We start from the raw sequence: 56,147 nt of genomic DNA on the forward strand, positions 1-56,147 counted from the left end.
GGGAAGGCGTCCCGGAGGGCGAGGATGGCATCGATTTCCTGATCTGGGGGGAAGACGCCGCCTTTTAGTTTGATCGATTGGAATCCGTACTCGTTGATGAGTAGGTGGGCTTGGGTGACGATTTCTTCGGGGGTCAGGGCTGCGCCGAAGCGGTCGGCGGGGGTGCCGGGGTGGGCGGGCCATTTGTAGAAGAGGTACGCGCTGTACGGGACGGAATCGCGGACTGGGCCGCCGAGGAGGTCGCATACGGGGCGGCCGATGGTTTTGCCTTGGATGTCGAGGGAGGCTACCTCGAATGGGGAGTAGACGCGGTCGATGCTCTTCTCTTTGGTGGCCACTCCGGTCAGGCCGTGGAGGTCGCTGACGGCGTCTCCGGTTACTGCGGATATATGTTTGTAAATCTGGTTTTGGGCGTAGATGTCGAGGCCGGTGATGGCTGATGCGGCTTCGCGTACCTTGGTGAGGTGGGCGAGGTCGCCGTAGGTTTCGCCGAGGCCGGTCAGGCCTTCGTCGGTGTGGATCTCGACGATTGTCCGGAGCGCCCAGGGTTCGTGGACGCCGGCGGCGTTTAGTAGGGGTGGGTCCCGGAACGCGACGGGGGTGACTGTGATCTCTCGGATTTTCATGTGAGTGACCGCCAGGCTTGTGTGTTTATTGAATCGCGAGTTGGACAGCCGCGGTCGGCGGCTGTCTCTGGGATAGGTTTCTGGTTAATGGGAGCTGATTGCCAGGCCTGCGTCGATGAGGCGGGCGAGTGCGGCGACATGTTCGAGGGTGGGGTCCACGAGTGGCGGGCGAACGTTTCCTGCGTCCAGGCCGCGTAGTTTCACGCCTGCTTTGATTAGGGCGACCGCGTATCCGGGGACACGATCGCGTAGGTCGACGAGGGGGAGGTAGAACTCTGTCAGCAGTTGCTGGGTGAGTATTTCGTCGCCGCTGGTGATGGCTTTGTAGAAGGCGAGCGCTATCTCGGGGGCGAAAGCGAAGGCGGCGCTCGAATAGAGGGGGACGCCGAGGCCGCGATAGGCGGGGACTGTGAGTTCCGCCGTGGGGAGGCCGTTGAAGAAGGTGAACTCGCGGTCGGTGGCCTGGCGGACGCGCAGAATGATGCGTTGCAGCAAATCGATATCGCCCAGGCCGTCCTTGAAGCCGACGACGTTCGGCAGTTTGGTCAACGCTACGGCGGCGTCGGGAGTGAATCTGGCCGTTCCCCGTTGGTAGACGATGATCGGCAGATCGCTGGCTTCGGCGATTTGTCGGACATATTCCACAAGGCCGGATGGGGGTGCTGTGACTAAGTACGGCGGGAGAAGCAGCAAGCCATCGGCGCCCGATTCCGAAGCCGCTCTCGCGCACGAACGGGCGAACGGAAGCGATCCTCCCGCACCTGAGATGACGGGGACTCGCCCGCCGACCACGCTCACCGTGGTGGCCACCACATCCGTGTACTCGTCCAGGCTCAGCGCGTTGAACTCACCCGTGCCGCAGGCCGCGAACACTCCCCCAGAACCCGCCGCGACACCCATATCCACATGCTCAGCGAGCACGCCACGATTCACCGCCCCATCTTCCCCAAAGGGCGTAACTGGAAAGAAAAGAACCCCATCAAGACGCATTGCTATCTCCACTTTTCACGTGGTTCTCCCATCCAGTCCTTTGATTCCCCTTGGGCTCCACGGCCTGCCGATACCGGGTTCTCCCACCCACCCAGCCCTTTGATTTCCCTCGGGCTCCGCCCGCCCCCGCCACCACCGTGGCTCCTCTCGGCGGGATCTAGCGGACGCCATTCCGACATAGAACGGCGGCCAGGGTCCTTCGACCGACCCCAGAAAAGGGCTAGCACAATCTCCCACAAAAATGAAACCACGATAACAGCGAAAGCGCGCAAAACCATCTGCTCCACCCATCACGATTTCCCCGAACACGGAGCCACTGCACCAGCGGGTCGGGCGGAGCCCGAGAACAAACAAAACGAGGCCAGGCGGGAAAACCGCCCCAACAGCCGCCCACGTAAAACCCGGAACAAACAAAGGGCGGGTGGGCGGGGGAACCACCGCAATAATCAGGATCTCGTAACAGAAATCAGGGCAAGCGGATCCACCCGCTGGATGTTTGCCTAACGGATGCCCTCGCGGCGCAATGCCGTGGCCAATTTCCGCGTATGCCTTACAACGGCATCGGCGATCTTCTCGATCTCCTCCGGCGGAAGCCCCGAAGGCATAGAGCAGCTGATCGCGTCCGTGGCAGGGATGCGGTAGTCGACGGCCACCGCGACGCAGGCCACGCCTGGAGTGCCCTGTTCGCGTTCGTAGGCATAACCCCGTGTCCGTACCTGATCGAGTTCGCTGGTCAGCCGGGGAAGATCGGTGATCGTGTGATCGGTGATCCGGGCGAGTGGCGTCGGCAGGAGCGCGTGAACTTCGTCGTCGGTCAACTGAGCGAGGAGCACCTGGCCAAGGGCGGTGACGTGCGCGGGGAGGCGGCGGCCGACGCGGGGGATCGTGCGGTGGCGTTCGCGGGATTCGCGAGTGGCCAGGTAGAGCACATGCGCGTCGTCGCGGCGGGCGAAGTGCACGGTATGGCCGATCTCCTCCCGGAGGTCCTCCAGGGTCTCGTGGGCGAGCGGAAGCGCCAGATCCTTGTCCAGATAGGCCGTCCCGGTCAGCAAGGCATGCGGCCCGATCCCGTAAGCGGATCCAGTGGCCTCGATCCACTTCAGTTCGGCGAGAGTACGCATCAGCGCGTGCAGGCTGCTGCGCGGAAACCCGGTGACCTGCTGAAGCGCCGAAAGAGTCAACCGATCGGGCGACGCGGCGAGGGCTTCGAGGATCCGTACCGTACGTTCGGCGGACTTGACCAGCTGGGGCTCCATCGCTGTCCCATTTCCGTCGCTGTGCTATATGACGGGCAGAATACCGGATGCCGTCCAGATATATGGACAGATACATGGACACCTACCCCTTGATCGCGCCGCTGGTCAGACCGCGCATGAACTGGCGCTGGAAGGCCAGAAACGCGATCACCGAGGGGAGCAACGCCAGTAACGAGGCAGCGAGCAGCACCCCGATACCCACCTGCTCATCCGACCGAAGCGAGCGCAGCGCGATGGGCAACGTCCAGTGCGAAGACTCGTTGGCCACGATGAGCGGCAACAGATACTGATCCCAGATCATGGTGAACCCGAACACACCGATCACCCCAAGCGCCGGACGGCACAACGGCAGAATGATCGTGAAGAACGTCCGCAACTCCCCCGCACCATCGATCCGCGCCGCTTCCTCCAACTCGACCGGCACTTCCTTCATGAATTCGGTCATGACCAGAATCGAGAACCCCCACGCCCCCACCGGCAGGATCATCCCCAGGTACGTGTCGATCAGATTGACGTGCACGAGCGGCAGATCAGCCAGCACCAGCGACAGCGGAATCGCGATGATCTCCTCCGGCAACATCATCGTGGCCAGCATGACAAGCAGCACGAACGTCATCCCCCGGAACCTCTTGCGAGCCAGCGCGTACGCGGCGAAAACGCTCACCACCATCTGCAGCAACAACCCGAACCCGACAACCACGAAGGAGTTGAGCAGGTAGAGATAGACGTTCTTCTCCCCCGCCTGCGCGAAGTTCTCCAGCGTGAGCTCATCCGGCCAGAGCGTGAAAGCGGTCGGATCCAGGGTCGTACTGAACGCGCTGATCAGCAGCCCGAAAAGCGGTCCGGTGAAGACCACGAGCATCATCGCGTACAGGACGAACTTGCCGATCGAAGCAAGCGGACCCTTCCTGGCCTCCAGGCCGAGCGCGGTGTCGAATCTCATCGCGCCTGCCTGCGGCGCATCAGCTGAACCATCAGCGTGAGCACGAGCGTGGCCGCGAACAGCACGACCCCGCCCGCCGACGCGACACCGAGCTCGTTGCGCTGGAAGCCCAGCTTGTAGATCAGCGTCATGATGACCTCGGACGAGCCGTTCGGGCCACCGTTGGTCAGCACGTACACCTCCACGAACACGCGCAGCCCGCGAATCGCGGCGAGCGTGAACAGGATCCAGAAAACCGGCCGCAACGCGGGCAAGGTGATGTACCGCAACCGATGCCGGGTGGTGGCGCCATCGACGGCCGCGGCTTCGTACAGCGTCCTGTCGATCCCCACCAGACCCGCCAGGAAGATCATCATGTCGTACGGCGCGCCGCGCCAGATGTTCATCCCCATGATCGACCACAGCGACGAATGTTCGCTGGCCAGGAAGGGCTGCGGGTCGATGGCGATCCAGCCGAGGATGGTGTTGAGCAGCCCACTGTCCCCCGGGTGGTACATGATCCGCCAGACCTCCGCCACGGCCGCCATGGTGGTGACCACCGGCAGGAAGACCGCCGCCCGGACGAACCAGAGATATCGCGCCGGCCCCTCGATCAGCAGCGCGAGCCCCAGCCCGAGGGCGAGCGACCCGCCGGTGGTCCCCACGGCCAGCAGCAGGCTGTGCCCCACCGCACCGGCGAACGCGTCGTCCGTCATGATCGTGCGGTAGTTGTCCAGCCCTACCCATTCGTCCCCGAGGAACGGCTGGACTTTGAAGAAGCTCTTCCACAGGCCCAGCGCCATCGGGATGAACTTGAAGTAGAGGAACAGCAGCAGCGCGGGCGCGAGAAGCAACCACGCCACCGCCGTGCCTCGCCGGGAGTGCGTCACGATGCCTTCTGGGCCTGCAGTTCCGCCGTCAGCTTGGCCGCCAGGCCGTCCATCCCGGCCTTGACGTCGGCCGAGCAGTCCGCCCAGACGGCGTTGATCGCGTCGGCGGTGGTCTGCCGGATGGGCGCCCAGTTGGGCACCGCCGAGCTGTAGACGGCGTCCGCGTACGCCTCCTGGAAGACCTTCCACCCGGGAGCCTGCCGCTCGGCGGCCATGTCCACGGTCGTATTGACCGGAAGCCGGACAATCGCGCCGGGAGCGTCCTTATTCATCCCGATCCGCTGGCCCTCGGCGGACACCGCGAACTCGGCGAACTTCTGCTGCCCTGCCTCGTCGGCGGAACCCGCCATCAGGTAGACGTTCTCACCCTCGCCAAGCGTGCCGGGCCCGCCGGACGGCCCCTTGGGCACCTTGACGACTTCGAGCTTGTCCGCGCCGATCGACTGCTCGAACCTGGCCAGCACGTACGGCCCGACCAGGTAGATGCCGCCTTGACCCTTCTCGAAGACCTCGTGGGTGACGGTGGTGTCGTTGCTGACCGCGCCGGGGTTGACGGTCTTGGCGACGCAGAACTGGTCCTGCAGGAATTTGATCGCCTCGACGAACTTGGCGTCGGCCACGGCCGGGGTGAACTTGCCGGCGCCGGTGGGGGTGAGGAACGTGGCGCCGTTGGCGTAGATCATCGAGGAGGCGTACCAGGAGGCGTAGCCGCGTTTGGTGCCCGCGGGGGCGACGAAGCCGTAGGTGTCGGCGGCGCCGTTGCCGTCCGGGTCCTGCTCGGTGAAGGCCTTGGCCAGGGCGGCCAGGTCGGCCCAAGTCCGCGGCGGTTCCAGGCCGAGCTTCTCGCGCCAGTCCTTCCTGATGATCAGCGCGAACGACTGGGCCGAGAAGGGCGCGGCGTAGTACTTGCCGTCGCTCGCCTGGGCCGCCTGCCAGGCCCGGTCGGCGAGCTGGTCACCGCCCTTGAGCGTGGCCTTGTCGACTTCGCGCAGCCAGCCCTGGGTACGCATGTTGCCGAGCTGGGCGGTGTCGTTGATGACGATGTCCGGCAGGTTCTTCTGCGCGGCCTGCTGCTGGAGCTTGGTCTCGAAGTCGTCCAGGAGCGCGACGACCTTCGTCTGGACGCCGCTGGCCGTGGTGAACGCGCTGGCCAGCTTGGTCGCGGTCTTGGCGGCGTCGGAGTCGGGGGGTTGCCGGATCCAGATCTCCAGCGCGTCGCCGCCGGAGGCATCCCCGGATCCGCACCCGGCCACCACGAGAGCCATAGCGATCACGGCCCCGAGCAGATGGCGTGTCATCAGACCACCTCTTCACATATCGAAATGTTTCGGGAGCGTGTCGCAAGTTTCATGCGAACGTAACCAGAGATGAAAAATCCGTCAATGGGTTGGAACGTATCCATGTATGTGGATTTTCATCAGGGACGTGTACACCATTGGGGTATGCGCATCCTGATGACCGGGGCCGCCGGGAAGGTCGGCACCCTGATCCGCCCGCTGCTGGCTCGCGAAGGGCGGGAGCTCCGCCTGTCCGACGTGGTCCCCATCGACGTGCCCGGCTCGGTGGTGGCCGACCTCACCGACGCCGACGCGATGGCAGAGGCAGTACGCGGCGTGGACGCGGTGATCCACCTGGGCGGCCAGAGCCGGGAACGGCCGTGGGCCGACATCGTGCACGCCAACATGACCGGCACCCAGACCCTGCTGGAAGCCGCCCGCCGGGAAGGAGTCCAGCACGTCGTCCTGGCCGGCAGCCACCACGCCGCCGGCTACCACACCCGCCCGCCGGACACATCCGACCTGCCCGACTACACCTTCCCCCGGCCGGACACCTTCTACGGCGTGAGCAAGGTCGTCATGGAGGCCCTCGGTAGCCTCTACCACGACAGATTCGGCCTGAACGTCACCGTCATCCGCCTCGGCACCTGCACCGAACACCCCACCGACACCCGCTGCCTGGCCACCTGGATCTCCCCCGCCGACTGCGCCCGCCTCATCGAAGCCGCCCTCACCGCCCCCGGCTTCCACATCGTCTGGGGCGTCTCCGCCAACAAACGCCGCTGGTGGTCCCTCAACGAGGCCATGTCCATCGGCTACACCCCCCAGGACGACTCCGAGCCGTACGCCCCCGCCCTAATCACCCAAGACGGCGAACCCGACCTGACCCACCCCCTCCACCACCGCGCCGGCGGCTCCTTCACCCTCAAAAACCTCGGCGGCACGTGGTGACCACGCTCAGATTCATATAGATCTCGGGATGATCGGATGAATTGGCCCCCGTAAGAAGTCGCGCGAAGAGTAGTCTGCACGTTCGTCGGCCAGCGGAGGCGAGGAGGCACGATGGCGGAAGGGATGGGATGCCTGTGAGGGAGCCGCCAGCGGACGAGAGCGTTCAGCTCCCCCTCAACGCCATGAAGGAACAGTTCAGCCTCAGCTTCGTTCACATGATCGCATCGGCTGCCGGCTGTTCCATCAAGAGCCACGCCACCGACTATGACGGTGTTGACATCACGATCTCGTCATCGACCGAGTACTCGACGTACTACTGCCCAGAGTTTGAGCTGCAACTCAAAGCGACCGCGCAGCGCGATCTGCTCAAGACGACCACCTGTCATGGACGATGAAGGCTGTTCCGTTCAAGAAGCTGACCAATCCTAAGCGGTTCGCCCCTGCCTACCTTGGAGTCCTGCTGCTGCCGGCGGGTGGTTGGCTCGAGCAGGACGAGGAGCGGCTCGTCACGGGGAGTCGCATGTACTGGCAAAGCGCCGCCGATCTCGGCTCAATCGGCGATGACGGGGCGAGCAAGACTGTCCGTCTACCGAGAAGCAATCTGTTTGATATACCTCAGCTTCAAGGCATCATGAAGACCATCGGCGATAGGGGCGACTGGTGAACACGTTCGCGCCGGACCCCTCAATCCTTGAGCTCGCGCACTCGGTCACCCCCATTGCGGTCTCTCAATATCTGGCCACCCAACCCTGGGAACTCGAGTCCCGGCAAGATCATATCCGCGAGATCTGGCGGCTTCCCGGCGACGATGGGCAGAGCCTGGGCCGGATACTTCTTCCGCTCGCTACTGACTATGCGGACTTCCTGCCACGGTTCTACGACGCCTTGTTCGCCATCAGTCGCGTACATGACTGGGACGCCGAGAAGCTGCAGGAGCGGATCGCGGCCGCCAGGGCAGATTTGTTCTTTGTCCGCCTTGATCAGGAAATGACGGACGGCACTATTCCGTTTCGCCAGGCCGAAATCACCGTCGATGCGATCTGGAAGATGCTACGTGCCGCTGCCACGACGGCTGCCGATCCAGAGCACTCTCATCTTGGCCGCAGGCCAGCCGCAGTCGCCGATTTTCTGGACGAAGACGTGCGGTTGGGTCACACCAAGCGGGGCAGTTTCGTTTTCACCGTAGTCACCTGGCTCGGCGATCAGCCTCTGGAGCGGCAGGCCGATCAACCTCCCGGGGCAATCAGGCCATTTCCCCGGCGGGTAATGGAAACGCTAGCTCAAGGCCTGGAAACGACACGCAATCTCACGCTCGGCCAGAACCTCACAGCCCTGGACGAACCCTCCCGATGGGGGCTGAGCGCAGGACTTGTCGAAGCCATCGAAGAGATGGCGGAACCTGATGGGCTTCGGGCGCTGGACCTGTCCTTCGAATGGGCGGCAGCCGAGTCGAAACCGAGCGTGGGAGAATCCCCCATCAAGTTGGAGCATCAGGCATTCGGACAGCTGGGACGTTTTCGTGAACGTCTCATTCGCCAAGAAGAGCCGAAGCGTCGCGAAACCCTTATTGGCACAGTTCGGTCCTTGACGCGGGACGAGGCTCAGGAAGACGACGAGTCTGGAATTATCATCCTGCATGCTGCGGTTAAGGGCCGATTCCGGAATGTTCACATGACTCTCGGGGGCGAAGACCACGAGTGGGCGATTGTCGCTTACCGCGAGAAGCTGCCTTTCACGGTGACGGGCGATCTGGTCTATGAAAGGCGAGCTTGGCGGTTGGTGGGCGACCTCAGGGTCGATTCGGATTTCTTGCGTCAACGCCATAGGCAGACCCCGCCTTCCTGAATCGGCCAGCCAGGATGGCCACGCTATGCGTCGTACCCGGCGGGTACAGTCGGGGCCATGGCGATCCCGCGGGTCATGAGATCGGGCGCCGTCGCTGTTCTCGTGGCGGTCGTCGACGCGGTGGTGCTGTTTCCCGGGTGGGACGGCTGGGCGTCTGTCGCTCAGGTGGCGGGCGTCGCGGTGGTGGCGGGGCTGGCGGTGTGGCTGCCTGTGGTCGGCTTGCTGGCGGCTTTGGTGCTCGCGGTGCCTGGTGGGGCGAACGCGCTGCTTGTCTGGACTGGGTATCAGGTGGGGCGGCAGGTCGTGTCGCGGTTGGGCGTCGTCGTTGCCGCTGTGGGGGCTGCCGGTTGTTTGGGGGTGCAGGTCTTTCTCCTGGGCGTGCCGCCTGGGCCGGTGGTGTCCAGGTATGTGATCTTTGTTGCGTTGCCTGTGGTGCTTGGGCGTTATCTGGCTCAGCAGCGGAGGCTGGTGTCGGCGCGGGAGGCGCAGCGGCGGCAGTCGCGGCGGGAGCACGCGCTGCATGAGCGGTTGCGGATCGCCAGGGATGTGCATGACTCGCTGGGGCACCGGCTCAGTCTGATCTCGATCCAGGCGGCCGCGTTGGAGGTGACGCAGCTGCCGGCCAAGCAGCGGGAGGCGGTGCTGGAGCTCGCCGCCAGCGCGCGGCAGGCGTTGGACGACCTGCACGAGCTGGTCGGCACGCTCCGCGATCGCGGCGTGCCGGAGTCGCGCTCGCTCGGCGGGATCGATGGGCTGGCGGCCGAGTTCCGCGCGACGGGGGCGCCCGTGACGGTCCTGCGGGAGGGGGTTCCGGCGGCGCTGGCCCCGGCTGCCTACCGCGTGGTCGAGGAAGGGCTCACCAATGCCGCCAAGCACGCGCCGGGGCAGCCGGTCACCGTGTCGTTGCGGGCGGAGGGCGACACGCTGCTGGTGACCGTACGCAATTCGCTGCCGGCCGGGCACCGGCACGGGGCGAGCGGCCGCGCGGGGCATGGGCTGGCGGGGCTGGACGAGCGGGTACGGCTCGCCGGAGGGATGTTCCACACCACGTCGTCGGACCAGGAGTTCCGGCTGGTCGCCATGCTGCCGCTCACCGACGCCGTCGAGGAGGAGGCCGAACTGGAGGTTCCCGCGTCGCGCCGGCGGCTCTGGGTCGTCGCGCTCACCCTCATCGCCGCGGCTATCGTGATCTTGGCCGGTCCGGCCAGCCTGCCGGGAGGATAGGGCGAGTGATTCGCGTGCTGCTTGCCGACGACGAGCCGCTCATCACCGCCGGGATCCGGACGGTGCTGGAGTCGGCGCCGGACATCGAGGTCGTCGCCGAGGCGGACAACGGCAGGGCGGCGGTCGAGAAGGCGCTCGCGCACCGCGTCGACGTGGCCCTGCTGGACATCACCATGCCGGTGCTGGACGGCCTGAGCGCGCTGGACGAGTTGCGCAGGCACGCGCCGGACACGCGGGTGGTGATGCTGACGGCCTTCGGTCAGGACGCGAACGTGCGCCAGGCGCTGCGGAACGGCGTCGCCGGGTTCGTGCTGAAGAACTGCACTCCCGACGAGCTGATCCGCGCGGTCCGGGCCGCCGACGCCGGGGAGGCCTATCTCTCCCCGGCGGTGACCCGGCTCGTGCTCGGCATGGTGCCCGCGGCGAGCCGCCGGCTGGACGACGCGCGGCAGCGCCTGGCGGGGCTGACCTCCCGCGAGGGCGAGGTCCTGGATCTGGTGGCGGAGGGCCTGTCCAACGCCGAGATCGGCCGGCGGCTGCACATGAGCGAGACCAGCATCAAGACCTACGTCAGCCGGATCCTCGCCAAGCTCGGCTGCGCCAACCGCGTCCAGGCCGCACTGCTCGTCCGGGACTCCCGCTGACTCGCGGCGCCCGCCGCCGCCTCTGGTGCCAGTACGGCGACAACCGCCACGAGCGTGAACGGTGCCGGGTGGCCGGAGATGCCCACGCCCATCGTCTCGGCCCGAGGGCACAACCCGTGGCACTACAACCGCCATGTCACGACCCTGGGAATTGCCAGGCGTGGAAATTCACCCTGGACCCGAGAGCCTCTATACGCCTTCGCTCAGGCGTCGCGGCGGCGCAGCACCAGGTAGCCGCCGAGTAAGGCGGCGACGGTCCACAGCGCGAGGATGCCCATCCCGGTCCACGGCCCGTAGTCGCGGGCCCAGCGTGGATCGTCCTGCGGGCCGACGATGTGCATGATCAGCATGCCTGCCTGGTCCGGGAGGTACTGGGTGAATGCCTTCACACCCGGGACGTTGCCGAGGCCCTGTGAGCCGAGGAAGAACAGCGGCAGCAGGATCCCGAGCGAGCGGGTGGGGCTGCGGAGCATCGTGGCCACTCCCATGGCGAACAGGCAGATCAGTGTCAGGTAGAGGCACGCGCCGACGACGGCGGATGGTACTTCTTCGTCCCGCAGGGAAGGAGCGCCCGGGCCGAAGGCGGACGTTGCGGCGAAGAAGGTGGCCAGCACGGTGATCACTGACACCGGGAAGGCGAGCGCGGTCCCGGCCAGCAGTTTGCCGCCGTAGAACCGGCCGCGCCGGGGGACCGCCAGGAGCGAGGCGCGGATCGTCCCCGAGCCGTACTCGCCGCCCACGGCGAGGACGCCGAACACCACCAGGGGGAGCTGGCCGAGGGTCAGGCTGTAGAAGGTGGCGAAGAGCGGATCGAGCGTCGCCCGGCGTTCGGGCGAGGCGGTGGCGTAGGAATCTCCCATCGAGCCCGCCAGCAGGTAGCCGAGGCCCACGCTGAGGGCGAAGGTCAGCAGCAGCGTCCAGACCGTCGACGGCGCGGTCCGGATCTTGGTCCATTCGGAGCGGATGACCGCGGCCGTTGTCATCGCCCGCCTCCCCGGTACTCGACGGAGTCCCCGGTGAGCCGCATGAAGGCCTCTTCCAGCGACGCCGACCGCATGGTGGTTTCGGACACGACCAGACCGTGGGCCAGAGCCAGCCGGCCGATCCGCTCCGGCTCGGTCTCGTAGACCTCCAGCGCGCCGTCCTCCGCCTGTTTCACCGGGAGACCCGCCGCGGCCAGCACGTCGCGCATACGTTCCGGTTCGGGCGTGCGGATCCGTACATGCGGGCTGGCGCCCGACTCGGCGAACTCCCGTACGGAGGTGTCGGCGAGCAGCCGGCCGCGCGCCAGCACGATGAGATGCCCGGCGGTCAACGCCATCTCGCTGATCAGATGGCTTGACACGAACACCGTCCGGCCCTCGGCCGCCAGGCCCTTCAGCAGGTTCCTGACCCACAGCACGCCCTCGGGGTCCAGCCCGTTGACCGGCTCGTCGAAGAGCAGCACCGGCGGATCGCCCAGCAGGGCCGCCGCGATGCCCAGCCGCTGCGTCATGCCGAGCGAGAACCTGCCCGCCCGCTTCCCCGCGACGCCTTCCAGCCCGGCCAGGCGCAGGACCTCCCGCACCCGCGACTTGGGAATCCCGTTGCTCTGCGCGAGCCAGAGCAGATGGTGGTACGCGCTGCGCCGGTTGTGCACCGCCTTCGCCTCCAGCAGCGCCCCGGCCCGCCGCAGCGGATCGGGCAGCTCCCGGTAGCTCCTCCCGTCGATGCGGACCCGGCCGCCGGTGGGACGGTCAAGGTCCAGGATCATCCGCATCGTGGTGGATTTTCCGGCGCCATTGGGCCCGAGGAACCCGGTCACCTGTCCCGGCCGGACGGTGAAGGACACCCCGTCGACGGCGAGCGTGTTCCCGTACCTCTTGCTGAGGTTCTCGACTTCGATCACCTGGTTCAGAGTAGGAACCGGGGCTCTGGCGAGCAGTCCTCGAAAGTCGCCGCCCATACCGACGAAAGTCAGCGTCTGGTCCAGCGTGGGCCGGTGGGCGTGTCGTCGATGTGGATGCCGATGTCGAGGAGGGTGGCGCGGAGGGTGTCGGCCAGGTCGTAGCGGCCGTCTTTGCGGAGGGTGGCGCGGAGGTTCACCAGGGCTTCGGTGAGCGTGGTCAGATGGTGGGCGGATTCGGCGTGTTTGCCGAGCTGGGTGATCAGGTGGCGGAAGGTGTCGCGGGATTCGGTGACGCCGCCGGCGTCCTCTTCGGTGTCGGCGGACCAGGCGACCAGGTCGGATTCGAGGGCGAGGACGGCCTCGATCGCCGCGGCGGTGTCGTTGTCCGCCAGCGCGGCGGCGAAGCGGGACTCGTGGGCCTCGGTCAGCTCGGCCAGCGTGATCCGGGGCGGGCTCTCGGGGGGCGGGGGCGGCAGTGGAGCCAGCGTGGTGTGGCCGCTGGTCAGGTGGCGGAGTTCGGGCAGCGTCAGAGTCGTCCCGGCGGGGAGCTCGAGCCGGGTGCCGGGACGGCGGATGGTGAGGGCGCCGCGACCGGCGACGCGTACCTGCTCGGTGGTGAGGTCGATGACGGCGGCGGTGTGCTCGTCGATGCCGAGGACGGCGGTGCCGTCGGGGAGGTCGGCCTCCATCCTGGCCAGGCGGCGCTCCCCGAGGTAGCAGAAGCGGGTGTCGTGGGTGCCGCCTTCGGCGTTGTCATAGTGCGGGATGACGACGACCTGGAGGTCCAGCGCGCTGAGCAGATCCAGCCCTTCCCGCCAGTGCGGGTCCGCGCCGACCTTGTAGATCTCGTAGACGGGTACGGTCACCACGCCTGCCGTACACGCGGCGGCGGAGGCCAGCACCGTCACGCCGCGCCGCGCCCGCACCCGGGACCGCAGCTCGGCGGCGGTTCCCGAGGCGGTCCAGCGATCCAGCGCGTACGTCGGGCTGCCAGGCCCGGAGAACACCCAGTCAGCGGTGGCCACGTCTCCCCCGACCTGGACGTCCAGCCCCACGCTCCGCGCGAAGTATCCACGCGCCCGGGCGGATATGTCCGCCGCGTTCTCCTGGAACGCGTAAGGGGTGTCGAGCAGGACCGCCCGAGGCCGGCCGCCGAGCCGCCGGACGGCGGCGCGGTGCACTTCGACCATGGTGGGGCTCGTCTCGCCCGACCCCATCAACATTAGGACGCGACATGTTTGTTGCTGCATACTATTCGCAATAACCACCACCTGCACGGGGGCGTACGTGAACGAGGTCAGCGTCGAGGTGCTGCCGCTGCGTGTCGATGCCGCCGGAACGTGGCGTTACCGCCGCCTGATCACCCCGCTTGGCGGTGAATCACCTGACCAGGCGGCACGACGGGGCGCCGGTGTCCGCGCCGGCGACGCCTCCACGGTGGTCCACTCCACCAGCTGGCGCTACCGGCCGCAAGGCCAGATCGTCCTGACTTACGCCGTCTGCCCCGATCCCGACCCGCATCTCCCCGCCACCGAACTGGAGACCATCCGCCTGGCCAGGGGCGCCACTCCGTCGAGCCCCACCCCCGACCATGTGCACCTGGAGAACGTGGTCGCGCACGCCCTCCGCCACCTCGCCTACCTCCTGGACCACGACCCGGTCGTGGGCGCGGCCCTGTCCGGTGACATCGCCGTGGCCCTCGAATCCCTCTCCCGCGAACCGGCCGAAGCGTTCACTCATTGAAGCGCGTCGCGGGCGTCCATCAGGGCGAAGCCGAGAAGGTTGAGGCCCTTCCAGGTGGTGGGAGACGCGGCGGCGGGGTCCTGGGCGGCCAGGCCGATACCCCAGATACGGTCCAGCGGGCTGGCCTCGACCAGGACACGTTCGCGGGTGCCCAGGAGGAACGCCTTGAGGTCGGAGTTCTGGCCGAACTTGGCGATACTCGCGCGCACCACGATCGGGTAGCGGTGCGCGGTCCACACCTCGTCGTCGAAACCGCGCACCTTGCGGCCCAGAGCCTTGGCCTCGCCCGGCGTTCCGGCGGCGAGGACCTCGGCGGCCGTGGCTTCGTCACCGAAGAGCCACGCCTTGTGCGACATCATGTAGTGCTCCGCGGTACGGAAGAGGTGACCGTCCTCGGTGAACTCGGCGGGCCACCACTGGCTCAGGCAACCCGCGCCGACACTGCCGTCACGCGCCGGCCGATGCCCCCAGAAGCACAGATAACGCAAGCGCGTTCCGGCCCGCTCAGCGTCGATCGCTTCCTCAACAGAACGGGGCAGTCTCGCGGAATCGGACATGCCCATACCTTGACACACGACGAGCCGTCACACGGAAGATCCCGTTCTGACCCAGCTAAGGCCGGTCCGGCGGTGGCGGGGAGTCGGGGAGGGGCAGGGCGAAGGCGACGGCCTTGCCGCCGGTGACCCGGTTGGTGGTGGAGATCTTGGTGGGGTAGGCGCCGCACCAGCCCCGGGATAGCCGATGGACGACGTCCAGCCCACGGCCCGACTCCAGCAGCAACGGATCGGGGATGGAGTCGATCTGATCCAGCGTCAGATGCACGGCTCCCGCTCCCGGAATCGCGGGCAGGGTCTCCGAACCGTCGACGACCTCGCACACCACCACCGGCGGGCTCCGGTAGAGCCGGAGTTCGAACGGCCCGCAGGCGTGCCGCAGCGCGTTGGTGACCAGTTCCGAGACCATCACCACGCCGTCGTCGATGGCGTCATTGCCCAGGCCCAAGCCGGTCAGCACGCCCCGCATGAGATCACGGCTGCGCATCACGGCGCGTGATCCCTCGGCCAAAGGCCAGGTGGCGATCGATGCGGCCCGGTCCAAGCCGGTCTCCGCGAATCTTATGAGCGGCGAGGCGAGCGCGGACTCCGTCCCTCTCACACGGTCCCTCTCACACGTCGATCTCCCGGGCATACGCGCGGCTGGACAATCCAAATGTGCGGAACGTCCTAAGTATCTATCGGTTTCTGCCCGCGATGCAAGATGACCAACCCTCCGAAATCCCCCCGAAAACCACGAAGAGCCGGGGGTTCCGGCTCTTCGGGAAACTCAGCGAAACGGAGGAGAACTCAGGCCGACCTGGGGAAACTCGAAACCGCTGGTGAGGGCTCAGCTCAGGTCGTATTCGCCGTCCTTCACCGCGTCGACGAAAGCGCGCCATTCTGATGAGCTGAACTCCAGCACGGGGCCGCCCCCGCGCTGTTTGGAGTCGCGCACACCGACAACGCCGCCGGGGCCGCCAGTGCTGGCGACCTCGACACAGTTGTCGCCGCCGCTGGAGCGGCTGGACTTGCGCCAGTTGGTGAACTTGCTGTTCTGGTTCATGTACGGTCTTCCGGACAACGGCCAATTCTGGACTGTACAAAAGTGTCGCATGTTCAGATTGTGGTCGTGCACGCCCGAACCGGACGTCTCAGCGGCCTTGCCCGGCACGCCATACAGATGGATACTCGGCACGATCTAGAACCTCGGACAGTATGGATCCCGGAGATATCCAGCCGGACGGACAGACAAGGGGCCGGACAAGGTGTCTGACAGCCATGAGTCGGAGCCCATCAGGATCGACACCACCGCGGCCCACTCGGCCCGGGTGTACGACTACTGGCTGGGCGGCACCACCAACTTCGCCGCCGACCGCGCCGCCGGCGACGCCGTGCTCGCCGCCCGCCCGGGGCTCCGCTACAGCGTCCAGGCCAACCGCGCGTTCCTGGTCCGGGTCGTGCAATGGCTGGCCGGCGACATGGGCGTACGGCAGTTCCTGGACATCGGCACCGGCATCCCCGGCAAGAACAACACCCACGAGGTCGCCCAGGCGGCCAACCCCGCCTCCCAGGTGGTCTACGTGGACAACGACCCGATCGTGCTCGCGCACGCGCACGAGTTGCTGAAGTCCACCCCCGAGGGCGCCACCGACTACATCAACGGCGACCTGCGCGACACCGCGAAACTGCTCAGCGCGGCGTCCAGGACGCTGGACTTCAGCCAGCCGGTGGGGATCCTGCTGCTCGGCGTCCTGCACCACATCATGGACGAGGACGACCCGTACGGGATCGTGGCCCAGCTGGTCGCCGCGGCGGCCCCCGGCAGCTACCTGGTGATCTCCCACCCGGCCAGCGACCTGCTCCCGGCGACCCAGGGCGAGGCGTCCAAGCGTTACAACCAGCATGTGGCCACCGGGCAGCGGCTACGCTCCCGGGAGGAGGTCGCCCGGTTCTTCGACGGCTTGGAGCTGGTCGAGCCGGGGCTGACCCAGTGGCACAAGTGGCGGGCCGGGGACGGCCCGCCCGACGGCGCGATCACCGGCCACAGCGGCGTGGCCAGGGTGCCATAGTTCGGAGGATGCCGATGATCAGTCCTTATGTACGGCGGCTGCGGCTGGCCACCGAACTCCGGCACCTGCGGGTCGGCGCCCAGCTCACCCACGAGCAGCTCGCCAAGCGCATCGGGCTGCCGCGCGCCCAGATCTCCCGGCTGGAGAACGGCCATGTGGTGGACCTCGCCGACATCATGGCCATCCTGGAGGAGCTGGGCGTGCACGGCGAGCGGTGGACGCAGATCATCACCATCGCCCGGGAGGCCGGAGAGCGCGGCTGGTGGGAGTCGAACAAGGCGATGGGCGAGCGGCAGGCCCTGTTCGCCGACCTGGAGGCGGGGGCCGAGACCATCCGCGAGTTCCAGATGACCTTCCTGCCCGGCCTGCTGCAGACGGCCGAGTTCACCCGGGCCCGGGCCGAGACCGACCGCAGGGACGGAGCGGACGGCTACAAGCCGGACAAGGCCGCCGAAGCGCGCCTCGGACGCCAGCGCATGCTGCGCCGCCCGGGCGGGCCGAGCTACGAAGTGATCATCGATGAGGTCGCCGTGCGACGCCGCGCGGCCCCGCTGGAAGTGGTGCAGCAACAGCTTTATCACCTTGCGGCTACCGTCAACGGGGACCCGAAGATCACCCTGCGGGTGCTGCCCATCGACGCGATCATCGACGGCTACAGCCTGCCGCGCTCGGCCTTCTCGATCTACACCTTCGCCGATCCCGGCGACCCCACCGTGGTGGCCGTGGACACCGTCACCGACGATCTCGTCCTGACCGAGCCGGACGCCGCGACCCGCTACGAGACCCTTTACACCCGCATCCGGGCGGCCGCGCTGACTCCTGACGAGAGCCTGCAGTTCCTGATCAAGGCGGCACGAAACCTGCCGAATGGGCATAGCTCCGCGTAACCAGGAGCAGGTTCGGAACGTTCCCACGGCGCGATCGCGCCGTGGCGGCGGGTGACGCCCCCGGAACGCCGGGAATCGGCCCTCCCCTATCGCCGGCGACCGATTCCGCAGGTCATCGCCGCCCCAGTTATATTTCTCGGGTTAACTACCGCCACAAGCAAACTCGAATGCAATTCCCGCTCTATATCCCGGGCATTCAAGTTCTCTATAGAACTTCGCGCTTCACAAAAAAATGGGTCTACCCATTCAGGTGGCCCGCATGTAAGCATGTCGTCAATTGACTCCGGGTCGAAAGGCGTGTCAAGTGACAGTGTCCGAGGCTCTGGGCGACCGCCTCCGGCAACTCCGCAAGGAGGCGGGCCTGACCCAGGATCGATTGGCGCGGCGCGCCCATGTGAACGACAGTTACATCTCTCTGATCGAGACCGGAAGGCGGGTCCCCTCGCCCGAGGTGACGGCGGCGTTGGCGGCCGAACTCGGCTGCACCACGGAATACCTGCTCTACGGCAAGGCGGGAATCCCGGTGCAATACTCGGTCGAGACCAGGGGTGCGGCCAGTCGCCGGCTGCTGCGCCCGCTGAAGCGCCCCCTGGCCGGGTTCCGCCCTGGTGACAAGGTCGAATACCGCCAGTCGGGGGCGCTGTTGATGATCACCTACATCCGCCGGGTGGGAGAGAGCGCGGTGCCCGGTCAGTGAGGTTTTACAGCGACTCCACCCAAGATGTGACCGGGGACGTAATCAGGCGCGGACGCGCCGGGGGCGTCCCCGTTCGGGTGCCAGTCCTGCACCGGGACGACCCCCGGGTGCAGAATGTCGAGCCCGTCGAAGAACTGAATGATCTGAGCCCGGTCGCGCGGATAAAGCGGCTTATTGGTTCGATTATATATTTCGAGAATTCGCTCTTCGTCTTCTTGATTGGCCACATCCCCGTGTTTACTGTGAGATAAGACCAGATAACTTCCCGGCGGCATCGCGCGCATAATACGGCCCACGATGTCATGCGGATCGTCAGCGTCGGAGACATAGTGCAGGACAGAAGTGAGGATCACGCCGACCGGCCCGTCGAAATTGATCATTTCGTTCAGGCGGGGATCGGCCAGGATCTTTTCGGTCGCGCGCATGTCGCCACTGGTGGCCACCGTGTTGCCGTCGGAGAGGATCGCCTGGATGTGGGCGAAGACGATCGGGTCGTTGTCGACATACACCACCCGGGCCCCCGGCGCCGCCGCCTGCGCCATCTGATGGGTGTTCTCCCTGGTCGGAAGGCCACTGCCGATGTCGAGGAACTGCCTGATCCCACGCTCGGCGAGGTAGTTCACGGCACGCTTGAGGAACGCCCGGTTCCCCACCGCGACGTCGGCGGCGTCGGGCGCGACCTTGAGGAGCTCCTCGGCCGCGACCCGATCGGGAGCATGGTTGTCGCTCCCACCGAGTAGATGATCATAGATTCTGGATGCATTCGGACAGTCATGGTCGAACACGTTCTGCCGCTTCATGTAGTCACCCTCGCCGGTGCCCATTGAGCTAGCGTTTGATCACTTTCACCGATCAACCATAGCAACCCACGCTATTCACGTCAGGTGTGGATCATGTGGTCATGCCATCCGGAGTTTCCCCGCGAACGACATGAACGTGCCTTGACCGTCGCGAGTATATGACTACATGCCCGACATAGCCGATAATTCCGAGGGAAGAATTTTTCCTTTTCCGGGTGGGCCGAATCCGCATTTCCGGCCGTGCTGGATTACCAGCCCCGAGCGGCCCTCCGGGCCTCCTGCGCCTCGACCTGGAACCCCAGGTTCTCCAGGTCCGCGGCGGCCTGCTCAGCCAGCTTCCTGGCTTCTTCCAGGGAGCCCTGAGCTGCGTGCATGGCGGCGATCCTGACCCGGCAGAGGGACGGCCGCCGGTCGTCGGCGGCGATCTCGAACAGGCCGGCCGCGCGGGTGTAGCGGGTGATCGCCTCGACGGGGCGGTCCAGGCCCGCGAGGGCGTCCCCGGCGAACTCCTCGAAGGCCGCCTCGGCCAGGATGTCCCCGGTCTCCTGGCCCACCACCCGGCCGTGATCGCACAGCTCAAGGGCCTGATCGTGATGGCCTGCGGCGATCTTGACGGTGATCAGCGTGTCCAGGGCGAGGCACTCGTAGACGCGCTCGCCGCTCTCCCTGGCCAGCTTCTCGGCCCGGGTGTGGGCCGACTCGCAGAGCTGGATCGCCTCGTCGTGGCGGCCCTCGGCGGCGCCCACCAGGCCGAGCACCCGCAGGCAGGCCACCTCGGAGGGCGCGTCCTCGACCTCGCGGGCCAGCTTGAGACCGCGCTCGGCGTCCGCGGCGGCGGCGTCGAGCGTGCCCCGCCGGTGCCCCACCAGGGCCCGCCAGGCCAGCGACCTGGCCACCCCTTCGGCGTTCTTGACCTGCTCGAAGGCGTCCAGGCAGGCGGCCAGCATCTGGACCGAGCGCGGCTCGTCGCCGGGCTGCCTGGCCACCACGGCGGCCAGCCGGAGCCGGGCCTCGGCCGCCAGCCGGGTGTCCTCCTCGGCCAGCGCGGCGGTCATGACCCGGTCCCACATGTCCTCGGCCTCGCGGTGGCGGCTCTGGTTGCACAGGAACGACGACAGGCGCAGGGCCAGCCCGTACGCCAGCCGGTAACGCCTCTCTTCGCAGGCCAGGCGGATCGCGGCCAAGATATTCGCACATTCGGCGATGAACCAGACACCAGGGCCGGAATCGATCAGGTGGCGGGCCTCGTCAGGGGCGAAAAGTTCCACGTTCAGCCGGGCGGGGCGAGGAAAATGTGGCTCTCCGGGTAGGCGGGCATCGGCCCGGTCCACGAGTTCCAGCCAGCCGAGCAACAAGCGCTCGACGGCCAGGTCCCGCTCGCTCACGTGATCGGCCAGCTGCGCCTCGGCGTAGTCCCTGAGCAGGTCGTGCTGCCGGTAGCGGGGCTGCCCCACGGTGCCCGCGCTGACGGTGACCAGCAGGCTCCGGTCCGACAGCGTCTCCAGCAGCTCCTCGGCCTCCAGCGTGCTCAGCAGCATGGCGATCAGCCAGACCGGGAAGTCTCCAGGCCCGGCCAGGGCGAGCACCCGGAACGCCTGCTTGGCGGGCCCGGGCAGGGCGTCGTAGCTGTCGGCGATGCTGGCGCTGACGGTCATCTCGTTGGCGCGCAGCGCCCGCAGCCGGTCGCTGAGCCGCCCGGCGAAGTAGGCGATCGGCCAGTTGGGCTGGGCGGACAGCCGGGCGCCCGCGATCCGCACGGCCAGCGGGAAGCCGCCGCAGGCGGCCATCACCTCGTCGGCGGCCGCCGGCTCCGCGGCCACGCGGTCGGCCCCGATGATCTCTTCAAGCAGGCGCAGGGCCTCCTGGCGCCGCAGCGGTTCCAGCCGAAAGGGACGGATACCGGCCCCGCCCGTGAGGTAGGCCCGGGACGTCACGATGACCGCGCACCCGGCCGTACCAGGCAGGAAGGGCTGGACGTGCTCGGCGCCGGCCGCGTCGTCGATCACCACGAGCACCCGGCGGCCGGCCAGCATGGACCGGAACAGCGCGGCCCGCTCCCCCGTGCTGGCGGGTAGGCTGTCGGCCGGGGCGCCCATGAAGGCCAGCAGCTCGCCGAGCACCTCGGCGGCCTCGCGCGGGTGCGCGGACATCCCGGCCAGGTGGATGTAGATCTGGCCGTCGGGGAACGCGGCCCGCAGCCGGTGCGCGATGTGGATGGCCAGCGCGGACTTGCCCACGCCCGGCGGGCCGATCAGGGAGGCGATCGGCACGCCCGTCACGTCGGGTCCGGGGGTCAGGAACTCGGCGACCCTGGCCACCTCGTCCTCCCGGCCGGTGAAGTCGATCACGTCGGGCGGGAGCTGGGCCAGCGGCGGGGGCGGCGGAGCCTGGGCGGGCGCGGCCGTGGCCGGGGCGGGCGCCCTGGTGTCCAGCACCAGGGCCTCGTCGTCCACGTCGATGGCGTCCCTGAGCTGGCGCAACGCCTGGCCGGGACCGCTGCCGGCCTCGCGCAGCAGCAGCGCGGAGACCGTGTCGAAGTGCCGGAGCGCCTCCGCCCGGTAGCCGGAGCGGTACAGGGCGGTCATCAGCAGCGCGTGCAGCTGCTCGGAGAACGGGTCCTCGGCGATGCCGCGGCGCAGGTCGCCCAGCACGTCGCGGTGCTCGCCGAGGTGGATGCGCTCGCGGAAGAGGGAGATCTGGGCGGCCCTGCGCTCGAAGACCAGCTCGTCGCGGAGCAGCCGGAGGCGGGCGGTGTGGTCGGGCAGGTCGGCCAGCGGGGGCTCCCCCTGCCCCCAGAGGTTCAGCGCCGCCTGGAGCGTGCGGACGGCCTCCTCGTGCTCGCCCCGGCGGACCGCCTCGGCGCTGTCGGCGACCAGGGCGCGGAACCGGTGGGCGTCCAGGGTGTCGGCGGGGTCGAACTCGATCCGGTAACCGCCGGAGCCGCCGGCGGGGATCCGCCCGGGCAGCACCCGGCGTAACTGGGACAGGCAGGTCTTGAGCGAGCCGTCGCGGGCATATCCGTCACCCCAGACGGCCTCCATCAACTCGCCCGGTGACAGGCCCTGCTCACCGGCCAGCAGAAGCGCGCACAGAGCCCTTCTCTTGATCGGCGAAATGGCCAGCGGGCCGCCCTCATCTGGGATCACTTCCAACCGGGTCAAGATCCGGAAGTGCAACGCCTGGCCCCCAATCCGCTCGGAGGTGCGCAGCGATCAACATGACATTCAGCGGGAATCCGTTGAAAAGCGCGCAGTGGAGATACTACTGCCTTTCTGTCTCCAGGCCATGACTAAACGCTGACTGGCTTGCAACCTTCCGATTACCACCTCTGGATAGCGTTCAACTCCCCGGACAGGCAGGAGTTTCCCTCATGTCACCAGGGCGCACATCTGATCCCATCCGTATCTCGGTCCGACTGCTTCTAACTGGCGAGGGAAGTGCCGGAGCCGAGAAAGAACTAGTCACAATATATAGTTTTGGTCAAGCCTTAAGGGTGCCTTAATGCTGAAGAGGAGGCGCTGAAGTGGGCGACTGGGAGGTCTCGCCAGATCCTCGCGGCCCGGCACTGCCTGACGCCGAACCCCCGCCAGGCCGTTTCGTCGTGGACGGTCACCCCATGCACGGGGTGTACCGGCGGCCCACCAAGGCCGCGTTCTGCGATCTCCTCGTCACCTGGAACGGCCATCGGCTGTGGCAGGGCGAGGAAGCCGCACGCTTCACCGTGGACGCGTCCCCGCTACTCAGCATCTGGAACCTCGTCTACGCCGACGATTACGCCGCCTCCGGCTGGCTGGTCCGCGCCCGGGCCGACCAGGCGGGCCGGAGCCTGCAGTGGGCGAGCCCGGAACCGAGCGGGCGGGCCAACTGGATCGATCTATGGAAGGCTCGGGCCCTGCTCGACGGCCTGCTGCCCTTCGCCCGGCTGACGCTGCCGGAGTCCGACGCGCTGCGCTGGTGCGCCGCCGCCGGGCGGGCCGGCGTGATCGCCAACATCACCCGGGACATCCCCGCGGACCCGCTGGCCGAGGCCGGCAACGATCTGCTGCTCGTCACCGCGTCCCGGGACGAGACGTACGGGCGGCTCTTCCCGATCGACGCGATCATCGACGGTTACCGCGAGGTGCTGCCGAAGGCGATCGCGGAGCGGGAGATCGAGTCCCTGGAGTATCACCGCACTTTGTCGCTGGCCACCTACGTGGCGGCGCACTGCCAGCTGGACGAGGTGGGCGGCGCGGTGCGCGGGCTCACGCTCGGCTATCCGGTGGCGGTGACCGTGGCGCAGATCGTCGACGACGCCTTCCCGCTGGCCGACCCGGACGCGATCACGACGACCGGGCGCGCGGTGCCGTACCGGCTGGAGGGGGCCGATTCGGTGGACGGCGAGTTCCAGCTCGAGATCCCGTCCTGTCCGTACTCGTCGCACGCGCACGCGCGGCTGCGCGACCCGCTGCCGGCCATGGGCGCCGAGCTGATCGAATTCGTCCGCGGAAACTGGTCGCCGGAGTTCCTTCCCGGATCTGAGGTGAATTCGCTTGAGGAGCTGTCCGGGCGGACTTACGTCCTGTCGGTGGCTTATGTGCATTACCTCGTCTCGCGCGCGTTCGAGGCGCGCCCGCTCGATTCCGAGGTGCACGCGTATATCTGCTGCCTGCTCCGGGATCTCGGGCACGAGCCCCGGCAACTCGTCAACGAGGTCAGGCTCATGGAACGCGCCGGGCTCCGGGGGAAATCTTGACAGGTCGCATTGACAGGTGCCGATGACCACGCCAGCGCTTATGACAGATAAGGGATGTTCCGTCCGGGAATGCCACCGGACCGTCCTGGCCCTTGGCGTTTGCGCGCAGCATTACTACGGCGCGCCCGACAAACGCTCGACGTGTTCGGCCGACTGCGACCGCCAGGTGCACCGGCGCGGCCTGTGCACCTCGCATTACCGGGTCTGGCGGCTCGCCGTGGCGTCCCCGTGCTCCATCGAGGGCTGCGAGCGCCCGGCCGCCGACAGCGGCATGTGCGGCCTGCACGTGCAGCGGGTCCGCAAGTCCGGCAGGCCCGGCGAGGCGGCCTCGCGGCTGCGTTCCACCGACGGGGTCTGCGGCGAGGACGGCTGCGAGCTGAAGATCTTCACGCGCGGGCTGTGCCGGGGGCACTACCTCGCGCACGGGCTGCCGTGCTCGATCGACGGCTGCGACAAGCCGGTGGTGGCCCGCAAGCTCTGCGGCATGCACTACGCGCGGCTGTCGAAGACCGGCGACCCGGGGGACGCGCGCCCGCGCCGTACCCGGCAGAGCGAGCGCCCGGCGCAGGCGAACGATGAGCGGCCGGAGGCGAGCCGGCACCTGTGCGCGATCGAGGGGTGCGGGCGGGCGGTGTGGAGCCGCGAGCTGTGCGGCATGCACTACCAGCGCCGCCGCGCCTACGGCGATGCCACCCGGGTGCCGCCGCGCTGGGAACGGCGCCCGTGCGCCGTGGAGGGCTGCCAGGAGCGGGCCAGGGATCTCGGCCGCTGCCCCCGCCACGCGGCCCAGCTGCGCCGCGAGCGGATCAGGGAACGCGCCGCCAAGGCGCCGCGGCCCGAGGCGGTCATGGCGCTGGCCGAGGCCGCCGAGGCGGCCCGCCGCTGGCGCGAGGTCTCAGCGGAGGTGGCCGCCTGCCGCCGCGACCGCAACGATCTGGTACGGACCTTCGCGGTCACCGCGGGCGAGAACGCCAGCGCCCGGCTGGCGGCGGCGTCCGGCCTGCGCCAGGGCACGCTCCGCCAGATCATCGCCCAGCGCGGGACCGCCCAGGACCGGCCCGAGCAGGGGGCGGAAGCCGGGCGGCTGGCCGAATGGCGGCCGTTGCTGACCGATCTGACCGCGGCGGGGGCGGCGATCGCGCGCGCCGATCGGGAGCGGGCCGAGCTGATCGTGGCCTGCTGGGAGAGCGGCGCCACCAACGCCGCCGCGCTGCGCCGGGCCAGCGGCCTGCCCAAGGCCGAGGTCGAGCGGATCCTGCTGGCCGCCCGCAGCAACGGCTACCAGCGGCAGCCGGGGCGGGGGCGGCACGCGCCGCCGTCGCCGGTGGTGGAGGCGCTGGAGCGGGTGGTGGCCGAGATCGCCGAGCTGAACCAGCTGCGGCAGGGCGCCAGCCTGCGCCTGCTGCAGGGCATCGGCCGGCTGAGCGAGATCCTCGCGCACACCTCCGACGCCGAGCTGGCCGCGCGCGGCAAGCGGGACCAGCTGATCGCCGAGTGCTGGCGGGCCGGCACTCAGAACCTGTCGCTGATCGAACGCAGGACCGGCCTGTCCCAGGCCACCGTCTACAAGGCGCTGCGCGACCACGGGATCAACCCGCCCGAGGTGCGCAGATAATCCGGCCTCCGGGGGCGGCCTTGCCGCGCGCCCGCCCGCCCCCGGAGCCCGAGTTCATGGAGTGACGCAGCTCGCGACGGTGAGAGTGATCTTACCGTTGGCGGCGACGTCCTCGTTCTTGCCGGTCCACCTGATCGTGATGACGTCCATCACACTGGTCTCCACGCCCAGCTCGTTGTCGGACTCGAACAGGCAGGAGGAGGCCAGCAGGCCGTCGTCGGTCAGGCCGACCTCCAGCCGGACCTTCTTCCCGGCCGTGACGGTCCCCGACGCGGGGGCGATCTCCACCAGGTCCTGCTCGCTGTCGGCCTTCCACTTCGCCGTCCCGGCGTTCACCGAGAAGGTGACGATCCCGGCGCCGTCCTCGAGCTCGATCGCCTGCGGCTTGACCGACAGCACCGGCCGCACGGCCGGCGCCGGCTTCTTGACGCTCGGTTTCACGCTCGGCCGCACCACGGGCTTGCTGACCGGCTGGGTACGGCGCTGCGTCGGTGAGGCCTTCGGCTTCGCCGTGGGCTTCGCCGCTGCCGTGGGCGCCGCACTGCGCTTCTCCGGCGACGGCGACACGGGCGGCACCGGCTTGGTCAGCTGCGGCACGGCCACGGGCACCTTGGCCCCGGTGGTCTCGATCGCCAGACCCGACGGGGAGTAGTCCCGCGCCGACAGCCCGCGCCAGGCCAGCGAGACGATCAGCAGCGCCGCGGCGCCGAGCGCGACCACCCGGACCGGGCGGGGCCGCCGTTCCCTGCCCGCCCGTTCCCTGCCCGCCCGGTCCCTGCGCTGCTTGGCCCGCGCCCTGGTGCCCTGCCGGGACAGCTTGCCGCGCGTGGAGACGTTCTCGTCCCACACCTCGGCCGTGGAAGCCATGGAGGTTGCGGCTTCGGAGCGTTCCCGCACAGCGGCGGGGACCCTGGCGGTGATGCGCCGGTCCCAGATCTCCTCCACGGGCGCCAGGTCGTCGTCCAGGGGCCGCCGGGGGGCGGGGATCCCGTGCACGTTGGCGCGCGGGCGGCGGGTCCGCAGCGGCGTGGCGTCGTCCCACGCCCGGTCGGGCAGCCGGGGCGCGGGCCGGTTCTCCCAGACCCTGTCGTCCCACGGGCGCGGCGCCGCGCGGCCCTCCCGCGCCTCCTCCGGCAGGCGGGGGGCGGGAGGGCGACGCTCCTCCCAGGCGTCTTCCGTTGGGTGTGGGCCGGAAGGACCGGAGGGTCGGTGGCCGTCGTCGATATCGGCGTCAGTGTCGGCGTAGTAGTCCTCGTAGACGGGCGCGCCGAGGGGCATCGAGCGCGGCCGTCCCCGCGAGTCCCGGAACGTCGGCTCCGGCACATGGTGCCCGTTGACGCGCGGGACCGCGTTCAGGAGCGGCGTGTCGTCCCTCTCGGCCGAGGCCGCATAAGCGTCATAAGCGTCGCGAGCGGCATAGGGATCATGCGCGCCGTTGGAGTCGCGAGCGGCATACGCGTCACGGGCGCCGTTGGAGGCCTCACGAGCGGCATAAGCGTCACGAGCGGCATAGGAGTCACGCGCGCCATTGGCGGCCTCACGGGCGCCGTAGGCGTCGCGTGCCCGGTGGGCCGCCCTGGTCCGGTGGCCCAGCGCGTCCTGGCCGTCGCGGGCCTCGTAGGCGTCGTACGCGTCCGGCTGGAGCGGGTAGTCGTGCTGGCTCCACCGGATCTCCACGCTCTCCGGCCGGGCCGGCGCCGCGATCCTGGACCTGGCCAGGTCGTCGAGCTCGGCGATCGGCAGCCGGGCCAGCAGGGCCGGGACCGAGACGGTCAGGTTGGCCGCCCTGGCGCAGGTCGCGCAGGTCAGCACATGCGTCTTGAGCCGGCTGCGCAGCTCACGGCGCGGCGAGTCCAGCCAGTCCAGCGCGATCGGCTCCCCCACCCCGCACACCGACCGCCCGGTCTGGGCCAGCCGTACGCAGGTCACGAAGGACTCGACCAGGTCCTGGGCGCCCAGGGCGAGGCGAGCCGCCTCGTCCGTGGGCACCCCGAGCACCAGGCCCACCGCGGGCACCGAGAGCCCGTGCCGGTGGATGAGCTCCAGGACCTCCCGCTCGCGCCGCCCGAGCGCGCCCATGGCGTTGGCGGTCAGCTCGGTGTCGTCGCCGTGCGGGGTGGCGCCGATCGGGGGGAAGGGGGCGGTGGTGAAACCGCCGTAGTGAGGCTGGGCCATGCAGTGCACCCGGGCTATGGCGTACAGCCAGGAGCGGAGGTGCTCGTGGCCGGGGTAGAGGTCCTGGTGCACCACCGCCAGTGCGAAGGTGTTGCGCACCGCGTTGATGGTGGCGAGCTTGTCGCCGAGCCAGAGGGAACAGTAGTCGTAGAGGCTCCGCCCGTGGTCGGAGATGAGATCTTCAGCCGCGGGTAACCGCATGATGGGGGCCTTCGGCGGAGCGGCTTCCGACGGGTCCTGCGGTGCTCGGCTAACCATTCCCTTTACTCCCGGAAGAGGTTGAACGTGGTCGTTATCGGGAGCCCGATACCGACATGGCCGGCGGTGCGGAGCCGTCGGCGGCGACGACCGTGACCTTCAGCGCCCTGCGCAGCCGGTCCAGCCGTTCGTGACATTCCCTGCGATTGCGACCGGTGACGACGGCGAGCCCGATCCGCGCGGTGTGCCCGTCGGGGGACGGGTCCACGGCGCTGCCCGGCGCGACGTCCAGCACCAGCCGTTCCAGCCAGGCGGCCCGCCCGACCTGGTCGCTCAGCTGGGCGCCCAGCTCCAGCCGGGAGACCTTGCCCGGGGCGGGCGCGCTGAGGTAGGTGACGGCGGCCACCCGGTGGTGGCGCTGCGGCGCGACGGCGATCGGCGCGCCACAGGCGATCATGGTTTCGGCGGTGGCCAGGTCGGCCCCGGTGGCCAGGTAGACCAGCCGGGTGACCAGGTCGTGCAGCCCGGCGTTGACCGCCATCACGCACGGCCCGGCCGGGGTGAGCCGCATGCTCACCTGGCTGGCCCCGTCCTGCACGCCCAGCGCCCGCAGGCTCACGTTGGCGGCGTGCCGGATGGTCTGGTCGTCCAGCAGCGGGTCGGCGGCGTCCACCAGGTGGCCCAGGTCGGCCGCGCTGGGGGTGAAGTCCACCATGGTGCGGACGATGCTGACCAGCTGGGTGACCCCGCCGGAGGTCAGGCAGATCGCGACGATCTCCTGCCCGTCCAGGCGCTGCTCCACCAGCACGCCGCGCCTGCTGCCCAGGGAGGCCGAGGCCGAGGCCGCGCCCGCCGTGGCGGCGAAGCCGGTGATCAGCCGACCGTGGTCCTCGGCCAGCCGGGCCGGGAAGCCGGTGGTCTTGAGCCGGGGCTTGAGCACGACCGGGTAGCCGAGCGCCTGGGCCGCCTCCTCGGCCTCGCCGAGGTCGACCGCGAGCGCCGAGCGCGGCACCGCGCAGCCGGAAGCCTCGACCAGGGTACGGGTGACCGCCCGGTCCCGGCTGGCGGTGGCGGCGGTCCTGCCGTACCCGGGCAGCCGGAGCCGGTCGGCGACGGCCGCCGCGGCGGCGAAGTGCCGGTCCTCCCAGCAGATGACCCCGTTGACGGGTTCGGGGTGGGCGGCGACGGCGGCGGTCAGGGTGGCCGCGGTCATCCCCGGCACCCACTTGTGGCCCACCAGGTACGGCCGCTGCCACGCGGCGGGGGCGGACCTGTCGAAGGCCACCACCCGGATCCCGGCCTCGTGCAGCCGGCGGAAGAGGTGCTCGCGGCCGGTCCTGTCGGCCTGGCCGCCGCCGATCATCGCGACCAGCGGGCCGGCCTCCGGCACCGCGCGCACGGTCCTTCGGTGCGGCCATGGACGGCGCACCGGAGTCGGCACGGGCTCGGCGTCATCGGCGTCTGAATACGGAAAGGCAAGGTTCACAGCGGCCACCGTTCTACTCGGCGGGAATTGCATCGGGAATATGAAGTAACGTCTCTAGATAAGATTCGAGAAGCTCTCTAGATAAGTTGCTGATTTAGTTTTCCGACTGCCTGGCGCCCTTCCCACTCACCGTCGGGCGAACGTCTCCCCGGAGCACGCCAGGCAATCAATGCGATGGTCAGGCCCTTGACACGTGGTTGTCAAGGGCAGGATAAGAACATTTCTGATACCCCCTCAGCCCCTGACAGAATTGGTTTGTCAGTAAGCTGACAAGAGTCAAGTTCAGTGACCTCTCGCGTGCCATTTATGTGAACTTTCATCGAACCCCTAGCGTGATTCGAGTTCGCCTGTCTATGCTCCCGACTCAAAGAATTGAATCTTGTCAAGAACGTCGTCGAGAAGAAATACCAGGTCACGAACATTGATCCGTGAGGATCACAGGTGCCCCGCCCCGAGCACCGCAGAGAACCCCAGTTCCACGCGGGCCGCGCGCCCGCTGACCCGAAGGAGCGGCATGCGCCGCAACCCGTTTCCCGGCACCGGACCCGATCGTCCGCGGCCCTCGGCCTTCCCCAGCCATCTGGTGACCACGCCGCCGTACCCCACTCCCCCGCAGCCGGCCCCCTCTCCCGCCCCGGCTCTCGACCCGTACGCCGACGACCCGCCGGAGGCGGTCACCGGGCAGCGTCCCGTCCAGGGCCGGCACGCCCGCCCGATGCCGGTGGGGGTGCAGCCATGGCAAGGGTGGCTGCCCTCCGAGGAGGCCGACACCGACGTGCTCCCGGCCGTCGGCAGGTCCATCCCCGCGCCCCGCCGCCCGGTGCCGATGTCGGCCCCGGTGGCCGACGCCGACATCGCCTACGAGATGCACCTGCGGCTGCGCACGGCGGCGGCGGGTCTGGAGAACCGGTCCCGCGAGACGCTCTCGCCGGACATGGTGGCGGCCGTGCGCGAGCTCAGGCAGCAGACCATGCAGCTGATGTCCGCTCTGGAGGCGGCCATCGAGAACCAGGGCGGCGTCCTGTGGCCGGGACCGGCACGGCGGGCGCAGCGATGATCATCTCAATGAGCCCAGGGGCCACCACCGAGGACATCGCCTCCGTCGTCGACACCGTGACCGCCCGCGGCTGCGAGGCGTATGTCAGCCAGGGTGTCAGCCGTACCATCATCGCCCTGTCGGGGGCGGTCGAGCAGATCGGCTCGCTCGACCTGCGGGGGGTCGCCGAGGTGCGGCGGGTGTCCGCGCCGTACAAGCTGGTGAGCCGGGAGGGGCACGCCGAGCGGTCCACCGTCTGGGTCGGGCCGGTGCCGATCGGGCCGGGCACGGTGACGCTGATCGCCGGGCCGTGCGCGGTCGAGTCGCCGCAGCAGACGCTGGAGGCCGCCCAGATGGCCAGGGCCGCGGGGGCGGTGCTGCTGCGCGGGGGCGCGTTCAAGCCGCGCACCTCCCCCTACGCGTTCCAGGGGCTCGGCGAGGCGGGACTGAAGATCCTGGCCGAGGTGGGGGCGGAGACCGGCATGCCGGTGGTCACCGAGGTGGTGGACGCCCGCGACGTCGACCTGGTCGCCTCCTACGCCGACATGCTGCAGGTCGGGGCGCGCAACGCGCAGAACTTCACGCTGCTGCGCGCGGTGGGCCGGTCGGGCCGCCCGGTGCTGCTCAAGCGCGGCATGAGCGGGACGATCGAGGACTGGCTGCTGTCCGCCGAGTACATCGCCCAGCAGGGCAACCTGCGGGTGGTGCTGTGCGAGCGCGGGATCAGGACCTTCGAGACCGCCACCAGGAACACCCTGGACATCTCGGCGGTGCCGGTGGCGCAGCGGCTGTCCCACCTGCCGGTGCTGGTGGATCCGTCGCACTCGGGCGGCCACCGCGACCTGGTACTGCCGCTGTCGCGGGCGGCCATCGCGGTCGGCGCGGACGGGATCATCGTGGACGTGCACCCCCGCCCGTCGCAGGCGCTCTGCGACGGCGCGCAGGCGCTGGTCCACGACGACCTGCGCGAGCTGGCCGAGACGGTGACCGCCTTCGCCCCGCTGGTGAACCGCATTCCCGCGATCTCCCCGTTGACGCTGACCGGGCACGCCGCCCGGGTTCCGGTCGGCGCCTGAGACGACGGCACGCGGGCGCCTCTCCCCGGCGCCCGCTGCTCCGGCACTCGAACAGGAGAACCCGATGACCGCTCTCCCCGCTCAGCGCGGACGCACCGTGCTGACCCTTCTGGTGTGCATGGGCGCGGTGGCGCTGTCCATGGCCGACTCGATCGGAGCGACGTTCGCCGTCCCGAGCATGACCAAATCCGCCATCGGGATCGGCCTGGAACGCACCGACCTGCAGTGGGTGATCACCGCGTTCGCGGTGCCCTACGCGGCGCTGCTGCCGACCGCGGGGCGGATCGCCGACCTGGTCGGGCACCGGCGGCTGCTGGTGCTCGGGCTGGGCGCGTTCACCGCGGGCGCGGCCGTGGCGATCACGATGAATTCCTTCCCGCTGCTGCTGGCGGCGCGGGCGCTGCAGGGCGTGGGGACGGCGGCGATGGTGCCGTCGTCGCTGGCGCTGATGCTGGCCGGGTTCCCCGACGAGCGCAGGGCCGCGGCGATCGGCGCGTGGAGCGCGGCGCCGGGGCTGAGCGGCGCGCTGATGCACGCGGCGGGCGGCTTCCTCGGTGAGGGTCTGGGCTGGCGCGCCTACTTCATGCCGAGCGCGATCGTGGGAGCGCTGCTGCTCTGCGCCGCGCTGGCCCTGCCGCACACCCGCCGGCTGGCCGGGCGGCTGCCCGACCCGTTCGGCACGGCCCTGCTGTTCGGCTCGCTCTCGATGATCGTCTGGGCAATCGTGCAGAGCCCGACCTGGGGCTGGAGCACCCAGCTGGCGGCCGCCCTCGGCACCGGTCTGGTGCTGCTGGCGGTGGCCGTCTGGCGGTCCTCGCGGCACCCGGTCCCGGCCATCGAGCTGGCGGTGTGGCGGATCCCGATGTTCGCCCTGGCCGGGCTGCTCTCCATCATGTACGGCCTGATCGCCTTCCCGATGCTGGTGATGGCGCCGATGTACCTGCGGGACATGTGGCCCGACGATCCGGTCCTGCTGGGGGCGGGGCTGGCTCCGATCTCGCTGGGGGTGCTGGTCTCCGGCCTGATCTCCGGGCAGCTGACCAAGAAGCACGGGCCGCGGCCGGTGATCTACACCGGCGCGCTGCTGGTCACCACGGCCTGCGTCTGGCTGATCACCCAGGGCATGCAGGACGGACCGCCCCGGCTGCTGGAGGTCTGGCTGCCCGCCAGCGCGGTGTTCGGCCTGGGCCTGGGCGCGCTCAGCACCGCGATCTCGGCGGCGGCCGCGCTGTCCGGCGGTCCCGAGCGGTACGCGGCGGCGACCGGGGCCAGCCAGTCGGCCCGGCAGGTCGGAGCCGCGCTGGGGGTGGCCCTCACCGCCGTGCTGATGGACCACCCGATCGTGTCGGGGCCGATGCCCGGCTACAGCTCCGCCGTGCTGACCTGCCTGGCCATGGCGGCGCTCGCGGGCGTGCTCGGGCTGTTCCTGGCCCCGGCCAGAGTCAAGAAGACCCCACCGGCCGCCGCGGAGCCGGCCGAACCCGCGGCGACCGCCGGGCGGGTGGTCCCGGTGCTCGTCCGCCGCGAACCGCCGCCCCGGCGTCCCGCCCCCGAGCCGGCCCCAAGCCCGCCCAGCCCGCCTCAGGTCCCGGTCAAGTCGCTCATCGCGCTCTACGAGGCGGCCGGGCGGGTGGCCGAGGCGGCCGACACCGTGCTCTCGAAGCACGCCATGAACGAGCAGGCGCAACAGAAACCGCGCCACAACGCTCACACCAATTGAAGGGAATACCCGATATGAACATCGCGCCTGAAGCGCTGACACGCATGATCCTCGGTCACGACGGCTCGACCACCCGCATCCTGTCCGCCTTCCTGGGCGAGCCGCTGCGGGTCAGGATCGGCCGCCAGGAGCGGATCCAGGCCGGTCTCGCGCTGGCCGCCGAGGTCCGCGCCCACCTGCGGATCACCGCCGAGCAGACCGTCATCGTCCGCTACTCCGAGCTGGTCAGGGCCAGCGGCCACGCCGTCTCGGTCAACCGGGTGGTCATGATGCCGGACCGGCACCCGGTCATCGAGCGCATCTTCGACGGCGGCGACGTGCCGATCGGGCGCCTGCTCGACGAGCACGTGCCCGGCCACCACCGGATCCTCCTGCGCACCGGCACCCGCTGGTTCAACGGGTGGGCGACGGACAGCCGTACCAGCGCGAGCCGCAGTTACGTGATCATGCTCGGGGACACACCGCTGCTCTACGTCGAGGAGATCTTCAGCCCTCGGGTCGTGCCGCCGGTCGCCGACGCCGATCCCCGCTCGGCCAGGGAGCCGGCGCTGCCGCTGCACCTGATCCCGCAGTGGCGGGAACCGGTCACCTGAAATCTCGCTTGTAACGGCGCGGTAGGGTGGGTGATCAGGAGGTTCCGATGTCTGAGACCACGGCAGAACCCACCCCGGAACCCGCAGAGGACACAGCCGATATCGCTGTGTCCGAGGGGGACGAGGGGGAGGACGAGCTGAAGCGCAAGTTCCGGGAGGCGCTGGAGCGCAAGCGCCAGACGCAGGCCGACCGGAACGCCAAGGGCGGCGGCAAGGGGTCCTCGAAGATCCACGGCACCCACGGCGTGGTGGGCGGAAAGCGGTCCTTCCGCCGCAAGAGCGGCGGCTGATGACCACCGAGATCACCGGGGTTCCGGGGATCGACGTTCCGGACGGTCGCGGCCGGACCGGCCTCGACCAGGCCGGCCGCGATCTGACGGGCAATCCGCGGGTGCTGGTCCGCGACGTGAAGCTGCTCTCCTGCAGTTGGTACGTGTTGCTCAAGACGACCTTCGACTACCAGCACGCCGACGGCCACTGGTCGGTCGAGCACCGGGAGACCTACGACCGGGGCAACGGCGCCACCATGCTGCTCTACGACGCCGAGCGCCGCACGGTCCTGCTCACCCGCCAGTTCCGTTACCCGGTGTATGTGAACGGCCACCCGGACGGCATGCTGCTGGAGACCCCGGGCGGGTTGCTCGACACCGACGACGCGGAGACCGCGGTCCGCCGCGAGGTCGAGGAGGAGACCGGGTATATCATTGGAGACGTCGAACATGTATTCGATGTGTTCATGAGTCCGGGTTCTGTGACCGAATGTGTGCACTTCTACGCGGCGCCGTACCGGGCGGATTCGCGGCTGGCGGCCGGGGGCGGGGTGGCCGAGGAGGGCGAGGACATCGAGGTTGTCGAGCTGCCCTTCGCCGAGGCGCTGGCGATGATCAGGCGTGGTGAGATCGCCGACGCTAAGACGATCATGCTGCTGCAGTGGGCGGCGCTGGAGGGACCCTTCCGCTCCGCTTGATCGAGGCGCACACTGGAAAGTGACATCACGGACGAAATCGCATGGGAAGTCACATGGGAAATCGCACCGAACGACTCGCATCAGGCCAACCACCGGCGGCGGTTCCGCTGCTGGGCAAGGGAAAGCACCGCAATCCGCGTAAGGGTGCGTGCTTCATGGAGTTCGCGTCCTACCTGGCCGGAGAGAAGTGGAGCGACCACCCCTCCTGTACGCATCCGCTGCTGGCCGGTCTGGCCCGGCTGGTCAACGACCACACCACCGATGAGAACCGGCAATTGCTCGTGCCGCTGATCCCGTCGGTGATCGGGCTCACCGGCGACGACCCGCGGATCGAGGTGGCGATCGCGCTGCGCTGCGCGACGACCGCGTTGCCCGTGGTGGCCGCCGAGCGGCAGCTGGCGCTCGCGGTGTCCGTACTCGCGGCCGAGCATGTGCTCGGTGAGCTGGAGGACCGTCCGCCCGGCCTGGAACCGGCCAGCCGCAAGGCGCTCGACCAGGTTCCCGAAGCGGCGCGCTGGGCCCGCGGCTTCCGCGGCGGCGTGCACATCTCGCGCCGGGGTTTCCGCAGGTACGCGGCCCCGAACACGGTCCAGCTCGCGGTCCGGGGCATCGCCCAGGCGTGCGTCCAGGATCCGGATCGGCTGCTCAGGGAGCTGCTGACCGGGGCGATCCAGGACTGCGCGGCGGCGGTCAGGACCGAGACGGCGATCCGGGAGGTCACACCCGTTAGCTAGAGGACGGCGCAGCCGATCCGGATCGGCACCCGTGCCGACCAGCGGCCGGAGACCAGGTCATGCGCCTGCGCGTACGCGTTGGCGGGCTTTCCGGGGCCTGAGCAGTCGAACAGGCCGGTCTTGCGGCCGAAGCTGCCCCCGGCGAAACCGGGGTGGGCTGACGCGCCGAGCGTGACGCTGTACGCGACGCGGTTGTTGGCCGAGTAGCGCACGAACAGCCGCACCTGGCCGTAGTTGTAGTGGCTGCCGTTGATCTTCAGTTTGGGGATGTCGTCGGTCGAGGTGGTCGTGCCGGGCTTGGGCTTGATCGTGTACTTCGAGATCCACAGTTTGGCGGCCACCTTGCGGCCCGGGCTGGCGGCGTTGTCGGCCGCGGCCTGGCTGCGCACCCGGGGGTGTACGCAGACGTCGTCGCCGTCGAAAGCGTCGCGCCAGACGTAGCCGGTCAGGCAGGTGTGGGCGCCGTACGCGCCGGAGGTCCAGCGGGTGTGCTTCACGCTGTTGTCCAGCGCGGTCTGGTCGCGGTTGCCGGGGGTGACGCAGACCAGGTCGGAGGGCTTGGCGCCCCGCCAGACGTACCCCTGACGGCAAGTGTCGGGCCCGTAGTCCGCGGCGGCGGCGGAGGTGGCGGGCAGGGCGACGCCGATTCCGGCGATCGCGACGGCGGCCAGGCCGAGGAGGGTTCGGTTCATGGGGGGCTCCAGACGGGCGGATCTGCTGCTCCCCTGTTATGGACCCGGCCGCCTGCATATTTCTTGACTGGCACTTGATTCAGGCGGTCTGGAGCCCTGTATAGACGCCGCCGGAGCGCAGGAGCTCCTCGTGGGAGCCCATTTCGGCGATCCTGCCGCCGTCCAGGACCACGATCCGGTCGGCGGTGCGGATCGTGGAGAGCCGGTGGGCCACGACCAGCACGGTCCGGCCCGCGACCAGCCGGGCCAGCGCCTGCTGGATGAGCGCCTCCGAGCGGGTGTCGAGCGCGGAGGTGGCCTCGTCCAGGATCAGCACCCGGGGATCGCGGATCAGCGCGCGGGCGATGGCCAGCCGCTGCTTCTGGCCGCCGGACAGGCGCGCGCCGCGCTCCCCCACGAGCGTGTCGAGGCCGCCGGGCAGGCGGTCCACGAACTCGGTGGCGTTGGCGTCCCGCAACGCCTGGCGCACGACCTCGTCGGGGACCTCGGGCATGCCGTAGGTGACGTTCTCCCGGATGCTGCCCTCGAACAGGATCGACTCCTGCGGCACGACCGAGACGAACCTGCGGTAGCTGCGCAGATCGAGGGCCTCCATGTCGCGGCCGTCCAGCAGGATCCGGCCGCCGGTGGGCCGCAGGAAGCCGATGACCAGGTTGAGCACGGTCGACTTGCCCGCCCCCGACGCGCCGACCAGGGCGAGCGTCTCCCCGGGCACGACGCTCAGGTCGAGGCCGTCCACGGCGACGCGCCCGGTCTCGTACGCGAAGGAGACGTTCTCGAAGTCGAGCCGCCCCGACACGGACGCCACCTCGGCCTTGCCGGCGTTCTGCTCCAGGTCGGGTTCCTGCAGGACCTCGCCGATGGACCGGACCGACTCCAGGCCCTTCGCGATGATCGGGGACAGGCTCATGAGCGTGGTCACCGAGGCGGTCAGCGTGGTGAAGAAGGTGCTCAGCATGACCACGTCGCCGGGGGTCAGCGCGAACACCTCGTAGTAGGAGATCAGCGCGGCCCCGGCCAGGCAGGCCACGCCGAGCACGTTCAGCAGGATCCAGGCCAGCGCGCCGAACCTGCCGTTGACCAGGTCCAGCTTGAGGCCGGTGCGGAGCACCTTGGTCAGGGTGCCGTCGACCCGGTGCAGCGCGTCCTTCTCCAGGCCGTGCGCGCGGGTGATCGGGATGAGGTGCGTCATCTCGGTCACCCGCGAGGACAGCAGCTCCACCTCCTGGCGGAAGCTCTCGTTGTTGGAGCGCAGCCGGTCGCGCATCTTCATCACCAGCACGGCCGCGGCGGGCACGACCACCAGGAACACCGGCAGCGCGGCCGGCACCCGGACGGCGATCACGGTGATCCCGCCCGCCATCGTGACCAGCGCGGCCAGGCCCATGTCGCCGGCCTGCTGGGTCATCTGCTCGACGCCTTCCACGTCCCGGATCACCTTGGTCTGGAGCACGGCCGCGCTGACCCGGGAGTGGTAGCCGATGGACAGTTCCTGCATCCTGCGGCACAGGGCCGACCGCAGTCCGGTGCCGACCCGGCGGATGGCGCCGGACAGGGCGCGCACGTAGAGCAGGTGGAATGGGTAGTTGAGGATCAGCAGCAGGCAGAGCACCCCGGCGTTGACCCAGAGTTCGCCGACCGGGCGATGCTCTACCAGCACGTTGATGATGTTGGCCGTGACCAGCGGGAGCAGCCAGGTGGGGCTGTGCTTCACGATGAACGCGAGCACCGCGACCAGCAGGCGCCCCCGGTGGTCGCGGTAGAGATAGGCGAGGGTACGGACCGGATGTTCGCCCCGATACCGGTGTTCGAGCTCGCCCACGTATGCCCCCGGGGAAAAGACCTACAAACTACGTAGATCTTTCCTTATGTACGTTTCGAGCGGATTACTGGGTGCTGTACAGGACCTTCCAGGCCTGCTCGTACAGGCAGTTGATCGACGGCTTGCTGTGCTTGGCCTCGCTGCAGACCTTGAGCTCAACCAGGTAGACGCGCTTGTCGGTGAAGGTGAAGTTCTTGGCCGACTTGTACGTGCAGTCGCGGATCGTCCGGTGCTTGAACGGGAGCGAGCCGTCGGCCTTCATGTAGGTGATGCGGAACACCGCGTAACCGCAGGTGCTGCCCTTGGTCAGGTCGTATGCCTTGCCGGTGACCTTCACGGTCGCCAGCGGGGGGATGCTCTCTTTGTTCAGGTTGGTGGCGAGCAGGGTGCCCTTGGCATATGCCCTCTTGCCCGGCGAGTAGCGGTCCCAGCTCTTGCGGGCCTTGTATACGGAGGCTTCGCCTGTCTTGGAGGCGACGGGGGCGGGCGCGGCTAGGGCTGGAGCGGCGGGTAATAGGAGGATCGCGGCTGCGATCAGACCGGCGAGTGCGCGCATGGCACGTTCCTTTCACGCTATTGCGCCTAGAATCCAGCACCCTGAGGGCTTTGCGCCAGGTCTCCCTCGGAAATACGTTTCTTCCGGCGTACCATCCGGCCATGGACGTCGTTCACCCCCAGCGAGTGGCGTGGGACACGGCCCGGGTCTTCGTGGCCGCGACCACCGCGGACGCGTACTGGTGGTCAGCGAGATGGTGGGGAACTACCTGGGCGTGATGTACCAGCTGAAGCTGGCGGAGACCCGGCTGCGGCTGCTGAGCGAGGACGCGGCGCTCGCGGAGTCGGGCATGTGGCGGGTGCGGCTGCAGGACCTCATGACCGAGCGGCCGGAACTCGCGCGTGTGCTCATCGACCTCACCCGGGAGACCGCGGCGCGGATGCCGTGACTACCGTGGACACATGATCAGAACGTTGCGGGCAGAGGATCTGCCCGCGGTCACCGCGATCTACGCGCATTACGTGACCGAGAGCGTCGCCACGTTCGACGAGGTCCCGCCGAGTCAGGAGGCCTGGCGGGAGAAGGCCGAGGACATCGAGATTCGTGGGCTGCCGTTCCTTGTCGCCGAGGTGGACGGGGTGGTGGCGGGGTACGCGTACGCGGCGGCGTACCGGCCTAAACCGGCTTACCGGCACACGGTGGAGGACACGATCTATCTGGCTCCGGGGCGTACGGGGCAGGGGATCGGGCGGGCGCTGCTCAAGGAGTTGCTGGGGCTGGCGGCTCAGGCGGGGGCGCGGCAGATGATCGCCGTGATCGCCGACAGCGGGCCCGAGTCGGCGGCGACGCTGGCGTTGCACGCGTCGGAGGGGTTCACGGAGGCCGGGCGGTTGCGGCATGTGGGGTTCAAGCAGGGGCGCTGGCTGGACACGGTGTTACTGCAGCGCGCGCTCTGACGCGGGGTCGCGCGATCTTACGGCGCCGCCCGGTTTACGCTGGGCGGATGCGCGCGATGGTCTATGACGGTTTCGGGGTTTCGCCGGAAATTCGGGAAGTGGTGGAGCCCGGGCCGCCGGCCGGGGGTGTGGTGATCCGGGTGGAGGCGACCGGGTTGTGCCGGAGCGACTGGCACGGCTGGCAGGGCCACGACGCCGATATCCAGAAATTTCCGCATGTTCCGGGACATGAGTTCTCGGGGGTCGTCGCGGAGGTCGGGGCCGGGGTGCGGCACTGGGCGGCCGGTGACCGGGTCATGGCGCCGTTCGTCTGCGCGTGCGGGTCGTGCGCGGACTGCGCGAGAGGCGACCAGCAGGTCTGCGCGCACCAGACCCAGCCGGGGTTCACGCACTGGGGCTCCTTCGCCGGATATGTGGTGATAAATCACGCCGATGTGAACCTCATCCGGCTGCCTGAGGACATGTCCTTCGCCACGGCGGCCAGCCTCGGCTGCCGCTTCGCCACCGCGTTCCGCGCGGTCACCGCCCGCGCGTCGGTACGGCCCGGCGAGTGGGTCGCCGTCTACGGCTGCGGCGGCGTCGGCCTGTCCGCGGTCATGATCGCGGCCGCTGCCGGGGCTCAGGTGATCGCGATCGACACCTCGCCGGACGCCCTCGCGCTGGCCCGGCGTTTCGGCGCGGCCGAGGGCCTGCTCGCCGGAGCCGATGATCTGACCGGCCGCATCGTGGAGCTGACCGCCGGTGGGGCGCACGTGTCGATGGACGCGCTGGGCGACCCCGGCACCTGCGAGCGGGCCATCCAGAGTCTGCGGCGGCGCGGGCGGCACGTCCAGATCGGGCTGCTTCCCCAGGGGGCCGAGCTGCCGATGGGGCGGGTCATCGCGTACGAGCTGGACCTGCTGGGCAGCCACGGCATGCCCGCGCACGCGTACCCGCCGATGCTGGAGCTGATCGCGGCGGGCCGGCTCACGCCGGAGGCGCTGATCACCAGGACGATCTCCCTGGACGAGGCCGTCCCCGCCCTCGTCAGCGGTTCCACGCCCGGGGTCACGATGATCGACCCCTGGCGTCACAGCGACATGTAGAGCTCCCGGGTGCGTTCGGCGATGCGCAGCCAGGAGAAGTGCTCGACCGCGCGACGGCGGCCCTGCCGGCCCATGTCGTCGGCCAGGCCCGGATCCGACAGCAGCGCGTTGACCCGGGACGCGATCGCGACCGCGAAGGCCTCCCGGTCGTACGGCTCGCCGTCGAGGCCCTGCTCGATCGGGACCAGCAGGCCCGTCTCCTGGTCGGCGACGACCTCGGGGATGCCGCCGGTGGCGGTGGCCACGACCGCCGTCTCGCAGGCCATCGCCTCCAGGTTGACGATGCCCATCGGCTCGTAGACCGACGGGCAGATGAAGACCGTGGCGTGGGTGAGGATCTCGATGACCTCGGGGCGGGGCAGCATCTCGGAGATCCAGATGACGCCGTTGCGTACGGCGGAGAGCTCCTCGACCAGCGCGGTCACCTCGGCGGCGATCTCCGGGGTGTCGGGGGCGCCCGCGCAGAGCACGAGCTGGGCGGCGGGGTCGAAGGAGTGCGCCGCGCGGAGCAGGTGGGCCAGGCCCTTCTGGCGGGTGATCCGGCCCACGAACACGACGTACGGCCGGGCGGGGTCGATGCCGTGGCGGGTGAGGGCGGCGGCTCCGGGGGCGGGGGCGTACTCGCCGGTGTCGATCCCGTTGTGAATCACCGTCACCCTTTTGGGCGAAATTTCGGGATATGCGGTGAGGACGTCGGCGCGCATGCCCTCCGAGACCGCGATGATCGCGTCGGCGGAGGCCAGGGCGGTGCGTTCGGCCCAGGAGGAGAGGGTGTAGCCGCCGCCGAGCTGCTCGGCCTTCCAGGGGCGGAGGGGTTCCAGGCTGTGGGTGGTGACGACGTGCGGCAGGCCGTACAACATCTTGGCGACATGGCCGGCGAAATTGGCATACCAGGTGTGGCTGTGCACGAGGTCGGCGCCCAGGCAGCCCGCCGCCATCTCCAGGTCCACGCCCAGCACCTGCAGGGCCGGATTGGCCGACTCCAGGCCGCCCGGGATCCGGTAGGCGGTGGCGTCCTCGCGCGGCCCGCCGAAGCAGCGGACCCGCACGTCCAGCAGGCGGCGCAGCTCGCGCGCCAGATACTCGACGTGGACTCCGGCGCCCCCGTAAACCTCGGGCGGGTACTCGCGGCTGAGCAGATCGACACGCATATGCTCACCCTAGTGTTTGCGACCCTTTTGACGGGTTAAGGTCATGGCCATGAGGGTGCTCGCAGTCGTGCTCGCCGGTGGCGAAGGCAAACGTTTGATGCCGCTCACCGCCGACCGGGCCAAGCCGGCCGTGCCGTTCGGGGGGATCTACCGCCTCGTCGACTTCGTCCTGTCCAACCTGGCCAACGGGCACTATCTGAAGATCGTCGTACTGACCCAGTACAAGAACCACAGCCTGGACCGGCACATCTCGCGGACCTGGCGGCTGTCGGCGATGCTCGGCAACTACGTCACCCCGGTGCCCGCCCAGCAACGGCTCGGCCCGCGCTGGTTCGCCGGCTCGGCCGACGCGCTGTTCCAGAACCTGAACCTGATCTACGACGAGCTGCCCGACCACGTGATCGTGTTCGGCGCCGACCACATCTACCGGATGGACCCCCGGCAGATGGTCGACCAGCACATCGACTCCGGCGCCGACGTCACCGTCGCCGCGATCCGGCAGCCGCTGGCCCTGGCCGACCAGTTCGGCGTGATCGAGACCGACCCCGCCGGCCGCCGCGTGGTCGCCTTCCGCGAGAAGCCCACCGACGCGGTCGGCCTGCCCGACGCGCCCGACCAGGTGTACGCGTCGATGGGCAACTACGTCTTCAAGACCCAGTCCATGATCGAGGCGCTCCGCGAGGACGCCATGGACCCCGCCAGCAAGCACGACCTCGGCGGCAACATCATCCCCATGATGGTCAAGGCGGGCGGCGCCGAGGTCTACGACTTCGCCCACAACGTGGTCCCCGGCTCCACCGAACGCGACCGCGGCTACTGGCGCGACGTCGGCACCCTGGACGCCTACTACGACGCCCACATGGACCTGATCTCCGCCCACCCCGTCTTCAACCTCTACAACGACCGCTGGCCCATCTACACCGGCCACGACCCCCTGCCGCCCGCCAAGTTCGTCCACAACGACGGCGACCGCGTCGGCCACGCCATCGACTCCCTCGTCTCCGCCGGCGTCATCGTCTCCGGCGGCACGGCCCTGCGCTCGATCCTCTCCCCCGGCGTCATCCTGCACTCCCACTCCCAGGTCGAGGACTCGGTCCTGATGGGCTGCGTCAAGGTCGGCCGCGGCGCGATCGTCCGCCGCGCCATCATCGACAAGAACGTCATCATCCCCGACGGCGCCCGCATCGGCTTCGACCTGGAAGAGGACCGCAAACGCTTCGCCGTCACCCGCGGCGGCATCGTCGTCATCGGCAAAAACGAAATCCTCGACCGCTAGCCGTTGATGCGCCAGGTCGGTTCGATGACGGTCCACTCGGCGGCCCAGGCCTGGCGGGCGCGGCGGGCGGTCAGCATCCGGGTGGTCAGGAGGAGGAGGCTGATCAGGGCCAGGGCGAAGAGGGGGATGCCGACGCCGACGGTCATGCCGGAGATCAAGGTGGTCTCGCGGTCTCGGGGGCGGGGGACGATCTGGCCGCGGTTGTCGATCCAGACGTGGACGGTCTGGCCTTTCTGCCACATGGCGGGCGCGTCGATCAGGCCTTGGTGCGGGACGCCGTTCAGGGACTTCCAGGTGGCCATGGCGGGGCCCGCGGCGGGGGCGGAGAGGGAGATCTTGGGGCCCGCCGTCTCCAGGAGGGTGGCGTCGACCCGGTGCCGGGTCCGCTGCTGTTCCACTTCCAGGACGAGGCCGTGCCGATAGGTCCGTACGCCGAGGAGCACGCCGACCACGACCGAGGCCAGCACGCCGATCACGGACATCAGCCGGATCGCCGCCTCCACCCGGTCGCTGCGCCGGCGCAGCGGGTTACGGTCGAGCCCCAGCCATCGGATGAACCGGGTAACGGGACCGCGCGAAACAGGATTCTGGACCATCTCACACCTCATCTGGTGAGTACCACCCAGAATCCGGTTTATGCCTGTTTAGAGCGTCAAAGGAAGGTGCGCTGGAAATCTAGTGACTCGCCAGCCCCGCTGTTTACCTGATCTGGTTGCCCGTGCCCCGCCGACCGCGTGGTGGGCTACGCTCGCGGGGTGTCGCGCGTACTCGTCTCCGCCGTCCTGGTCGCCGCCGCGCTGCTCCTCGCGGGATGCGGCAGTGACGCGCCACCGGTGAGCCGGCCGTCGTCGCTGCCGATTCCCGATGGTTTCACCCGGGTCGGCGGGCTTTCCAACGGCCTGGTGATGGCGATCCCGTCGAGCTGGCGTTCGGTGGACCTGTCCAAGACCGACTTCGAGAAGGAACTGGAGGCCAGCGGCCTGACCGGCGCCACCCTGGAACAGGCCAAGACCAGCCTCCGCTCCCTCCAGAAGAGCAAGGCGCTGTACGCGATGGACCCCGCCTCCCAGCAGGAGTCCCCCGACGGCTTCGTCACCAACCTCAACGGCTTCTGCCAGCCCAGCGTGGGCGCCTCCGCCGACGCCCTGATCGAGATCGCCAAACAGCAACTCACCTCGGTCAACGCCAAGGTCTCCGAAGCCGCCTCCGTCCCCCTGGGCCAAGGCACCGCCGTCCGAATCCGCTACACGCTCCCCCTGGGCAAGGCCCTCATCAACGGCACCCAGTACTACGTCCCCTCCGACAAGGGCCGCACCTGCGTGGTCACCCTCAGCACCGACCTGACCGGCAAAAACGCCCTGTTCGACCAGATCGGCGGCACGATCCGCCCGGTATAGGTTTCTCCACCAGGAGATTTCTCCCCCGCCGCACCTAGTGCGACAGGCCTGCTACAAAAGCAGGGTGTCCCTCCCTTCCGCCAAGTCCCAGATCGAGCAACTCGGCAAGCGGCTGGTGCAATCCGACGTGCCAACCGAAGAGGATCTTTCGTCCCTTGGCACGCTCAACCTGCTTGTCATTTACGACCGGTCCGCAGGTCGCCTGCTGCGCGAAGAATTTCCTCAGTCTGAATGAGCTCGCGGCACGGATCGCATAGACAGGTCAGACAGTCGTAGAGCGCGGTGGCGAGGGCGTCCAGGTCCGTGTGTACCGAACCAGCGGTGTCAGCGGGCCTGTCGCACGCGTTCGATGTACTCCATGATCTTCGGCAGGTCATCGAGGGCCAACCACGGGACCTGATTGCTGATGCCCGCGCTGATCTCGGTCTTGTGATCGCGCCACAACGCCCCTGCGGCGGCCGAGATCTGCTCGTTCGCCTGCTGGTCGGCGCTCGCGTACGGGATGCCGATTGCCTCCCAGCGAGCGGTCAGCTCCCGCACGCGGGGGTCGTCCACCGGTGTGCCGTCCTCCAGGTGCTGTTTGAACGCTCGTACGAGTTCCAGCCACTCCATCTTTGTGGCCTCCACGGCCTCCGCGCCCAGGTCCGTCCTGCGCTGGGCCAGCAGTTCGCGCTGCTCTTCCGTGAAGTACGTCTCGTACACCGAAATCATCTCCAAGGTCGTCATGAATTGATCGGGGTCTGGCATGACAGCGGCGTCGAGTTGCGCGATCAGCCCACGCAGCTGGTCACTCAACCGGGCTGCGCGCATGGCCTGCGCCTCGAACTCGGCCAGTTGCGCGACGAGCAGGTCGCGCAGCGTGCCCAAGTCGTCCGACGAACGCGTGAGCGCCGTGGCGATCTCCTCCAGCGAGAGGCCAAACCGCCGCAGGGCCCGTACGCGATAGAGCCGGCGCACGTCGGACGCCGTGTAGCGGCGGTGCCCAGAAGCGGTCCGCTCCGCCGGGCGGACGAGGCCGATCTCGTCGTAGTGATAAAGCGTCCGGACAGTGATCCCAGTCCTGCGGGACACATCACCGATGCTCCAGCGCAGCTCGTCGTCGTTGTGCATGCCCAGAACGTAGAACCTCCCGCCACGGGAGGTGCAAGCCCCGCATCCTCACTGCTGGTCGGCCCTGCAAGCACGCGATGTGGTCAGAAGGGCTCGTCGAAGGTGACGTTGCCGGTTATGGCGGTTTGGTAGGCGGAGACGCGGCGTTCGAAGAAGTTGGCCAGTTCCTGGACGTCCTGGAGTTCCATGAAGGGGAAGGGGTTGGGGGTGCCGTAGCGGGTGGGGAGGCCGAGGCGGGTTAGGCGTTGGTCGGCGACGTATTGGAGGTAGTCGCCCATTTGGGGGGCGGTGAGGCCGGAGAGGCCGTCGCCGCAGAGGTCGTGGGCGAAGGAGAGTTCGGCGGCGACGGCTTCCTCGATCATCTGGGTGACCTGGGTGGCGAAGGTGGCGTCGAAGAGGTCGGGTTCCTCGGCGCGTACGGTGTCGATGACGCTGAAGGCGAATTCCATGTGCATGGATTCGTCGCGGAAGACCCAGTTGGTGCCTGCGGCCAGGCCGTTGAGCAGGCCGCGGGAGCGTAGCCAGTAGACGTAGGCGAAGGCGCCGTAGAAGAACAGGCCCTCGATGCAGGCGGCGAAGCAGACCAGGTTGAGCAGGAAGGCGCGGCGGTCGGCGCGGGTCTCCAGGCGGGACAGGCCTTCGATGGAGTCGATCCAGCGGAAGCAGAATTCGGCTTTGGCGCGGATGGAGGGGATGTGCTCCACGGCGGCGAAGGCTTTGGCGCGTTCGGCGGGGTCGGGCAGGTAGGTGTCCAGCAGGGTCAGGTAGAACTGCACGTGGACGGCTTCCTCGAACAGCTGGCGGCTCAGGTAGAGGCGGGCTTCGGGGGCGTTGACGTGCTGGTAGAGGTTGAGCACCAGGTTGTTGGCGACGATCGAGTCGCCGGTGGCGAAGAACGCGACCAGGCGGTTGATCAGATGCCGCTCGCCGGGGCCGAGTCTGGCCAGGTCGGCGAGGTCGGAGTGCAGGTCGACCTCCTCGACCGTCCAGGTGTTGCGGATCGCGGCCCGGTAGCGCTCGTAGAACTCGGGGTAGCGCATCGGGCGCAGGGTCAGGTCCATTCCAGGGTCGAGCAGCATTACTGGCATGCCTCGCAGGTCTCGGGGTTCTCAAGCGAACAGGCGACCGCTTCGGCGGCCACGGTGGTCTGCGCGATTCGGGTGGCTGGGCGGGAGCGCAGGTAGTACGTCGTTTTCAGGCCGCTCTTCCAGGCGTAGGCGTACATGGAGGAGAGCTTGCCGATCGTCGGCGCGGCCATGAACAGGTTGAGCGACTGTGCCTGGTCGATGTACGGCTGCCGCCCGGCCGCCAGGTCGATGAGCGCCTTCTGCGGGAGCTCCCACGCCGTCCGGTAGAGCAGTCGGAGGTCGCCGGGAATTTCGGAAATGTCCTGAACCGAGCCGTCGGCGCGTTTGATCGCGTCCCTGATCTGCTGGGTCCACAGCCCGCGCGCCCGCAGATCGCGGACAAGGTAGCGGTTGACCTGGAGGAACTCGCCGGAGAGGGTTTCGCGTTTGAAGACGTTGGAGACCTGGGGCTCGATGCATTCGTAGCATCCGGCGATGGACGCGATCGTGGCGGTCGGGGCGATGGCGACGAGCAGCGAGTTGCGCAGCCCGGTTCGCGCGATCCTGGCCCGCAGGCGGTCCCACTCGGGACTGCCGGGAACGTCGAAATGATCCGGATGCAGGACGCCGCGCGCGGCGCGGGTGTCGGCGTAGGCGGGGTGCGGGCCGAATTCCTCGGCCAGGTCGGCGGAGGTCGCGTACGCGGCGAGCGCGATCTCCTCGGCGATCCGGGTGGACAGCGCCAGGGCCTCCGGCGAGTCGAACGGCAGCCGCAGCGCGAAGAACACGTCGGCCAGCCCCATCACGCCGAGCCCGATCGGCCGCCATCGACGGTTGGCGACCTCCGCTTCGGGCGTCGGATAGAAGCCCAGGTCGATCGTGCGGTCCAGGACGCGTACGGCGCTGCGCACGGTGGCGCGCAGCCGTGCCAGATCGACGCCCTCCGGAGTGAGATGCGCGGCCAGATTGATGGAACCGAGGTTGCAGACGGCGGTCTCGCGGTCGGTGGTCACCTCCAGGATCTCGGTGCACAGGTTGGACAGGTGGATCACGTTCTTGGGCAGCGCCGTCTGGTTGGAGGTGCGGTTGGCGGCGTCCTTGAAAGTCATCCAGCCGTTGCCGGTCTGGGCGAGGGTGCGCATCATCCGGCCGTACAGGGTGCGGGCCGGGATCTGCTTGACGAAGCGGCCGTCGGCTTCGGCGGCGCGGTAGGCGGTGTCGAAGGCGGAGCCGTACAGGTCGACGAGGTGGGGGACGTCTTTGGGGTCGAAGAGGGACCAGGGTTCGTCGGCTTCGACGCGGCGCATGAACTCGTCCGGCACCCAGTTGGCCAGGTTGAGGTTGTGCGTCCGGCGGGCGTCCTCGCCGGTGTTGTCGCGAAGTTCCAGGAACTCCTCGATGTCGGCGTGCCAGGTCTCCAGGTAGACGCAGGCCGCCCCCTTGCGCCTGCCGCCCTGGTTGACGGCGGCCACGGAGGCGTCGAGGGTGCGCAGCCACGGCACGATGCCGTTGGACAGGCCGTTGGTGCCCCGGATCAGGCTGCCCCGGGAGCGGACACGGCTCCACGAGACGCCGATGCCGCCCGCGTATTTGGACAGCCTGGCGATCTGGGCGTATCGCTCGTAGATGCCCTCCAGCTCGTCCCGGGGCGAGTCGAGCAGGAAACACGAGGACAGCTGGGGGCGGCTCGCGCCGGAGTTGAACAAGGTGGGCGAGCTGGGCAGGTAGGCGAAGTCGGCCATCAGCCGGTAGAGCTCGTCGGCTTCCGCGACGGTCCCGGCCAGGCCGCAGGCGACCCGGAGGAAGAAGTGCTGCGGGCGTTCCAGCACGCGGCGGGTCCCGGGGTGGCGGAGCAGGTAGCGGTCATAGACGGTGCGCAGGCCGAAATACTCGAACCGGTCGTCGTCGCCGATCAGCTCGTTCAGCTTGTCCGCGTGCGCGGCGACGAAATCGGCCAGCCGGTCCTGGATCAGCCCGGCCCGGTGGGTCGCGGCGATCGACTCCGCGAACGTGCGCACCCCTTCGGCGGCGGCCTCGTCGGCGATCAGCTCGCCGAGCAGCCGGGCCGCCCGTTTCGAGTTCTCCGGATCGGTGATCACCCCGGCCGCCGCGGCCTCGATCATCGCCCATCGATCGGTCATCTGCTCTCCCTCGCGAGTCCGGCACCCCCGGGTCCGGGGTTACGGCACGCGTCGGAGCACGCGAAGGACCGCGCGGCTCGTCGGCGGGCCCTCCCACGAGGCCCGGCACAACCCGGCGCGGGCATCGGCCCGCGCGTCGGCCGCTGGCAGGTCTTCGGACTCGCGGGCGTCCTACTGGCCGTGGCTTCCCAGGCGCGTGCGCGCCCAGTGCCTGTGACGGCGGTCGTTCCCGCTCACCGCTGCGGGGCAGTCCCGGAATCACACCGGGTTCCCTTTTCACACCCCTCTGAGGAGTGAACCAGCAACGTCGAGAATCCTACATCTAGTGCCGCGTGGATCCGCAACCCCAACAGATTGTGTTCTAAAGCACCCCAAGATCGGCCAGTACGTCCCTCGCGCGGTACGCTTCGGTGGCCAGCCACTCCCGGAAGTCGGCGTCGGCCAGATACATGGGAGCCCACCGGTTCCGCAGCAGGAAGTGCCGCCAGGCCGCCGAGTCGCCGAGATCGTGGCAGGCGTCCAGCAGCCGGGTCCCGTCCTCGCCGGCGAGCGCGCCGGGCGCGAGCAGCCCCCGCCAGTTCGCGTACGTGAGACGCGCGCCGGATTCCATCAAGGTCGGCGCGTCCACGCCGGGGATGCGGTCGGGGGCGGACACCGCGAGCGCCCGGAGCCCGCCGGTCTTGAGGCGGGGCTCCAGGTCGCGGTAGCCGCCGATGCCGACCGCGAACCTGCCCTCCAGCAGCGCCGCGACCACCTGGGCGGTGTCGGCGAAAGGGGCGTATCTGAGCAGCCGGGCGTCCGCGCCGAGGCCGCGCGCGGTCAGGCCGTACAGGACATGATCGGGGCTGCCGGGGGCGCGGCCGGCCATCTCGACCGAGGCGGGGTCGCGGAGCAGCGCCCTGGCCAGGCCGTCGAAGTCGCGGAACCTGGAGCGCGGCGCGGCGACGAACAGCAGCCACTCCCCCGCCATCCTGGCCAGCGGCGTGGTGCTGGCGATGAGCGCGCCGGCATCGTTGCCCGCCGCGGCCGCGACCAGCGCGGGCCCGGCCACCATCAGCCGGTCGGAGCGCCGGGTCCGGGCGAACTCGGCGATCGTCACGATGCCGCCGTCGCACGGGGCGATCATGATCTTGGGGAACCGGCCGCGCGTCTCGGCCATGGTCGCGAAGCCCCGGGGAAACAGATCCCCCGCCGTCGCCGGGACGAACAGGAGAACGGGCCGGGCGAACCTCCGATCCGGCCCGGGCGCGCACCCCAGGGCCACCGCGAGCGTTCCCGCTCCCCACGCGAGAAACCGGCGACGCCGCAAATCCCACCACTTCCCCCCATAGTGACACTAAGCGTATAACTACGGACATAACGTCACATCGGGCGGGGTTGACAGGGCGATCAATCATCAATTAACTAATGCATTAATGGAATGAGGTGAACCTTGATCGATTTCACGCTCGACCGGAAGTCGGGCACGGCCACGTACGCCCAGCTGATCCAGCAGGTCGAGCACGCGCTCCGGCTCGGGCTGCTGATGCCCGGCGATCAGCTCCCGACCGCCAAGCAGGTCGTCGGGCGGCTGGCCATCAACCCCAACACCGTGCTGCGCGCCTACCGGGAGCTGGAAGCCCGCGGCCTGGTGGAGGCGCTGCCCGGTCTGGGGACATTCGTCCGGCGCTCGCTGGTCGCGCCGCACGACCCGGAACTGGAGGCCTCCCTGGGCGAATGGGTGGCGACCGCCCGCGAGGCGGGCCTCGGCGACGACGACATGCGCTCGCTACTCGAATTCGCGCTCTCCGGCCACCGCAGGGAGATCGCGTGATCGCCCTGGAGGCCGCCGGGCTCGGCAAGCGCTACCGCGACACCTGGGGGTTACGCGAAGTCTTCCTGAGCATCCCGCGCGGCCGGGTCGTCGCCTTGGTCGGCCCCAACGGCGCCGGCAAGAGCACCCTGATGCGGGTGGCCGTAGGACTGAGCCGCCCCACCACCGGCCACCTGCTCGTCTTCGGCCAGGCGCCGTACGGCGAGACGCTGGAGCGGGTGGCCTACGTGGCCCAGGACAAACCCCTCTACGACGAGTTCACCGTCGGCGAGATGATCCGCGTCGGCGAGCGGCTCAACCCGCGCTTCGACGCCAAGGGCGCCATTCGCCGGCTGAACGACCTGAACGTCCCGGGCCGGGCCCGCGTGCACACCCTGTCCGGCGGCCAGCGCGCCCAGGTGGCGATCACCCTCGCGGTGGCCAAGCGGGCCGACCTGATCGTGCTGGACGAGCCGCTCGCCAGCCTGGATCCGCTGGCCCGGCACGAGGTCATGCAAGGCCTGATGATGGCCGTCGCCGACACCGGCATGACCGTCCTGCTCTCCTCGCACGTGATCGCCGAACTCGAGGAGGTGTGCGACCACCTGGTGCTGCTGTCCCGGGGCCGGGTGCAGGTGGCCGGGGACATCGAGGAGATCCTCCAGGCGCATCGCCTGCTGGTCGGACCTGCCGGAACCGTCCCCGGCGGGTCGTACGAGGTGATCGGCGAGCACCACACCGAACGCCAGACGAGCCTGCTCGCCCGGCTGAGCGGCCCGATCCACGACCCGCGCTGGACCGCGCGCGAGCTGTCCCTGCAGGACGTGGTGCTCGGCTACATGCGCTCCCCCGACGTCACGCTCTACCCGCCGCCCGTGCTCGCGGAACGGGGTGACGTCGCATGAGCTGGCTCGCGTTCCGGCAGCACCGCGGCCGGATGATCGGAATGGGGCTGATCTTCGTCCTGTGGGGCGGCCTCAGCGGGATGGAACTCTACGCTCCCGTGCTGTCCGGCCTGTCGGCGATGCTCTTCCCCTACATCCCGCTCGTGTTCGGCGTCTTCCTGGGCGCGCCCATCGTCTCCCGCGAGTACGAGCGCGGCACCCACCAGTTCGCCTGGACCCAGAGCGTCTCCCGGTCGCAATGGTTCCTGTGGCAGGTGGTCGTGGCGTTGAGCCTGGCGCTGGCCACCACGGCGTACATCAGCACGCTGGTCGAGTTCGTCACGCCGGAGTTCACCCTCAAGGTGGACAGCGACATGTACACGCTGACCGGGTCCGTGCCGTACGCGTGGGCGGTGTTCGCGGTCGCGACCGGGCTGCTGTGGAGCGCGATCACCCGCAGGACCACAGTGGCGATGGCGGCGGCGTTCTTCGGCGTGGCCGCCAGCCAGTTCATCGCCGAGGGGATGCGCAACCGGTCGGAGGCGGTGTCCCACTGGACCGCGGCGGACATCTGGATCCTGCAGTCGGCGGAGGCGGGGATCCTGCTCGCCGTCGCGGCGGTGCTGGGCCTGGCCGCCTGGTGGCTGACCGCCCGCCGGGATCCGGCCTGAGGGATTCGAAGGACTGGGCCCGCGCCTGGAGGTCGAAGGCGCGGGCCCGGGGAGGGCTGGACGGTCAGACGACCGTGCAGCCGGGGATGGTCGGCAGCTGGGTGTTGCCGTTCGGCCGGGTGGCCTGGAACCCGATGCCGGTGGACTGACCGGCCGACAGGTTCCCGTTGTGGGACTGGTTGCTAGCGGTGATGTTCGAGCCGCTGGTGGTGAACTGGGCGTTCCAGCCGCCGGTCATGGCGTGGCCGGACGGCAGCGCGAAGGTGAACGACCAGCCGGAGCGCGGGCCGTTGACGGTGATCTGCGCGACGTAGCCGTTGTTCCACGCGTCGAAGTGGACCGTGCAGGTGCCGGTCCCGGTGCCGCCGCCGGTGGTGGTGACCGAGACGGTGCTCGACTGCGGGGAGTTGTTGCCGGCGGCGTCACGGGCGACCACGTAGAACTGGTACTGCGTGGAGGCGGTCAGGCCGGTGGCGGCGAAGCTGGTCCCGGTCGTCGTGCCGACGTTGGCGAACGTACCGGTGGTGCCCTGCCTGCGGAAGATGTCATAGCCGCTCACGCCGACGTTGTCGGAGGAGGCGGACCAGGACAGGTTGGTGCCGCTGGCGGTGGTGCCCGAGGCGGTCAGGCTGCCGGGGGCGGTGGGCGGGCTGGTGTCGCCGCCGCCACCGCCGGTGGTCGTCACCGAAACGGTGTTGGACTGGGGCGACTGGTTACCGGCCGCGTCTCTGGCCACCACGTAGAACTGGTACTGCGTGGAGGCGGTCAGGCCGGTGGCGGCGAACGTGGTGCCGGTCGAGGTGCCGACGCTGGTGAACGTGCCGGTGGTGCCCTGCCTGCGGAAGATGTCGTAGCCGCTCACGCCGACGTTGTCGGAGGAGGGCGACCAGGACAGGTTGGTGCTGTTGGCGGTGGTGCCCGAGGCGGTCAGGCTGCCCGGGGCGGTGGGCGGGCTGGTGTCGCCGCCGCCACCATTGGTGGTGTAGGTGAAGTTGTTCAAGGTCAGGCCCGCGCCGCCGACCCAGGGCTCGAAACCGGCCTGAACGCTGGTCAGGTACCAGTTGCGCTGCGCGTACCCGCGGTTCACCGCGTCGGTGTAGAAGGTGTTGATGTTGAAGTCCAGCGTGTTGCCGGTGGTGGTCCGGACGTAGGAGATCACGTTCCAGCCGATGTTGCCGAACCAGACCTGCCAGGTCGCGCCCGCCAGCGTGACCGTGGCCACCTGGGAGCCGGAGGGCTGGACCGGGCCCTGCCGGTTGAGCCAGATCATGACCTCGGCGCCGGTGTTCTGGCCGTTGGTCCTGGGGGTCGGGTCGAACCACAGGTCGTAGGAGGCGTTGTAGGTGCCGCTGCTCGGGTAGGTGTAGCTCACGCTGCTGCGGATGTTGTTGAACGCCGCGTTATTGGCCTGCATGGGCAGGCTGCTGCCGGTCGAGCAGTTGCCGTAGTGGCAGCCCGCGTAGATCGCCGGGTAGGCGGCCGGGGCGCCGTTGGTGGCGTTGTTGTGTCCCGCGGACTGGATGGTGAAGCCGCCCGCCTGGTTCACGTCGATGCACTGGGGGGTGCTGGCGCCCCAGACATTGTTCATGACGATGAACCGGCCGGACTGGATGCTGGTCGAACCGAACGTCTCACAGATCACCGGGGCCGCGTTCGCGGGCGTCGCGACGCCGACGACCGTCCCGAGGAGCAGGACGACGGCCAGACCTATGCCTTTCAAGCGTTTCACGGGTCCTCCTGGGGGGGCGTTGGGAGCGCTCCCAGAGACGCTAGATCGGGGCAGGCCAGTCGCCTAAGGACCGTTCGCCGGATTCCGTGTCCACCTGCTGGAACACCGCGTACAAGGCTGAAAGTTACAGCTGCGTGAACCGGAAAAGGCCGTCAGCGGGTGCTGACGGCCTTTCTCGGTGGGATCAGGCGCGGGTCCACCTCTGGTTGGCGGTGCCGGCGCAGTCCCAGAGTTGCAGGCGTGCGCCGGCGGCGGGGTTGACCTCGACGATGTCCACGCACCGGTTGGAGGCCGGGTTGATCAGGTCACCGGCGGCGGTGAGGGTGAAGCGCTGGGCGGAGGTGCCATTGCAGGTGTAGAGCTGGATCGGGGTGCCGTTGGCGGTTCCGGCGGCCGCGGCGTCCATGCACTTGCCCATCGCGCGGATCGTGCCGTCGCCGTTGATGGACCATTGCTGGGCGACGGTGCCGTTGCAGTCCCACATCTGCAGCCGGGCGGCGTCGACGGGGTTGGCGCTGGGAATGTCGATGCAGCGGCCGTTCAGGTTCGACTTCAGCGCGTTGCCGGTGCCGGGGTCGCTGGTCCAGCCGGAGACGCGGACGTAGTCGATCAGCATCGTCTGCGGGAACGTGGTGCTGGCGTTCGGGCTGCCCGGCCAGTTGCCGCCGACCGCCACGTTCAGGATCATGAAGAACGCGTGGTCGAAGACCCACTGGTTGCCGCGGATGCCGGCGGGCGTGACGCGGAAGTACTCCGAGCCGTCCAGGTACCAGATGATGAGGTTGGGAGACCAGTCGATCCGGTAGCTGTGGAAGGCGTCGGCGAGCGGCGCGCCGATCGTGCGGCTGCCGCCGACTCCGCTGCCGCCGGAGTAGCCGGGGCCGTGCACGGTGCCGTGGACGGTGTTGGGCGCGCTGCCGACGTTCTCCATGATGTCGATCTCGCCGGTGTTGGGCCAGTTGTTGCCGCCGAGCGTCCAGAACGCCGGCCAGATGCCCTGGCCTCGGGGGATCTTGATGCTGGCCTCGAACCGGCCGTACGCCTGGCTGAACCGGTCGGCGGTCAGGATGCGGCCGGAGGTGTACTGGCAGGTTCCGTAGTGGCACTGGAGGTTGGACGGGTTCTCCCGGCGGGCGGTGATGGCCAGGTGGCCCTGCCCGTCGTGGGACACGTTGCGGGTGGAGTTGGTGTAGTACTGCAGCTCGTTGTTGCCCCAGCCGCCGCCACCGATGTCGAATTTCCACTTGGAGCCGTCGACGGAGGTGCCGGCGGCGCCGTTGAACTCGTCGGACCAGGTGACCGGGCCGATGGCGGCCTCGGCCGGGGTGAGGGCGACCAGGCCGCTGGCCAGGGTGACAAGCATGGCCGCGGCCGTGAGGAGGAGCCGGGGTTTGCGCATGGAGACCTCCGGTTTGGTCCATCCGGGCACGGACCGTGGGGTGCTTTAGTGCTTAAATTAAGAGGATGTAACACTGCCGTCATAGGCGTTGTCAATAGGAAGGTTTCCTTTTAATTCGCGCTGTTCCCCGTGATCACGGCACGATGTAGTCGCTGTCGCGGGCGTCCGTGATCGCCATGTGGCCCGGCGCGTGCCCGATCGCGAACCTGACGCCGCTGGCCATCGCCGCCGCCTGCGTCGTCACGCCGCACGCCCAGAACACCGGCACCTCACCCGGGCGTATCTCCACGGGATCCCCGAAGTCGGGCGCCTTCAGGTCGCGAATGCCCAGTTCCTCCGACTCGCCGACGTGGATGGGCGCGCCGTGCACCGCCGGATACCGCGACGTCACCCGTACGGCCATGGCGACCAGCGACGCCGGGACCGGCCGCATCGACACCACCAGCGGCCCCGACAGCGCTCCCGCCGGGCGGCACGGAATTCCGGTCCGGTACATCGGCACGTTCGACCCCGCCTCCAGATGCCGGACGGGAACGCCCGCCCGCACCAGCGCGTCCTCGAACGTGAAGCTGCAGCCGAACAGGAACGGCACCAGGTCGGCCCGCCAGAACGCGGTGACATCGGACAGCTCCGCCACCGGCACCCCGTTCTCGTACACGACATACCCCGGCAGATCCGTACGCAGGTCACCACGGAAGATCGACGTCTGGACGGCGCCCTCGTCCCCCACGTCCAGAACCGGGCAGGCGCGCGGGTTACGCTGCGCGAACAGCAGCAGGTCGTACGCATACGCCCGCGGCACCACAAGGAGGTTGGCCTGCGTCCACCCAGGACACAACCCGGCGGTCGGCACCCGCAGACCACCCCGGAACCGGGCCCGCGCTTCATCCGGCGTCATC

Annotated in this window: 56 protein-coding genes and 1 riboswitch; of the genes, 28 read left to right on the forward strand and 28 right to left on the reverse strand. The window is 69.0% G+C overall.

Features of this window, described 5'->3' with window-relative positions:
• From Aple_RS52270 to Aple_RS29070, 6 genes are all read right to left on the reverse strand, one after another.
• A partial coding sequence (locus Aple_RS52270) for an enolase-like domain-containing protein (protein WP_507768099.1) occupies nt 1-626 on the reverse strand: 626 nt, incomplete at its 3' end.
• Between the two features lie 84 nt (nt 627-710).
• The gene (locus Aple_RS29050) at nt 711-1,616 is read right to left on the reverse strand and encodes a 5-dehydro-4-deoxyglucarate dehydratase (RefSeq protein WP_155347893.1); all 906 of its coding nucleotides are present in this window, start codon (nt 1,614-1,616) and stop codon (nt 711-713) included.
• A gap of 500 nt (nt 1,617-2,116) precedes the next feature.
• Nucleotides 2,117-2,872: an IclR family transcriptional regulator gene (locus Aple_RS29055; protein ID WP_155347894.1), complete on the reverse strand. Its 756-nt coding sequence runs from the start codon at nt 2,870-2,872 to the stop codon at nt 2,117-2,119.
• 82 nt (nt 2,873-2,954) lie between these two features.
• A complete protein-coding gene (locus Aple_RS29060) occupies nt 2,955-3,815 on the reverse strand; it encodes a carbohydrate ABC transporter permease (protein ID WP_155347895.1) in 861 nt (286 codons plus the stop codon).
• Complete coding sequence (locus Aple_RS29065) at nt 3,812-4,684, reverse strand: carbohydrate ABC transporter permease (RefSeq protein WP_246264858.1); 873 nt, start codon at nt 4,682-4,684, stop codon at nt 3,812-3,814. Before Aple_RS29065 ends, Aple_RS29060 begins: the two co-directional genes overlap by 4 nt.
• Nucleotides 4,681-5,982: a sugar ABC transporter substrate-binding protein gene (locus Aple_RS29070; RefSeq protein ID WP_155347896.1), complete on the reverse strand. Its 1,302-nt coding sequence runs from the start codon at nt 5,980-5,982 to the stop codon at nt 4,681-4,683. Before Aple_RS29070 ends, Aple_RS29065 begins: the two co-directional genes overlap by 4 nt.
• Nucleotides 5,983-6,126: 144 nt before the next feature.
• Between Aple_RS29070 and Aple_RS55685 the strand changes: the two genes are divergently transcribed.
• From Aple_RS55685 to Aple_RS29095, 6 genes are all read left to right on the forward strand, one after another.
• On the forward strand, nt 6,127-6,912 hold the full coding sequence (locus Aple_RS55685; protein ID WP_281361622.1) for an NAD-dependent epimerase/dehydratase family protein: 786 nt from the start codon (nt 6,127-6,129) through the stop codon (nt 6,910-6,912).
• A 182-nt stretch (nt 6,913-7,094) separates the two neighbouring features.
• Nucleotides 7,095-7,307, forward strand: coding sequence for a DUF4365 domain-containing protein (locus tag Aple_RS53655; RefSeq protein ID WP_218038552.1), 213 nt, complete (start codon nt 7,095-7,097; stop codon nt 7,305-7,307).
• Nucleotides 7,304-7,576: a hypothetical protein gene (locus tag Aple_RS53660; RefSeq protein ID WP_218038553.1), complete on the forward strand. Its 273-nt coding sequence runs from the start codon at nt 7,304-7,306 to the stop codon at nt 7,574-7,576. The genes Aple_RS53655 and Aple_RS53660 overlap by 4 nt, the downstream gene beginning before the upstream one ends.
• Nucleotides 7,573-8,757: a hypothetical protein gene (locus tag Aple_RS29085; RefSeq protein ID WP_218038554.1), complete on the forward strand. Its 1,185-nt coding sequence runs from the start codon at nt 7,573-7,575 to the stop codon at nt 8,755-8,757. Before Aple_RS53660 ends, Aple_RS29085 begins: the two co-directional genes overlap by 4 nt.
• Nucleotides 8,758-8,814: 57 nt before the next feature.
• Nucleotides 8,815-9,981, forward strand: coding sequence for a sensor histidine kinase (locus tag Aple_RS29090; RefSeq protein WP_155347897.1), 1,167 nt, complete (start codon nt 8,815-8,817; stop codon nt 9,979-9,981).
• 5 nt (nt 9,982-9,986) lie between these two features.
• Nucleotides 9,987-10,625, forward strand: a complete 639-nt coding sequence (locus Aple_RS29095) for a response regulator (protein ID WP_155347898.1) — start codon at nt 9,987-9,989, stop codon at nt 10,623-10,625.
• A 203-nt stretch (nt 10,626-10,828) separates the two neighbouring features.
• On the opposite strand, the gene Aple_RS29100 is transcribed toward Aple_RS29095, so the two are convergent.
• The 3 genes from Aple_RS29100 to Aple_RS29110 all read right to left on the reverse strand — a co-directional run bounded on the left by Aple_RS29100 (nt 10,829) and on the right by Aple_RS29110 (nt 13,703).
• Nucleotides 10,829-11,608, reverse strand: coding sequence for an ABC transporter permease subunit (locus tag Aple_RS29100; RefSeq protein ID WP_155347899.1), 780 nt, complete (start codon nt 11,606-11,608; stop codon nt 10,829-10,831).
• Nucleotides 11,605-12,513 carry an ABC transporter ATP-binding protein gene (locus Aple_RS29105; RefSeq protein ID WP_155347900.1) on the reverse strand — a complete coding sequence of 303 codons (909 nt, stop codon included), beginning with the start codon at nt 12,511-12,513 and terminating at the stop codon, nt 11,605-11,607. Before Aple_RS29105 ends, Aple_RS29100 begins: the two co-directional genes overlap by 4 nt.
• A gap of 68 nt (nt 12,514-12,581) precedes the next feature.
• Entirely contained in the window at nt 12,582-13,703 is a 1,122-nt protein-coding gene (locus tag Aple_RS29110; protein ID WP_155347901.1) for a hypothetical protein, read from the reverse strand.
• A gap of 97 nt (nt 13,704-13,800) precedes the next feature.
• On the opposite strand from Aple_RS29110, the gene Aple_RS29115 reads away from it, so the two are divergent.
• Nucleotides 13,801-14,256, forward strand: a complete 456-nt coding sequence (locus tag Aple_RS29115; protein WP_155347902.1) for a hypothetical protein — start codon at nt 13,801-13,803, stop codon at nt 14,254-14,256.
• On the opposite strand, the gene ybiA is transcribed toward Aple_RS29115, so the two are convergent.
• From ybiA to Aple_RS29130, 3 genes are all read right to left on the reverse strand, one after another.
• Nucleotides 14,250-14,813: a riboflavin biosynthesis intermediates N-glycosidase gene (gene ybiA, locus Aple_RS29120; RefSeq protein WP_218038555.1), complete on the reverse strand. Its 564-nt coding sequence runs from the start codon at nt 14,811-14,813 to the stop codon at nt 14,250-14,252. The genes Aple_RS29115 and ybiA overlap by 7 nt on opposite strands.
• 55 nt (nt 14,814-14,868) lie before the next feature.
• Complete coding sequence (locus Aple_RS29125; protein ID WP_155347904.1) at nt 14,869-15,411, reverse strand: ATP-binding protein; 543 nt, start codon at nt 15,409-15,411, stop codon at nt 14,869-14,871.
• A gap of 228 nt (nt 15,412-15,639) precedes the next feature.
• A complete protein-coding gene (locus tag Aple_RS29130) occupies nt 15,640-15,855 on the reverse strand; it encodes a DUF397 domain-containing protein (protein WP_155347905.1) in 216 nt (71 codons plus the stop codon).
• Between the two features lie 202 nt (nt 15,856-16,057).
• On the opposite strand from Aple_RS29130, the gene Aple_RS29135 reads away from it, so the two are divergent.
• The 3 genes from Aple_RS29135 (at nt 16,058) to Aple_RS29145 (ending at nt 18,445) form a co-directional block, all read left to right on the forward strand.
• Nucleotides 16,058-16,861 carry an SAM-dependent methyltransferase gene (locus tag Aple_RS29135; protein ID WP_155347906.1) on the forward strand — a complete coding sequence of 268 codons (804 nt, stop codon included), beginning with the start codon at nt 16,058-16,060 and terminating at the stop codon, nt 16,859-16,861.
• A 14-nt stretch (nt 16,862-16,875) separates the two neighbouring features.
• Complete coding sequence (locus tag Aple_RS29140; protein WP_155347907.1) at nt 16,876-17,748, forward strand: helix-turn-helix domain-containing protein; 873 nt, start codon at nt 16,876-16,878, stop codon at nt 17,746-17,748.
• 304 nt (nt 17,749-18,052) lie between these two features.
• Entirely contained in the window at nt 18,053-18,445 is a 393-nt protein-coding gene (locus Aple_RS29145) for a helix-turn-helix domain-containing protein (protein WP_170321710.1), read from the forward strand.
• Here Aple_RS29145 and Aple_RS29150 read toward each other — a convergent pair.
• Together Aple_RS29150 and Aple_RS29155 are read right to left on the reverse strand one after the other, a co-directional pair.
• On the reverse strand, nt 18,439-19,269 hold the full coding sequence (locus Aple_RS29150; RefSeq protein ID WP_246264859.1) for an SAM-dependent methyltransferase: 831 nt from the start codon (nt 19,267-19,269) through the stop codon (nt 18,439-18,441). The genes Aple_RS29145 and Aple_RS29150 overlap by 7 nt on opposite strands.
• A gap of 224 nt (nt 19,270-19,493) precedes the next feature.
• Nucleotides 19,494-22,406 carry an AfsR/SARP family transcriptional regulator gene (locus tag Aple_RS29155; RefSeq protein WP_170321711.1) on the reverse strand — a complete coding sequence of 971 codons (2,913 nt, stop codon included), beginning with the start codon at nt 22,404-22,406 and terminating at the stop codon, nt 19,494-19,496.
• Nucleotides 22,407-22,768: 362 nt separating this feature from the next.
• Here Aple_RS29155 and Aple_RS29160 point away from each other — a divergent pair, with 362 nt between their 5' ends.
• On the forward strand, nt 22,769-23,980 hold the full coding sequence (locus Aple_RS29160; RefSeq protein ID WP_155347910.1) for a hypothetical protein: 1,212 nt from the start codon (nt 22,769-22,771) through the stop codon (nt 23,978-23,980).
• Nucleotides 23,981-24,020: 40 nt separating this feature from the next.
• Entirely contained in the window at nt 24,021-25,595 is a 1,575-nt protein-coding gene (locus Aple_RS29165; protein WP_155347911.1) for a hypothetical protein, read from the forward strand.
• A 54-nt stretch (nt 25,596-25,649) separates the two neighbouring features.
• Here Aple_RS29165 and Aple_RS29170 read toward each other — a convergent pair whose 3' ends face one another.
• Together Aple_RS29170 and Aple_RS29175 are read right to left on the reverse strand one after the other, a co-directional pair.
• Nucleotides 25,650-27,971: a hypothetical protein gene (locus tag Aple_RS29170; RefSeq protein WP_170321712.1), complete on the reverse strand. Its 2,322-nt coding sequence runs from the start codon at nt 27,969-27,971 to the stop codon at nt 25,650-25,652.
• Nucleotides 27,972-28,062: 91 nt separating this feature from the next.
• Nucleotides 28,063-29,367 (reverse strand): ATP-grasp domain-containing protein, encoded by a 1,305-nt coding sequence (locus tag Aple_RS29175; RefSeq protein ID WP_170321713.1) that lies wholly within the window; start codon nt 29,365-29,367, stop codon nt 28,063-28,065.
• A gap of 601 nt (nt 29,368-29,968) precedes the next feature.
• On the opposite strand from Aple_RS29175, the gene Aple_RS29180 reads away from it, so the two are divergent.
• The 7 genes from Aple_RS29180 to Aple_RS29210 all read left to right on the forward strand — a co-directional run bounded on the left by Aple_RS29180 (nt 29,969) and on the right by Aple_RS29210 (nt 35,580).
• A complete protein-coding gene (locus tag Aple_RS29180) occupies nt 29,969-30,511 on the forward strand; it encodes a hypothetical protein (protein ID WP_155347914.1) in 543 nt (180 codons plus the stop codon).
• On the forward strand, nt 30,508-31,566 hold the full coding sequence (gene aroF / locus Aple_RS29185; protein ID WP_155347915.1) for a 3-deoxy-7-phosphoheptulonate synthase: 1,059 nt from the start codon (nt 30,508-30,510) through the stop codon (nt 31,564-31,566). Before Aple_RS29180 ends, aroF begins: the two co-directional genes overlap by 4 nt.
• Before the next feature lie 64 nt (nt 31,567-31,630).
• On the forward strand, nt 31,631-33,286 hold the full coding sequence (locus Aple_RS29190) for an MFS transporter (protein ID WP_155347916.1): 1,656 nt from the start codon (nt 31,631-31,633) through the stop codon (nt 33,284-33,286).
• 14 nt (nt 33,287-33,300) lie between these two features.
• Nucleotides 33,301-33,879, forward strand: coding sequence for a chorismate--pyruvate lyase family protein (locus tag Aple_RS29195; RefSeq protein WP_155347917.1), 579 nt, complete (start codon nt 33,301-33,303; stop codon nt 33,877-33,879).
• Nucleotides 33,880-33,926: 47 nt separating this feature from the next.
• The gene (locus tag Aple_RS29200) at nt 33,927-34,169 is read left to right on the forward strand and encodes a DUF5302 domain-containing protein (RefSeq protein ID WP_155347918.1); all 243 of its coding nucleotides are present in this window, start codon (nt 33,927-33,929) and stop codon (nt 34,167-34,169) included.
• A complete protein-coding gene (locus tag Aple_RS29205) occupies nt 34,169-34,846 on the forward strand; it encodes an NUDIX domain-containing protein (RefSeq protein WP_155347919.1) in 678 nt (225 codons plus the stop codon). Before Aple_RS29200 ends, Aple_RS29205 begins: the two co-directional genes overlap by 1 nt.
• Before the next feature lie 53 nt (nt 34,847-34,899).
• Nucleotides 34,900-35,580 (forward strand): hypothetical protein, encoded by a 681-nt coding sequence (locus tag Aple_RS29210; protein ID WP_246264860.1) that lies wholly within the window; start codon nt 34,900-34,902, stop codon nt 35,578-35,580.
• Here the strand turns inward: Aple_RS29210 and Aple_RS29215 are convergent.
• The 3 genes from Aple_RS29215 to Aple_RS29225 form a co-directional block, all read right to left on the reverse strand.
• Complete coding sequence (locus tag Aple_RS29215; RefSeq protein ID WP_155347920.1) at nt 35,577-36,272, reverse strand: hypothetical protein; 696 nt, start codon at nt 36,270-36,272, stop codon at nt 35,577-35,579. The genes Aple_RS29210 and Aple_RS29215 overlap by 4 nt on opposite strands.
• Nucleotides 36,273-36,351: 79 nt before the next feature.
• Entirely contained in the window at nt 36,352-38,094 is a 1,743-nt protein-coding gene (locus Aple_RS29220) for an ABC transporter ATP-binding protein (protein ID WP_155347921.1), read from the reverse strand.
• 64 nt (nt 38,095-38,158) lie between these two features.
• A complete protein-coding gene (locus Aple_RS29225) occupies nt 38,159-38,650 on the reverse strand; it encodes a hypothetical protein (RefSeq protein WP_155347922.1) in 492 nt (163 codons plus the stop codon).
• Nucleotides 38,651-38,831: 181 nt separating this feature from the next.
• On the opposite strand from Aple_RS29225, the gene Aple_RS29230 reads away from it, so the two are divergent.
• Genes Aple_RS29230 through Aple_RS29240 form a run of 3 tightly spaced genes read left to right on the forward strand, consistent with a single transcriptional unit; the run spans nt 38,832 to nt 40,631 of the window.
• Nucleotides 38,832-39,038: a hypothetical protein gene (locus Aple_RS29230; RefSeq protein ID WP_155347923.1), complete on the forward strand. Its 207-nt coding sequence runs from the start codon at nt 38,832-38,834 to the stop codon at nt 39,036-39,038.
• Nucleotides 39,039-39,051: 13 nt separating this feature from the next.
• The gene (locus Aple_RS29235) at nt 39,052-39,546 is read left to right on the forward strand and encodes a GNAT family N-acetyltransferase (protein ID WP_155347924.1); all 495 of its coding nucleotides are present in this window, start codon (nt 39,052-39,054) and stop codon (nt 39,544-39,546) included.
• Between the two features lie 47 nt (nt 39,547-39,593).
• Entirely contained in the window at nt 39,594-40,631 is a 1,038-nt protein-coding gene (locus Aple_RS29240) for a zinc-dependent alcohol dehydrogenase family protein (protein ID WP_155347925.1), read from the forward strand.
• On the opposite strand, the gene glgA is transcribed toward Aple_RS29240, so the two are convergent.
• On the reverse strand, nt 40,616-41,782 hold the full coding sequence (gene glgA / locus Aple_RS29245; protein ID WP_155347926.1) for a glycogen synthase: 1,167 nt from the start codon (nt 41,780-41,782) through the stop codon (nt 40,616-40,618). The genes Aple_RS29240 and glgA overlap by 16 nt on opposite strands.
• Nucleotides 41,783-41,831: 49 nt before the next feature.
• On the opposite strand from glgA, the gene glgC reads away from it, so the two are divergent.
• Entirely contained in the window at nt 41,832-43,058 is a 1,227-nt protein-coding gene (glgC, locus tag Aple_RS29250; protein ID WP_218038556.1) for a glucose-1-phosphate adenylyltransferase, read from the forward strand.
• Here glgC and Aple_RS29255 read toward each other — a convergent pair.
• Nucleotides 43,055-43,654, reverse strand: a complete 600-nt coding sequence (locus Aple_RS29255) for an Rv1733c family protein (RefSeq protein ID WP_155347928.1) — start codon at nt 43,652-43,654, stop codon at nt 43,055-43,057. The two genes, glgC and Aple_RS29255, sit on opposite strands and share 4 nt — an antisense overlap.
• A 159-nt stretch (nt 43,655-43,813) precedes the next feature.
• Between Aple_RS29255 and Aple_RS29260 the strand changes: the two genes are divergently transcribed.
• Together Aple_RS29260 and Aple_RS29265 are read left to right on the forward strand one after the other, a co-directional pair.
• Nucleotides 43,814-44,455 carry a hypothetical protein gene (locus Aple_RS29260; RefSeq protein WP_155347929.1) on the forward strand — a complete coding sequence of 214 codons (642 nt, stop codon included), beginning with the start codon at nt 43,814-43,816 and terminating at the stop codon, nt 44,453-44,455.
• 64 nt (nt 44,456-44,519) lie between these two features.
• The gene (locus Aple_RS29265) at nt 44,520-44,690 is read left to right on the forward strand and encodes a hypothetical protein (protein WP_155347930.1); all 171 of its coding nucleotides are present in this window, start codon (nt 44,520-44,522) and stop codon (nt 44,688-44,690) included.
• A gap of 89 nt (nt 44,691-44,779) precedes the next feature.
• Here Aple_RS29265 and Aple_RS29270 read toward each other — a convergent pair whose 3' ends face one another.
• The 4 genes from Aple_RS29270 to Aple_RS29285 all read right to left on the reverse strand — a co-directional run bounded on the left by Aple_RS29270 (nt 44,780) and on the right by Aple_RS29285 (nt 50,082).
• The gene (locus Aple_RS29270; protein WP_155347931.1) at nt 44,780-45,565 is read right to left on the reverse strand and encodes a MerR family transcriptional regulator; all 786 of its coding nucleotides are present in this window, start codon (nt 45,563-45,565) and stop codon (nt 44,780-44,782) included.
• An 83-nt stretch (nt 45,566-45,648) separates the two neighbouring features.
• Nucleotides 45,649-46,653: a ribonucleotide-diphosphate reductase subunit beta gene (locus Aple_RS29275; RefSeq protein WP_246264861.1), complete on the reverse strand. Its 1,005-nt coding sequence runs from the start codon at nt 46,651-46,653 to the stop codon at nt 45,649-45,651.
• Nucleotides 46,644-48,773 (reverse strand): ribonucleoside-diphosphate reductase subunit alpha, encoded by a 2,130-nt coding sequence (locus Aple_RS29280; RefSeq protein ID WP_155347932.1) that lies wholly within the window; start codon nt 48,771-48,773, stop codon nt 46,644-46,646. Before Aple_RS29280 ends, Aple_RS29275 begins: the two co-directional genes overlap by 10 nt.
• A 128-nt stretch (nt 48,774-48,901) precedes the next feature.
• Nucleotides 48,902-49,090: riboswitch (cobalamin riboswitch) on the reverse strand.
• Between the two features lie 44 nt (nt 49,091-49,134).
• Nucleotides 49,135-50,082 (reverse strand): Bug family tripartite tricarboxylate transporter substrate binding protein, encoded by a 948-nt coding sequence (locus tag Aple_RS29285; RefSeq protein ID WP_155347933.1) that lies wholly within the window; start codon nt 50,080-50,082, stop codon nt 49,135-49,137.
• Nucleotides 50,083-50,205: 123 nt separating this feature from the next.
• Between Aple_RS29285 and Aple_RS29290 the strand changes: the two genes are divergently transcribed.
• Genes Aple_RS29290 through Aple_RS29300 form a run of 3 tightly spaced genes read left to right on the forward strand, consistent with a single transcriptional unit; the run spans nt 50,206 to nt 52,120 of the window.
• Nucleotides 50,206-50,586, forward strand: coding sequence for a GntR family transcriptional regulator (locus Aple_RS29290; RefSeq protein WP_155347934.1), 381 nt, complete (start codon nt 50,206-50,208; stop codon nt 50,584-50,586).
• Complete coding sequence (locus Aple_RS29295; RefSeq protein ID WP_246264862.1) at nt 50,583-51,470, forward strand: ABC transporter ATP-binding protein; 888 nt, start codon at nt 50,583-50,585, stop codon at nt 51,468-51,470. Before Aple_RS29290 ends, Aple_RS29295 begins: the two co-directional genes overlap by 4 nt.
• Nucleotides 51,467-52,120: an ABC-2 membrane transporter-related protein gene (locus tag Aple_RS29300; RefSeq protein WP_155347936.1), complete on the forward strand. Its 654-nt coding sequence runs from the start codon at nt 51,467-51,469 to the stop codon at nt 52,118-52,120. Before Aple_RS29295 ends, Aple_RS29300 begins: the two co-directional genes overlap by 4 nt.
• A gap of 64 nt (nt 52,121-52,184) precedes the next feature.
• Here the strand turns inward: Aple_RS29300 and Aple_RS29305 are convergent, their stop codons facing one another.
• The 3 genes from Aple_RS29305 to Aple_RS29315 all read right to left on the reverse strand — a co-directional run bounded on the left by Aple_RS29305 (nt 52,185) and on the right by Aple_RS29315 (nt 56,146).
• Nucleotides 52,185-53,849 carry a GH12 family glycosyl hydrolase domain-containing protein gene (locus Aple_RS29305; RefSeq protein WP_155347937.1) on the reverse strand — a complete coding sequence of 555 codons (1,665 nt, stop codon included), beginning with the start codon at nt 53,847-53,849 and terminating at the stop codon, nt 52,185-52,187.
• Nucleotides 53,850-54,033: 184 nt separating this feature from the next.
• Nucleotides 54,034-55,248 carry a glycoside hydrolase family 16 protein gene (locus Aple_RS29310; RefSeq protein ID WP_155347938.1) on the reverse strand — a complete coding sequence of 405 codons (1,215 nt, stop codon included), beginning with the start codon at nt 55,246-55,248 and terminating at the stop codon, nt 54,034-54,036.
• A gap of 133 nt (nt 55,249-55,381) precedes the next feature.
• The gene (locus tag Aple_RS29315) at nt 55,382-56,146 is read right to left on the reverse strand and encodes a putative hydro-lyase (RefSeq protein WP_155347939.1); all 765 of its coding nucleotides are present in this window, start codon (nt 56,144-56,146) and stop codon (nt 55,382-55,384) included.
• Nucleotide 56,147: the final 1 nt, after the last annotated feature.

This window comes from Acrocarpospora pleiomorpha, from assembly GCF_009687885.1.
Lineage (GTDB): Bacteria > Actinomycetota > Actinomycetes > Streptosporangiales > Streptosporangiaceae > Acrocarpospora > Acrocarpospora pleiomorpha.

Bases quoted from the DNA above. Each gene is read 5' to 3' on its own strand.
- Aple_RS29255 (WP_155347928.1), bottom strand. From the start codon at position 43,654: ATGGTCCAGAATCCTGTTTCGCGCGGTCCCGTTACCCGGTTCATCCGA.
- glgC (WP_218038556.1), top strand. From the start codon at position 41,832: ATGAGGGTGCTCGCAGTCGTGCTCGCCGGTGGCGAAGGCAAACGTTTG.
- Aple_RS29140 (WP_155347907.1), top strand. From the start codon at position 16,876: ATGATCAGTCCTTATGTACGGCGGCTGCGGCTGGCCACCGAACTCCGG.
- Aple_RS29270 (WP_155347931.1), bottom strand. From the start codon at position 45,565: ATGCACAACGACGACGAGCTGCGCTGGAGCATCGGTGATGTGTCCCGC.
- Aple_RS29315 (WP_155347939.1), bottom strand. From the start codon at position 56,146: ATGACGCCGGATGAAGCGCGGGCCCGGTTCCGGGGTGGTCTGCGGGTG.
- Aple_RS29235 (WP_155347924.1), top strand. From the start codon at position 39,052: ATGATCAGAACGTTGCGGGCAGAGGATCTGCCCGCGGTCACCGCGATC.
- Aple_RS29205 (WP_155347919.1), top strand. From the start codon at position 34,169: ATGACCACCGAGATCACCGGGGTTCCGGGGATCGACGTTCCGGACGGT.
- Aple_RS29200 (WP_155347918.1), top strand. From the start codon at position 33,927: ATGTCTGAGACCACGGCAGAACCCACCCCGGAACCCGCAGAGGACACA.
- Aple_RS29215 (WP_155347920.1), bottom strand. From the start codon at position 36,272: ATGAACCGAACCCTCCTCGGCCTGGCCGCCGTCGCGATCGCCGGAATC.
- Aple_RS29280 (WP_155347932.1), bottom strand. From the start codon at position 48,773: ATGACCGATCGATGGGCGATGATCGAGGCCGCGGCGGCCGGGGTGATC.
- glgA (WP_155347926.1), bottom strand. From the start codon at position 41,782: ATGCGTGTCGATCTGCTCAGCCGCGAGTACCCGCCCGAGGTTTACGGG.
- Aple_RS53660 (WP_218038553.1), top strand. From the start codon at position 7,304: ATGAAGGCTGTTCCGTTCAAGAAGCTGACCAATCCTAAGCGGTTCGCC.
- Aple_RS29180 (WP_155347914.1), top strand. From the start codon at position 29,969: ATGCGCCGCAACCCGTTTCCCGGCACCGGACCCGATCGTCCGCGGCCC.
- Aple_RS29275 (WP_246264861.1), bottom strand. From the start codon at position 46,653: ATGCCAGTAATGCTGCTCGACCCTGGAATGGACCTGACCCTGCGCCCG.
- Aple_RS29050 (WP_155347893.1), bottom strand. From the start codon at position 1,616: ATGCGTCTTGATGGGGTTCTTTTCTTTCCAGTTACGCCCTTTGGGGAA.
- Aple_RS29150 (WP_246264859.1), bottom strand. From the start codon at position 19,269: ATGGGCACCGGCGAGGGTGACTACATGAAGCGGCAGAACGTGTTCGAC.
- Aple_RS55685 (WP_281361622.1), top strand. From the start codon at position 6,127: ATGCGCATCCTGATGACCGGGGCCGCCGGGAAGGTCGGCACCCTGATC.
- Aple_RS29070 (WP_155347896.1), bottom strand. From the start codon at position 5,982: ATGACACGCCATCTGCTCGGGGCCGTGATCGCTATGGCTCTCGTGGTG.
- Aple_RS29060 (WP_155347895.1), bottom strand. From the start codon at position 3,815: ATGAGATTCGACACCGCGCTCGGCCTGGAGGCCAGGAAGGGTCCGCTT.
- aroF (WP_155347915.1), top strand. From the start codon at position 30,508: ATGATCATCTCAATGAGCCCAGGGGCCACCACCGAGGACATCGCCTCC.
- Aple_RS29165 (WP_155347911.1), top strand. From the start codon at position 24,021: ATGACAGATAAGGGATGTTCCGTCCGGGAATGCCACCGGACCGTCCTG.
- Aple_RS29225 (WP_155347922.1), bottom strand. From the start codon at position 38,650: ATGCGCGCACTCGCCGGTCTGATCGCAGCCGCGATCCTCCTATTACCC.
- Aple_RS29210 (WP_246264860.1), top strand. From the start codon at position 34,900: ATGGGAAATCGCACCGAACGACTCGCATCAGGCCAACCACCGGCGGCG.
- Aple_RS29310 (WP_155347938.1), bottom strand. From the start codon at position 55,248: ATGCGCAAACCCCGGCTCCTCCTCACGGCCGCGGCCATGCTTGTCACC.
- Aple_RS29100 (WP_155347899.1), bottom strand. From the start codon at position 11,608: ATGACAACGGCCGCGGTCATCCGCTCCGAATGGACCAAGATCCGGACC.
- Aple_RS29130 (WP_155347905.1), bottom strand. From the start codon at position 15,855: ATGAACCAGAACAGCAAGTTCACCAACTGGCGCAAGTCCAGCCGCTCC.
- Aple_RS29170 (WP_170321712.1), bottom strand. From the start codon at position 27,971: ATGCGGTTACCCGCGGCTGAAGATCTCATCTCCGACCACGGGCGGAGC.
- Aple_RS29300 (WP_155347936.1), top strand. From the start codon at position 51,467: ATGAGCTGGCTCGCGTTCCGGCAGCACCGCGGCCGGATGATCGGAATG.
- Aple_RS29195 (WP_155347917.1), top strand. From the start codon at position 33,301: ATGAACATCGCGCCTGAAGCGCTGACACGCATGATCCTCGGTCACGAC.
- Aple_RS29110 (WP_155347901.1), bottom strand. From the start codon at position 13,703: ATGGTCGAAGTGCACCGCGCCGCCGTCCGGCGGCTCGGCGGCCGGCCT.
- Aple_RS29090 (WP_155347897.1), top strand. From the start codon at position 8,815: ATGGCGATCCCGCGGGTCATGAGATCGGGCGCCGTCGCTGTTCTCGTG.
- ybiA (WP_218038555.1), bottom strand. From the start codon at position 14,813: ATGTCCGATTCCGCGAGACTGCCCCGTTCTGTTGAGGAAGCGATCGAC.
- Aple_RS29240 (WP_155347925.1), top strand. From the start codon at position 39,594: ATGCGCGCGATGGTCTATGACGGTTTCGGGGTTTCGCCGGAAATTCGG.
- Aple_RS29190 (WP_155347916.1), top strand. From the start codon at position 31,631: ATGACCGCTCTCCCCGCTCAGCGCGGACGCACCGTGCTGACCCTTCTG.
- Aple_RS29055 (WP_155347894.1), bottom strand. From the start codon at position 2,872: ATGGAGCCCCAGCTGGTCAAGTCCGCCGAACGTACGGTACGGATCCTC.
- Aple_RS53655 (WP_218038552.1), top strand. From the start codon at position 7,095: ATGAAGGAACAGTTCAGCCTCAGCTTCGTTCACATGATCGCATCGGCT.